The following is a 57,487-nucleotide window of genomic DNA, read 5'->3' as shown; positions in this document are numbered from 1 at the left end:
TCCATCTCAATCCGGCCCCTGGTGCCAGTAATTGCCACGCGTAGACCTTCCCAGGGCGCGTAGGTAACTAGTACACGTTGGCAGAAATAACCCACCAGTTTACGCAGTTAAAGCCTTTCCTTGATATGTCCATTTGAAGGGTTTGGCCATCGTTCGGTTATAGTACTCGATAAAAGCCAGAACCCTGTTTTGCAAATCTTCAACTGAGAGAAAGGAGCCACGTTTGAGTAACTTGCGTACGAGAATGCTGAGCCAGATCTCAATCTGATTGAGCCAGGAACTATGCTTCGGAGTGTAATGGAACACCACCCGATGCGTCGGCTCACTCAAAAAGGCAGCGCGGCTAGGCATGGAAGCCAGAATGCCAGATTTCCCTTTGATACCCAGATCTTCCTCGATCCCGCTGAGTTCAGCGACGAGGCGGACCAGTGCCTCAGATTGATGGATATTGAGATGGTCACAGACAAAATGCCAGCGGGAAGCTTGAGGGTCAGTAGCAATGACCGCCCGTACATGGGTCAAAAAGTCTTCCTCCGTCCGTGTTGGCCCGCAGAAAGGGGCCACGATCTCGCCGGTGACCACATCACGACTGGCAATGAAGGCTCGTGTTCCGTGACGAATGTACTCAAACTCGCGACGCTCGACTTTTCCGGGAACCAATGGCAATCCCGGGTGCTTGCGCTCAAGCGCTTGGACGCCGGTCAGTTCATCGGTGCTCATCGTCCGCTCTCCAGCTTTGGCCAGTTCTGGTGCCTGCGCATACACCTGGCAGATCATCCCGATGGTCTCTTCGCGCTGCGGATCATCTGGGGGAGTCAACCAGTAGCGAATCAAGTGCGGCTTGAGATCCCCTTTTTGAGCAGGCGAGCCGCATGTCGTGGGGAAATTTGCTTCACAATCCCACGACGCATGATTTCGTCGGCGATTTCTCGTCCTGTCCAGTGACTGATCGGACGCTCTTTTGGTTGTTCGCAAGCCATCGCCACGATTTGGCAGGTTTGTTCGGCGCTGATCTCTGATGGACGCCCTGGCCGTGGAACATCGCAGAGTCGCTCCTCAACGGACAGTTCTGCCAGGGGGACCCCTTGCAAGCTGAGCCAGCGCATCCTCCATGCTCGAACACGATCCACCCCCAGCCCTATCTCTCGGGCAATCTCGCTATTGCTTTTGCCCACAGCGGCAGCCAGCACTATTCGTCCTCGGAGCGCCACTTGTTGCGCGGTACTATGCCGATGAACCAATTTTTCCAATGCCCTGCGTTCCTCTTCACTCAAGCCCAGCGGAGCTGCCTTGGGACCTCTCATTGTTTGTCTCCTCTTTTCCATTCTCCTTTCTATTTTACTACCATTTTATTTCTGCCGTCATGTACTAGGCAGTAGGACAGCAGCACGCCATTGCGATAACGTACTGTCACACACATGGTATCTTCAATCGTAATCGGCTCTCCAAATACATTACGATCTCGTAAATAGCCCGTCTCGTTTTCAGCAGCCAGGTAGAGGCCACGAAACATCTCATTGTTCTCCAACGTCAGCGCAAAAGGGTCGTTGTCAGCCTCTGGGACGCCAGTGTAGCGCTCGTACGCATACTGTTCGCCGCGGGCTTCGGCGTTTTTCTTGCCATAGAAGCTGAGATCGCCCAACGCAAAGACCTGGTGAGGGTATGAAGCAATCCACCAGTTGACAAGGTCAAAATGGTGTGTAGCCTTATGAACAAGCAGACCGCCACTGTGCTGTTTTTCGCGATGCCAGCGGCGAAAGTAATCTGCGCCATGATTGGTATCCAGTATCCAGGAGAAATCGACTGCCAGCGGTTTCCCCACCGCACCCTGCATCACCAATTCGCGAAAGCGCGTATAGGCCGGGGCATAGCGATAATTAAAACTCACTCGTAGTGAGCGGCCTGGCGGGTATGACCCCGCTAGACCTGATCGGTTGCGGTAGCGATACCAGTACAGCGGCTAACAAAACCCTTCAACTCTCTTTCTGGGGGCCCGCGTCACGCAATAAGTTAACCCAGAACGCGATCAAAGCTTTTCAGCAAGCACACTCCAACATTACCATTCATTCCTGGTTCGCCGACTTTAGCGTCTATTTCAACAAGTTGAATACCCAGATTGCCAGCGGCGGCATCCCGGACCTGATTCAGATGGACATGTCATACGTCGCGCGATACGTCCAGGAACATGAATTGCTGGATCTAACGCCATTCGTCAATGACAAGACCATCGACCTCTCTGATTTTGATCAGAGTATGTTGAAGAACAGTGAAGACAACGGCGTGTTGTATGGTATTTCGATGGGTGGCAACTACGAGTGCATGATTTACGACGCCACGCTCATTCAGGAAGCGGGGCTTGGCACGCCTCCCACAAGTTGGACATGGAACGAATTCGCAACGTACGCAGGTAATATCTCCAGTGCCCTTAAATCTAAGGGCGTCTATGGGTCTCCCGATGCCAGTGGAGCGATAGATATGTTTGAAATTTGGGTGCGCCAGCGAGGCAAGGAACTATGGACGACGGATGGCAAAGTCATGTTTACCGTCGATGATATCGCCTCCTGGTTTAGCTATTGGGACGGCATGCGTAAATCTGGTGCCTGCGCTCCCGCTCAAATTCAGGCGACGGTTACTGGCAGTGGACCTTCTACCTCCCTGCTCGCCGCTGGCAAAACGGCCTTCGCGACGGGACATTCAAACCAATTCGGCAGCTTTCAAGCCCTGACGAAGCAATGATCTATCCTTTGCTCTGGTTGTTCAGCTCTTCGTTTAAACCAGAGGATCTGATTTTCTCAAGCCCAGGCCTGGTGCCGACGCAGTGGACACTAGGGAACTATGGCGAGGGCTGGAATGCCCTTGACTACCCTTTCACCCGCTTCTTTCTCAGTTCCCTGGTAGTCTGCTTTGGCGCGGTCGTTGGTAATATCTTTTCCTGTTCGCTGGCTGCCTATGCCTTTGCCCGCCTGCGTTTCAAATATAAACCCTTCTGGTTTGTTTTGATGCTGGGAGGAATCTTGCTGCCAGCGCACGTACTCATTGTGCCACAATATATTCTCTTCAAAGAACTGGGATGGATAGGTACGTTTCTTCCATTGGTCGCGCCCAAGCTTTTCGCCACAGATACATTTTTTATCTTCCTGATGATCCAGTTTATTCGTGGTATTCCGACAGAACTGGATGATGCTGCCAGGATAGATGGCTGTAGCCACTTTAGCTTCTACTGGCGCATCATCCTGCCGTTAGCGCTGCCCGCGCTGGTGACTACAGCCATCTTTACATATATCTGGACATGGAACGACTTTTTTAGCCAATTGATCTACCTCAGTGACGAAGCAACGTTCACTATTCCAGTTGCACTGAGTCAATTTGTGGATAGTACAGGAAATTCAGCCTATGGGCAACTTTTTGCCATGTCTGTGCTATCTCTGTTACCCATTTTCGGCTTCTTCCTGATTTTCCAGCGTCTCTTAATCCAGGGAGTAAACACGACAGGACTGAAAGGATAACAGTGTACCATCCTCTCTTATCTGGCGAGATTTGTCGCCAGGATGCCGTACGTTTTATACTGGAGAGAGCGCATTCTATGCCCTGCTAAGTTTATGGTTTGACTCTACCTGTATGCGTTTCCAGCAATAGAGCGTTATGGAAGTTGAGAGGAAATATGGAAGATGCTGACCATGTGCCGGGGCAGGCTCCTGGCCCTATGTTTGACCAGCATAAGCATAGACATATGTCCGATACCCATGAGCATGAGAAGCATGAAGCGCATGAGCATCACGACTACGACCATGCACATGCACATGAGCATGAGAAGCATGAAGCGCATAGGCATCACGACTACGACCATGCACATGCACATGAGCATGATCACGAGCATGGTCATGGTCGCTGGGGCTGGTTGTTGGAAGCGCTGCCCTTCGTGCATGGCCACAGTCATGCGGAGGCATCTGTGGATGCCGCGTTGGAGAGTAGTGACCGGGGTATCTGGGCGCTGAAGATCTCTTTATTAGGCCTGGGGGTCACGGCGCTCTTTCAGCTTGTGATTGCCATGCTGAGTGGAAGCGTCGGCCTGCTCGCGGATACCATTCATAATTTCTCGGATGCCCTGACGGCGGTGCCGCTCTGGATCGCCTTTGCGTTCAGTTGGCGCGCGGCGAATCGGCGCTACACGTATGGCTATGGCCGACTTGAGGACCTGGCCGGGGTGGTAATCGTGCTGATGATCTTCCTGAGCGCGCTCCTGGCAGGCTATGAAAGTATCACGAAGTTTCTGCACCCTGAGCCGCTGCATTATGCCTGGTGGGTCATGCTGGCGGCTATTGTCGGCTTCGCGGGGAACGAGGGTGTGGCCATCTTTCGCATTCGCGTTGGTAAAGAGATCGGCTCAGCCGCCCTGGTGGCGGATGGCAAACACGCTCAGGCGGACGGCCTGACCTCGCTCGCAGTTCTCATCGGTGCCGTTGGCTCTCTGCTAGGTTTCCCCCTGGTGGACCCGGCCATTGGCCTGCTAATCACGCTGGCGATTCTCTTTATTGTCAAGGATACGGCCCTGGTGATGTGGCATCGCCTGATGGACGCGGTTGACCCGCAGGTAGTAGATAGCCTGGAGCGGGCGGCGCGAGCGATTCCTGGCGTACTCGATGTACCAGAGCTGCGTGCGCGCTGGCTAGGACGTGCTCTGGAGGCCGATATGCGCATTGAGGTCGATGAGAATTTGAGTATTCGCCAGAGCCATGATATCGCCGAGGAGGTGCGGCATGCGCTCTTTCACACACAACCGCGCCTGGCAACTGTGCAGATCCATGTCGATCCACATGGCACGGCGGAGTACGACCCGCATAGCCTGACCAGGCATCATATGCGACCTCCTAGAAGCCAGGCCGATTAGAGTGGGTTGTGATCTAGATTGCCATCGAGGGCACGATCGATGTTGACGCAGGCGGTGATCATGGCCAGGTGCGTAAAGGCCTGGGGATAATTGCCCAGGGCCTCGCCGACCAGGCCGACCTCCTCGGCGAAGAGTCCAACGTGATTGCTAAAGGAGAGCATTTTCTCCAGCAGGAGTCTGCCCTCGCGTGGACAGCCTGAGCGGGCCAGATTCTCCGCCAGCCAGAAGCTACAGGCGCCGAAGGTCCCCTCAATGCTTTCGATGCCATCGCTGGCGGCACATTGTGGGTCATAGCGGCTCACGAGTGCGCTTTTGGCGAGATCACGCTGTATGCGGCGGATAGTTGAGAGCATGCGTGGCTCATTGGCGCCTGTGAACTTGACGAGGCCCATAAGGAGCAGGCTGGCGTCGATGGCTTCGCCGCCATAGTATTGCACAAAGCTCTGGTCTTTATCGCTCCAGCCTTCCTCCATGATCTGTTGATAGATCTGGGTGCTTGTCTGCATCCATTCGGCATAGGGGGCGGGCAGGCCCCGGTGCCTGGCGAGGCGCAGCGCGCGGTCGAAGGCCACCCAGCTCATCAGGCGCGAGTGGACGAAGTGTTTGGGACCACCGCGCACCTCCCAGATACCTTCATCCGGCTCTTGCCAGTGGTCCTCAAGCCAGTGCAGCAGGCTACGCATATGCTCCCAGAGATCGTATGAGATATCCTCGTGACGGTTATAGATATAGATCGCGTCCAACATCTCGCCATACACGTCGAGCTGTGTCTGGGTATAGGCGCCATTGCCGATGCGGACGGGTGCGCTGGCCCTATAACCCTCTAAATGGGGCAGAATCTTTTCGCTGAGGTTATGCTCACCATCGATGCCGTACATAGGCTGGAGCGAGCCGCAATCTGGTAGCTCGTGGCAGCGCTCGTCCAGCCAGTTCATAAACTGCTCTGCCTCCTGGGTAAAGCCCAGAGTGAGCAGGCTATAGAGGCTAAAGGCGGCATCGCGCAGCCAGGTAAAGCGATAATCCCAGTTGCGTGTGCCGCCTATAGACTCGGGCAGGCTGGTGGTGGGTGCGGCCACAATCGCCCCGGTGGGGGCATATGTCAGCAATTTTAGCAGCAAGGCCGAGCGCTCGACATACTCGCGCCAGCGCCCGCGATACTGGCATTTCTTGAGCCATTGGCGCCAGAAGGTCATGGTGCTATGAAACATCTCCTGGTAGCCCTCTTCGCAGAGGGGATCAGGAGCCTGCGCACCCGCGGTGGTGCTCTCCAACATAAAGTGTAGTGACTCACCCTCATGTAAGACAAAATGCGTCTGCACACCTCCCTGATCATCTGGATAGAGCGCGATATTGGTAGAGAGCCCAAGGTGGAGACCCTGGCTGTGGAAGACGGCTCCCTGCTCCGTCAGATGGGTATCATGTTCGTCCTGAGCATAGTTGAAGGCTGGACGACAGGTCAGGTGAAACTCCATGCTCCCCCTGGCGACCTCAACTGAGCGAATGATGTGGTGGGGTAGGGTATGGGAATCGTCATCATCTTTGATGGGCATGAAATCAGTAATCTCACCAATACCATCAACGCAGAGAAAACGCGTGAGTAAAACATTGGTTTCGGGCAGGTACATCTGCGAACTGCGCAAATCGTTCGTTGGCGTGGGCGCGATCTGAAAGAAGCCGCCTTTATTTGCGTCCAGGAGCGCTCCAAAGACGCTCGGCGCGTCGAAGCGCGGCAGGCAGCACCAGTCAATCGAGCCATTCTTCCCAACCAGGGCCACCGTATGCAGGTCACCGATAATGGCATAATCTTCGATGGGTAAATATCTTGCGTGTAGCTCCAGCATGCCTCGTCTCCAATCTCCTGCAAGGATTCTGCGCTCTAAGCGCCTGTAAACACTACCTGATTACAATGTATCCGCATCCACAAATGCTATGTTCTTTTCTTTGCCTCCTTACCATAGGCGCTACGTTTACGGCGCGCAAGGCGATAATGCACTTTCATAAATAAAGTTGGATTAACATGAGTGCTAGAAGCGCACAGCAGGCTGATTTCATAACCCGTCTTAATTTAAGAAACAGCATAATTGGTGCATCCGGCAAATCAGCAGGAAATGTGTAGGGGCCATGCTTGCATGGCCTTCCTCTCGCAGCGTGAGCACTTCTCCTGGGGAAAAGGGTCCAAGCCAGCTTGGACTCTACAGCTTGCCGGCCGAGGGGGGCATTTGGGGGTGGGCATAAGCCGATGGTAGTGATAAGAGAAGGAGAGCGAGGGAGATCGGGGGTAAAACGGCATGAATTGCTAGATGTAGTTCGGTTTGTGTGTAACCTCCCTCGCTATGGGATTGAGTATAGCAGATACTCGAAAATACTTCATTAACAGCTTTTAAGAAACGGCTCCAGGAGCACTAGTGGGTCAACCCGCAATTGAGGTGCCATGAGCGAGTGCGGCTGCTGAACCACCCAGGCAACAAAATTGGAGTGGGGGTTCGCTTTATTCTCCCTGGTCAATAAGGAGCCAGGTGCGCGTTGTCTGCTGGTACTTCCATCCATGTGCCTGCAAGACCCGACGGATCGTTCTTGGGCTGATGTCTAAAAATCCTTTGGCATGCAAGGACCTTTGCAAAAAGGGAAGTGACCAGACAATACATTGATCGACGTCCCAGGTGGGACGACGCTGTATTTCTTGGAGGATCTGTTCGTGATCCTGACTGGTATAGGTCGGCTTGCGGCCACGACCAGGAGCAATCGAGAGGGCTTCTACCCCGCGATGATGAAAGCGTTCGACCAATTGTGAGACCCCATCCTGGCTCATGCCTGCCTACCTCCCAGCTTCTGCAAACGTGCATCCATCCGCAACAGCTAAGAGCGCTTTTGCTTTTTTTGCCGTACTCACTCGCTCACTGATGGATGTAGCTTTTCGGGAAAGCTCTTCACGCTCTTGTGGTGTAAGTTGACGCAATGGTCTTTTTTGCGGAAATCCCATGGTGATTTGCCTCCTTGCAACTCCTGCTTCTTTGAGTGTACCATCTCTTTCCCTTTCAGAATAATAAGCTTGTCAGAAGGTGATAGAGGTGATAGATTCAAAGTGTGGAGGGAACCAAGCATGAGTAAAATACAAAAAGATCCATTACGTGAATTGTCTCAGCAAGAAGAGCAAGCCTTACAAAAGCTTGCCAAATCCACCAGTGAACGCATGGATATCATCAAGCGAGCGAACGCGTTGTTATCTGTCAGAGCGGGAAAATCCTATACCGAGGCTGCGATAGTCGCAGGATACAAAAGCAATGATACCATTAGTCGATTGGTGAGTCGCTTCAACCAACACGGCCTCCTCGCCCTTTCCATTGCGACAGGTCGTGGTTGCAAGCCGACCTACACGAGTGCGCAGCAAACACGCATTCTCGCCGAAGTGCAGCGCAAGCCTGATCACCAGGAAGATCAAACGGGCATCTGGTCTCTGATGACCCTGCGCCGAGCATTGCGCAAAACGGATCTGCCTCATGTTAGTGCTGAAACCATTCGTCAGGTGCTGCATGAGTCTGGCTACAGCTATCAGCGCACGCGCACCTGGTGCCGTACAGGCTACGCCCTACGCAAGCGGAAAAGTGGCACCGTGACTGTGTATGATCCAGAAACGCCGAAAAAAAAGACTAATTGAGCTGGCGTGCGAGCAGGCAGAGGCGGCTGGGATCGTGCAGTTGAATGAAGATGAAGCCGGGCCCTATCAGGCCATCCCCCAACCAGGGGCATCGTGGCAACCGGAAGGCTACCCAGCCACTCAACCACATGAGTATGAGCGGGGTGGTACCGCAAAACTCCTCACCCTCTTCCGTCCGTCCACTGGCCATGTGCGCGCCAAAGGAGTGATCTCGGCCACCAATGCCGTGCTGCATCCCTGGCTTCAAGAACAATTAAGCGCAGTGCTTACCGAGATCGAGAAGCAACAGCCCGCAGAGACCTTGCCTCCCGAAGAGGAGCGACCGCTGTATGCCCGTTGGGAAACCTGGTTGGGTCATCCGCCTGGCCGAACGCTCCCCCCTTTGCGTATTCTTCTGGTGCTGGATAATCTGGCGGGACATCTCTCCTCTGATCTGGTTCTCTGGTTTTTTGATCACGGGGTGATGCCGCTCTATACGCCGATTGGTGGGTCCTGGTTGAACATGGCAGAGTCGGTCCAACGCATTCTTGTCCGCCGGGCACTCAGTGGACAATATCCTCAGAATGCTCAAGAAGTGATTGACTGGCTGGAACAAACCGTGGCTGGCTGGAACCAAACTCCAACGCCCTTTGTCTGGAATGGCAAGCGACGCCGACGCCGCGAACGTGCCTACTTACGTCGCTTAGGTGGTTCAGCAGCCGCACTCGCTCATGGCACCTCAATTGCGAGTTGACCCACTAGCTTCTCTTGCGAATGGGGTTGAAGCATTTGATGAGGTGTTTCCTTACACAAATGTCGTGCCTACTCCTCACTTTTGTTTGACCTTTCTGTAATATTCCAGAGGAGCAGAGATTCAGTTGGTGTAATTGAGCAAAAAGTGGCTCAATTCACAGCTTCGTTGTTAGAAATGTGCGATCCTTTGATGACATTTTGGGCTTGAGCCCACCGCAAGCCCCGTCTCTTGAGAGCGGGGTAAGGTGTGTCCGGGCTTGAGCCCTTGCTTGTTGAAAAGATGTTCTAGGCATGCTATACTCAGTATCAGGAGGAGCACACGGGGCAAGGAGGAAGCAGACATGGCCAAGGCGACCAGCACGATACGATCGGCATTGCACTACCAGCCGCAGCATGCTGAAGTCTTTGCGGCCAATCAGGCCCTCTTCAACCGTGTCGTCGCCTTCTACTTCGAGTGTATCCAGGCTCATGAAGGCCTCCTGGCTCTCACAAACAAAGAGGCGCTCACGGCGCTGGAAAGGCTCACCCATGCGACAGAGGCAAACCCGGCGCCCATCATGCCGCTCACAGACATCGCCCCAGATATCCCGGCCATGTTTCGCCGTGCCGCCATCAATGCGGCGCTTGGTTCTGCTCGCTCCTTCTTTTCCTCGCTCAAAAAATGGCGAGCGCGCAAGGAGAAACACGAATTAAAGAAGCCTCGCAAGGGCAAAAAGTCGAAGCCGTTCCGAGAGCGACCACCGGTCCCACCACGTAGTTGGAACAAGTCGGTTCCCTTCTACGCGAGCCAGTGGAAAGAGCGCTGTGATCACTGCATCCTGCGGCATCGGTCTGGACCGGGACGTGTTGGTCCTGGCTCAAGGTTGGTCTGCTCTCACGCGATCTCCCCGAAGGTTTCCAGATGGGGAGCCCTTCCCTGGTTCGCAGGGGAAAGCAGTGGTGGCTGCATACTCCCATCGAAAAGACCTTCGCTGCTCCCGCCAACGTTGAGCAGCAGATCACGACCAATCCACAGACCCACATCTGTGCGGTCGATCTCAATCTCGACCAGCACATAGCCGTATGCAGCGTCCAGACAGTTGAAGGCACCATCCTGGCCACCTCTTTCATCGGAAATGGCACAGAGATAGCGGGCTTTAGGAAGTTGCTGCTTGGACGCATTGCACGCAACCGATCACAGACTGGCATCCTGGCGGAGAATGAACAGGACAATGCCGACCTCTGGCGCAAAATCCGCCATCTTGATGAACACATCGCGCACCTGGTCAGCGGTCGCATTGTCCAGTTCGCCAAGGAACATCAGGCCAGCATCCTGGTCTTTGAGCACCTGGGCAATCTCCAGCCAGAAAAGGGGAAGTATTCGCGTCGTGGCAATACGAAGCGAGCCTACTGGATGAAAGGGCGCATTTTCCGCTACAGCAAATATAAGGCGTGGAATGCAAGTGGCATCATCACCAGCCGGGTCAATCCGCGCAATAGCAGCAGACACTGTCATCGCTGCCACGCCGCTGTCATTCGCTACAATCAGGGACAGCCAGAATCGGGCTATACTCCCGGCGCTGCTCTGGTCGTCTGCCCACAGTGCCAGATGCGCGGACACGCCGACCGCAATGCCAGTCTCAAGATCGGTCAGCGCTTGCTTGAGCGCTATGGAGAACCCTTCAAAGAAAAGCCTCATACTGCTGTGCGACGTGCAGGCAGAGTCTCGAAAGAGACAGGTGTTGCTCTCTCCCAAGACGCCAAACGTCAAAAGGGACCATCCATCTCTGAGGCGAGGCATGGAGAACGCAACGTGCATGGCACCGCGCAACAGGGAACGCTCTGGATGGACGAGCGACCCTGAGCTATTCCTCCCCCACTACGGCAGTCACACCGAGTAGAGGCTACGCCTCACCTACTCAGAATGCCGACTACGGAAGAGTGGCAGAAGCTGCTCGGTTTCAACCGATGCGGAGTGTCACTACATACGAAGAGCTTATCTGAAAACCGGCTGATACGAGGAGCCTGGCGTCTTTCCGTTTTCGGATAAGCTCAAGGAGATTCAGAATGCGCGATAAACCATCACCAGATTCCTCTCAGCTCTCTTTTTTCAAGAGACTTCAGGTGCTTGCAGACAAAGGGGCAAAAGTTTTTTCCATCGCTTTTCTCGCTTTGAGTGCGATTGCATTCATTGTGGCAACGCTAGTTGTGTCCAATGATTACGACCCTCTTACAGTGCATGTAGATTCTCCTGCTCTCCTTAGAATTGCTCTTTTCTGCCCTCTGGTGATAGCAGTTGGCATGGTGCTTGTTCTGGGTAGGCGGCGTTTCTCGGTCTTACGTCTGAATTACTGGCAAATTTTTCTGATTGTCCTTGGTGCTGGTCTCGGTCTGTATTTAAGTTACCAGCACATTCTCTACCATCGGGTCTGTTGCGATATTGTCTATACGGAAGCCCGGGGATATCCATTGGGGGCCTCGATATTTTCCTGGGAGCCAACTCACAGCCCGCCCTATAGCTGGGATGAGATGGATGCACTGATAGGACAGCACTCTGGTCAGGTTGCTCAGGATATCGACTGGCCTACTATCTTTGCTAATGGTATGTTCTATGCCAATGCCACCCTCATCCTGGTTGTCACGCTCCGCTGCATGCTGTACCTTCCTGGACGATTCATCGGCAGGAAGAAAGCTCGCGCGAGCTTGCAGCGTACCTGAGCAGGATGAGGGAGATTCTAGAACAATGTATGTTACATATGGAGGCATGTTTTTACACGGCTTTACAAATTTAGGGCTGTTCTGAGCTTAAACAGGCAAGCGGTAAGGGTGTCAAGCTGGGCCTTAAAGGGTTGGTTTGCCCGTGAACTTGCAAAACGAGGCGCGCAGGTGAGAGGAATCGATCTTGCTGAAAATTTGCTTACATTAGCTCGCCAGTATGAGGAGCAGGAACCACAAGGAATTGTCTATCAGCAGGATGATGCTCAAAGTGCTCATTTACTCCCCAACGGTACTTTTGACGGGGTCGTATGTGTGCTCGCTCTTATGGATATTCCTGATCTCCAAGCCGTCTTTCAAACGGCAAGACGGATTCTCAAACCTGGAGGATGGCTGATTTTTGCCGTTACCCATCCTTGTTTTGAGGCACCCCATGCCCAATGGTTCACCACTAACGACGGTCAGATTGGACGTTTCGTGAGAGGTTACTTCCAAGAAGGGAACTGGAAGTCTGAGCGAGGTGGGGTACGTAGCCGTGTAGGGGCGTATCATCGCATACTTAGCACGTATCTCAATACGCTTGTTGCTGCCAATTTTACCCTTGAACGGATGATAGAGCCAATGGCAACTGGTGAACGTGCTGAGCAAGTGCCAGGGAATCGAGAAGTTCCTTCACTCCTCTTCATGCGTGCACAATCTCCTCTAATTTTTCTCCAAACTCTCGATGATCGCGTACAATTCGAACTTATTTTCAGGAAAAATTTTCCTTGAAACGTTGTCTTCTACGTATGGTTTACGTTCGAGGGATGAGTACGTTACAGGGAAGCTACCAGTGAGGCTTTTTAATTGGCAGTGTTTGATAATTGTCTATGGAGGTATCCATTTTGTATAAGCAACCATCACAAAGTATCATCATCTCTTGCATATCTCAAGCAGATAGAGTATACTTGGATGTATGAAGTTATCGAGTTATGCCAAGAAGATTGGGATCAGTTATAACAGCGCCTGGCGTATGTGGAAACGCGGCCAGATTCCCGGCTATCAATTGCCCACCGGCACCGTGATCATTGATCCGCCGGAGCTTCGCTCGGTTCCGGTCCACGCCGTCGCTGTGTATGCTCGTGTTTCAAGCAGCGAAAACAAAGACAACCTGGAAAGGCAAGCCGAGCGGCTGGTGACCTGGTGCAATGCCCAAGGCTGGTCGGTCAGCAAAGTCGTCAAAGAGTGCGGCAGTGGCATCAACGATCAGCGGCCCAAGTTTCTGGCGCTGCTGGCAGATCTCAAAATCGGGCAGATCGTGGTTGAACACAAAGATCGCGCTTCTCGCTTTGGCGTGGCCTATATTCAGACCTTGTTGGCTATGCAAGGACGGAAACTGGTCATCGTCAACACCGCTGATACCGCCGAAGATGATCTCATGGGCGATTTTATCAGCATCATTCCCTCGTTTTGCGCTCGTCTTTATGGTCGCAGACGAGCCAAACGCAAGACGGAACAAGTGCTAGCGGCTTTGCAGCAGAATGGACCCGCCCGTGAGCAAGAAGCCCCAAAAAGCCTCGCTTGATGAGAAAAAAAAGCGCAAGCGCAAAAAGAAGACGAAGCAGACCATCACTCGAGCGGTGACCCATATCCGTCTCATTGAGGCCAATCCTGGCAAACTTGAGGCGCTCGATCAGCTTGTGGCGGTTTACTTGCCGCTGTGCCAACAGTACACCACCCTGTTTTGCGAGGCCGAGACAAGCCCGGACAAGTACCAAGAAACCGTCTTCAAAACCGATCTTTCCGACCGCTTGCATCGAGTGGCAATACAGCAAGCCGCAGGCATTGCCAAAAGCGTTCGCACGAATCGAGCGAACGCCTATCAGGCGTACCTGGAAGATGTGGCTGATTATGCTCAGGCCAAGGCTCAGGCGGAAGGCCGGATGTCCGCCTTCAAACGCCGCGAACCGACCTGGACCGAATGGGATCTCCCTGTGCTGCGTGTGCCAGTCATCCAAGCCAATGTCAACGTGGTGGTGCTCGAGAAGTCGGAGGACTCCACGTTCGACTACTGGCTGCGCGTGTCCACCTTAGATGTCGGGAATCCGCTTCGAGTCCCAGTCAAACTCGCCTCCTATCACAAACGAGCACTCGAAGGCCGCACGCTCAATGCATCCACAACACTTCACAAGCGCAATGGAGTCTGGTGGCTGACGCTCTCCTTTGACGAGGACGTTCCTCTTCAAACCAAGCCTGACGCCCCTACAGTAGGCGTCGATGTGGGCATTGCCCATTTCCTCACGACCTCCACCAATAAAGCGTATGGCAGTTTTCATGGCAAGATGGCCCGACAGCACAAGCACGATCGGGAAAAGCGTCGCCGCAAGGCGAAACTGCGAGCCTGTCTGGAAAAGAAAGGCGTCCCAAAGGGCAAGCTTCCTTCGACAAGTTCTGAAACGTCGCAACGCTTGAGCCGTCACGTCAAGCAAGAGATCAACCGGGCGGTCAATGCGTTGGTCAAAGATCATCGAGATGCCAGACTCATTTATGAGGACCTCAATGTGGCCTCGATGCGCTTCAAAGCAAGGGTGATGAACAGTTATCTGTATGCTTCTCACCTGGGGCATATCCCAGAGCAGCTGGCCTGGGCCGCCGCCAAACAGGGCATGGCAGCCCACACGGTCCGAGCCGCCTATTCCTCTCAGGAATGCCCCCGCTGCCATTATGTCGATCGCGCTAATCGGCCGAACCAGAAAACCTTCAAGTGCCTGGTCTGTGGTTACGCAGACCAGGCCGACCGCAAAGCCGCACAGACGCTCGCGGGACGCTGGGGGGATCGGAAACTGGCGGCATGTCGCTCGACCTCGGAGGTCAAGGCGCTCCTCATGACGCGGCATGAAGCGTGGAAACAGCAGAATCAGCAGAGGATCCAGGATGCCGGGCCTCCCGTCCAGTTGAGCTTCTGGGATCCCCCAGAGATGTTCCTGGAATCATCTCACGAGTGAACATCTCTCAGTAGAGAGAGGTGCATAGGATGCTCGTAGTGCATCCTCCCGCCTAGTCCGCTGTTTGGTAAACAGGCGTAGGTTAAAGTGAGAAGGATAATCATTGCAATAGATGGTTATGCTTTGATCAACTATTAAATGGGTAATTCAGAGGAGAAGCCAGGAAGAGCCAGTGCTTCGTTTGTGCTTTGGGGGAGTATTTTTATTGTGGCAAGTGTTGTTGCTTTTACTTATGGATTATTTTGGCTTAATTTGACATATATTCCAACTCATCGAGATGCTTCGGAAGATTTACCAGCAATATTAGTGCTTAGTAATCCTATATGCATCGAATTTATTGGATTTGTGGTTGGGATTATATTTGTCACAATTGGTCTTTCAAAAAGACGTAGCTATGAGCCATAGATAAGAGTCCACTATCATGCTGCCAGTTTTCATGGAGGTCTCAAAGAGAAGGCGTACTCCTTCTCTTGTCCAAATCCATTGGGATGACATGATCGAGCGAAAAATGTCGTTGGACTCGGTTGTTCACCTAAGTGAGAGAGGTGTCTCCTTGCTTGTTTTCAGAAGCCCCCTCATTATGAACACCAAGCGAAGGAACGAAGAACCTAACCACGAGACAACAGTGCTTGCTTGACAGGTTTTATCTGCTCTCTATATACTTGGTTTACTTTACTTCAATAAAGGATTCTTCCAGGCATGTCACCTCCAATGTTGCTGTCTATCTGACAATTTGATTACATCCACATGTGTAAGGACTTTCTTCATTCAAGAGCCATTTCCTTTTCTCTTGGCTTCTGTTGTTGCGTGTCGTCCGTCATGTGGAGTCTATTCGCATATGGCAAATGAGTGGAGAACATGTATGAAATCTTTTCTCAAGAAACTGCAAGCTCAATACAGGCGAAATTGCCATCTCACATCACTCGCTGGTTGTGTCCTGGGTGTTGTTTTCCTTCTGACGGGAACAGGGATACTATATCAAGCATTGGCCTCAGCGCGAGATAGACGACGATATGCTGCCCCTGGCAAGTTCGTTGGCGTTGGCGGACATCGCTTACATGTCCTCTGTAGCGGAGAAGAAAGCCCTACCGTCATTCTCGATGCAGGACTGAGTGGTTCATTGCTGGATTGGAGTCTGATTCAGCCTGAAGTCTCAACGTTTGCACGGATCTGTAGCTATGATCGAGCTAGCTGTGGCTGGAGAGATGAAGGTTGCTTGAATAATTTTCATATATACTTTGTGCTCTCCAAAAGAGCGCTGGCACACATGTGCCAGCGCTCTTTTGGAGAGCAAACGCTTTTTCCTGGTCTATGTTAGCGCGTAGCTTCTTGCACGCGCTCAAGCCATTCATTCACCAGGGCGTTGAAAAGCTGGCTCTGTTCAATCTGCGCGTTGTGTCCAGCGCGGTCCAATACGGCAAAAGTGCCGCGTGGGTAGTTGTCCAGGATGCGCCAGGCACCATGGTAGCCAACTGAGGCATCCTGCCTGCCCGTAAAAATCACGGTTGGCTTTGTGAATGGTTGCGGCAACTGATTCACCTCGAACGAGAAGCGGTAGCGCTGCCGGATTTTCTGCAAAAACTCCCGATCAGCCACGCGCAGACCAGGCAGGATCTCGTCACGAAAGCGTTGCCAGTTATACTCATCCTGTACTACCGCCATCGGACCGAATTCTTCTGCTTCTGCTGGAGCAAGTGTGGCAAGGAACTCAGGATTGGAGACAATTGTCGTATGTGAGGGTAGGTCACCCGGGACACGTCCCTCGACGACCGCTGGGCATATCAAGGCCAGCCCCGCCAATTGTTCAAACTTGCGTAAAACCACACCTTGACTAAGATAACCCCCGTAGGACTCGCCCACCAGCAAGAAACGCTGCCCGGGAATAAGCGCATCGATGAAGCCCAGAACAAGGTCGAGCATATCATCGCTGCTATTGACGGATGCCTTCCCTGGTGTGTGCCCCATGCCAGGTAGGTCGAGGTAGATCCGACGCCAGCCAGTCTTCTGCGCAAATAATGGCTCCATACAGCCGGTCATCAAGCGGTGATCGGGCGTAAATCCATGGATGAGGATAACCGGCGTTCCCTGACCATATTCTTCATAGTAAATAGGGGTATCATGAACCAGACATTCCATAAATTCAGAAGGCTCCTTATTAACAAGCGAACAGTATATTTTGCATTTATCTTAACAGTAAATAAGGCTGAAATTATTCCTGATTAGTAAGAATTCTTTAATTGATGATTGCAAGACTTGTAATTTTACTATCGGTTCGTTATAATTATATCGAGCCGTAATAAAAAGAGGGGGTAGCGATGTCGCACGAGAACGATCAGACGGAGCAGTTAGGAGAGCAGGAGGCTGCTCACACTGGCAAGAAGGGCGGTGTCTCTGAAGCCCGCAGGTCAAATCCGGCGTATGAGCTGTTTGTCCTGGGTGAGCTGATGCAAGGTCCCCACCATGGATATAAGCTGAACGAGATTATCAACCGCATTCTGGGGCCGCAGCGCCAGTTAAGCTGGGGAACGCTGTACCCGCTCATCAAGCGCCTGGAGCAGGAGGGGTTGATTACTATCTTTGTGGAGCAACAGAGTGAGTTTGCCCAGGAAGAGCGCCGGGAGCGGGGACAGCCTCGCCGCGCCTACACGATTACTGACGCGGGACGCGAGCGCTTCTTTGAGCTGATGCACCAGCCACAGGGGTATGCTTATCACCCTGAACTGTTTGCCGTTCAGTTGTCAAAGTTTAACCTGCTTACGCCTCAAGAGCGTCTAAGTGTGCTTGAGCGCTATCGCACCTACCTGGAGACGTTTCGCGATCATTATCGCAAGGGGCAGCTACGTGTAAAACTAAACCCTCAGCTAAACGAGGGTGAACGTATCTTTGTTCTACAGCTCGTCGACTATAATCTGCACATGTTAAACGCTGAGATTGCCTGGTTTGAACGGGCGATAGCCGAGATAGAGAGGGCTGAGTAGACATTGGATGTCTCACAGACCCCGCAAATAAAGGAGTTGAAGGATGGATACCTTGATGCTGGCGCGCTGGCAATCGGGCCTGACGCTTGTATCCCATTTTCTTTTTGTGCCGTTAACGCTGGGCCTCGTCTTTATGGTGGCGCTGATGGAGACGCTCTACGTCATGCGTGGAGATGAGACCTACAGGCGCATGGCCCGCTTCTGGGGCCAGTTATATATTATCAACTACGCTATGGGATTCCTGACTGGCCTGGTCCAGGAGTTCCAGTTTGGTTTGAGCTGGTCCGCTTTCTCCAGCTATGTGGGAAACGTCTTCGGCGCGCCGCTGGCAATTGAAACGCTGCTGGCTTTCTTTCTGGATGCCACCTTCTTTGGTTTCTGGCTCGCGAGCTGGGATATCGTGCCGAAGAAGGTGCATCTTGCCTTCATCTGGATCGTGACGCTCGGCGTCTACCTCTCGGCGGTCTTTATCCTGATCGCCAACGGCTTTATGCAGGAGCCTGTAGGCTACGAGATCCACAATGGGCAACTGGTCCTGACCAACATCTCGGCTCTGGTCACGAATCCTAACTTCTTGATCGCCCTGGAGCATGTGACGGCGGGTAGTCTGCTGACTGGCGCCTTCTTCGTCAGCGGCGTCAGTGCTTTTAACCTGCTTAGGCGGACGACAGAACATATCGTCTTCCGTAACTCATTGCGCTTGAGCATGATTATCGCCTTCCTGAGCAGCCTGGCTGTGATCCTGGTAGGTGGAGCACAGATTCAAAATGTTGGTAAAGTCCAGCCTATGAAAGAGGCGGCGATGTTTGGGAAGGTGGGAGACGCTGCTGCCTTACAGGCGCAATTCGTCAAGTTGTATGGTCCGGGCAACTATATCCCTTTGATGCCGGTAATTGTAAACACTTTTCATCTCATGGTCATTCTGGCTGTGTTATTGTTGATAGCCTCCCTTATCGGCCTGTTGCTTCTCTGGAAGGATGCGATTGTGCGTCAGCGCTGGTTCCTGCGTCTCTTGTTGCCATTGATCGCCTTCCCCTATCTGGCGAATATCAGCGGCTGGCTAACGCGAGAGATGGGGCGCCAACCCTGGGTCGTGCAAGGTTTATTGAAGACGAGCGACGCACTCTCACCCTCACTTAATGTATCGATGGTCTTCACCTCGCTGCTGGCCTTTACCCTGATCTACGCGACCCTGGCAGTGATTGATGTCTACTTGCTATGTAAGTATGGCCGCCTGGGCCTACCTGATTCTCCTGATACGAGGGAACAAGAGGCATCGAACGAGGAAGCAGAGAATGTCTTCGCGCTTCAGTAGCGCTATTGCTGAAAGAGGTTAGGCTTTTATGAATCTGCAGATACTCTGGTATGGCCTGGTTGGCCTACTACTGGCTGGATACTTTATTCTGGAAGGCTACGATTATGGTATCGGTATCCTCCTGCCTTTCCTGAGCAAGGACGACCGAGAGCGCAGAATGCTCCTAAACGCGATGGGTCCCTTCTGGCTAGGGAATGAGACCTGGCTGGTGGCGGCGTTTGGCGCTATGTTCGCGGCTTTCCCCAGGTGGTATGGTACCTTCCTGAGTAGCATGTATGGCTTTGTGCTGCTGCTGATCTTCTCCCTGATCCTGCGCGGGGCGGCGCTGGAGTTTCGCAGTCACCGGACCGGTAAGCGCTGGCGTGGTTTCTGGGACCTGGTTATCTGCGGCGGCAGTATCGTGCCCGGCCTGGTCTGGGGTGTGATCGCGGCCGCGCTTGTGCAGGGACTTCCCCTGGATGCCCAACTGCGTTTTGTGGGCACCCCCTGGCAGTTGTTGACGCCCCTGGCCTTGTTATGGGGCCTCACTTTTATCGTCCTCTTCGCGCTCCAAGGCGCGCTTTTCCTCCGCCTGCGCGTAGATGCGGCTATTACGATGCGTGTTGAGAGGGCGGCGCGGAGGATCTGGATTCCGGCGCTGTTTCTGGTTGTGTTGCTGGCTATTGGTGGCGCTTTCGTCTCTCAGGCCATGCTGCGCCTGCTGGCCGTGCCCTGGATCGCTCCCCTGAGTATGCTTGTGCCCCTGCTGCTCTTTATTGCGGGCCAGTTGATCCAGCGCCAGCGCTGGTGGTGGGCGCTCATAGCGACGAGTCTCTCCATGCTCTGTGGCGTATGCACGCTGGCCATGAGCCTCTTCCCGCACCTCCTGGTCTCAAGCCTTCAGCCCGCCTGGAGCCTGACGGTTGAGCGCGCGGCGGCGGCTCCCTCCAGCCTGGTCCTGCTCACCTGGGTTGCCTTAATCTTCCTGCCCATCATCATCGCCTACCAGGCCCTGGGCTACTGGATCTTCCGCAAACGCCTCCACATGGAGAGCCGTCTGCATTATTAAGAAAAGCTACTAAGTCAAATGAAGGTGTTGGTGTGCCAACATTGCGAAAATTTCGTCAATGACCAAATGTTGTCATATATTGAGGTTCGGCATTTTAGAAGCAAAGAGTCATTCTATGCGGTGAAAGGAATTTCTAGCATGAACGGTGTCAACTCGTTATCAACGGCAACAGGCAGCAAACAGAGCCTGGCTCTACGCCTCTCCAACTGGGCGGGAGTAATTGCACCCATCCTTTTTATATTCGTCTTCTCGCTTGATGGCTTTGTGAAGCCAGATTACTCGGTTATGAGTCAGCCGATCAGCTACCTTGAAATTGGGTGGAATGGCTGGATTCAGAGCATCAATTTCATTGTTCTGGGTTTGCTACTCATGCTCTTTGCTCTCGGTTTCTTCCAGGGGATGAACCTTCTGATCAAGAGAACACCATTGCTTGCTAGTACGGCCTTGCTCTTGCTCGTCGGTTTGACGTTTATCAATGATGGTGTGTTTGTACCGGCTGCCCCTGGAGAGTCACAGAACGTTGCTCACTCAGTGCTGCATTCAATTGGTTTCGAGGTGATCTTCTTCGCGTTGCCCCTTGCATACCTCATCATTGGTTGGCAGCTCAGGAAGACTGCTGGCAGGCGTGTCTATGGCTGGTACTCGATCATCGCTAGCGTTATCACCATCATTCCTGCTCTCTTCGTTCTCATCTCTTCCTTTTCCGCTCCTTCAACGCAGGCTTCGCCATCTGCCGGTCTCATCAATCGCATCTTTGTGGTCGAGGCCCTTGTATGGTATGTAGTGATGGGAATTCGCTTGCTCACTACTCGAAGCGCTAAATGACTGGAAATTGGGCATAGCATTTCGTGATTCGCATTCATAATCCTTGTGCGGTTTCGCGGGCGGTCTGGAGGAAGTTGTGTAGCAGGGGTGATGTATTGTCTGGGAGCCAGGCCAGGGCGAGATCGAAGGTTGGGGCGGCTCCCTGGAGGGGGCGGTAGGCGACATCCAGACTGCGCAAAAGGCGGGATGAGGCGGGAACGATAGAGACGCCAAAGCCCGCCGCTACCAGGCTGATGATTGATTCCCAGCCCAGAGCCTCCTGTCCCAGGCGCATTGAGAAGCCTGCCTGCTGGCAGAGGCTGATGATCTGGTCGAAGAGGCCGATGTTCCAGGCGCGGGGATACAGTACAAACAGTTCATCTCTGAGCTGGGCAAGATCGATGCTTTCCTGGCTTGCCAGAGGGTGGTTGGCGGGCAGGACGGCAACCAGTTGCTCACGGCTAATTACCTCTAGCTTGAGGGTGGTGTCGAGAATTGGCGGATGGATGAAGCCTACCTCGATCAGGCCTTCGCGTAGTGCCTGCACCTGGTCGGTGGTGACCAGGTTCTGCAACTTTGTTGTGATCAGGGGGTAGCGTTCGCGGAAGGCTTTTAAGATGATAGGGAGGATCTCAGCCATGGCTGTGCCCACAAAACCGATATCCAGTTGCCCCAGGAGGCCATTATGGGCCTGGTGCGCGGCCTCAATGGCTCGCTCGGTCTGGGCGATGACCTTCCTGGCCTCCACCAGAAAAGCCTTGCCCGCGGGGGTCAGTTGTACACTGCGCTTGGTGCGGATCAAGAGCGGTATGCCCAGCTCGCTCTCCAGGCTCTGGATCTGCTGGCTGAGTGGCGGCTGCGCCATATGCAGGATCTCAGCTGCGCGGCTGAAGTGTAGCTCTTCCGCGACAACTATAAAGTAGCGTAAGTGTCGTAGCTCCATGCGTATTATATCTCCTGCATATAAATATAACACAACTTATATATTGGACAGATAAGTTATTTTCTCTTATGCTAAGCCTATCGGTTTTGTGTCTACCCGAGACTTCTCGCCACTATGTGGCTCGCAGGATAAGAGGATGTGGTGGAACGGCCTGTGGACGTTCCCCACCACATCCTCTTATCCTGTGGGGTGTCGCAGACGCTGAGCACAAAACCGATGATTGTATCATTTATTTGAGGAGGGAAATATATGAATCAGCAGGCTCGGAGAATCATTATTACTGGTGGTAATAGCGGCATGGGGCGTGCGATGGCGGAGCGCTTTGCCCGGGAGGGGGCGCAGGTCGCAATTATTGGGCGCGACCGTAACACGCTGCGCGCCACGGCTGAAGAGCTTGGCTCCCAGGTCTCCTGGTACCAGGCGGATGTAAGCCAGCGCGAGCAGGTGCAGTCTACTGTGACGGCCATCGTAGAGCAGTGGGGCCAGGTAGACGTATTAATCAATGCGGCGGGCTTTGTGCGTGGCGCTACGACCGATATGCCGCTTGACGAGGCCGAGCGTGAGTGGGACGCGGTCATTGACGCGAATCTAAAGGGCAGCTTTCTCATGACCGTTGCTGTAGGCCCCTATCTGGTGCGGCCCGGTGGGCGTATCATCTATATCAGCTCCATTGCCGCTTTCACTGGTGGCAGTCGGGCTGGCTCAACCGCCTATGCCGCGTCCAAGGCGGGTTTGCACGGCCTGACCTATGGCTTCGCGCGTGAGCTGAGTTCGCAATCGATCACAGTCAACGCCGTAGCCCCTGGCTATATCGCTGATACTGGCTTTACTGGCGCCTGGACCGATGAGAAAATCAATGGCATCATCAAGGAGACGCCAGCCGGGCGAGGTGGTCATGTCGATGACGTGGTCGCCGCGGTCCACTACCTGGCCTCGCCCGAGGCCTCATTTGTCACCGGTGAGGTACTAAACGTGAATGGTGGCTGGCTCTTTGGACGCTAAATGCAATAGATAACAGAAGGGTCATGCCAGATGCCGCCTGGCATGACCCTTCTGTTATCTATTGCATTTTATCCTTTGAGTGTTGCAGCCTGTTCTGGTGTGGCGCTGGGGAGGCTGAGTTTCTGGTTGCGGGTCATGCGCCAGAAGAAGCTGCCCGCGATAGCCAGGTAGACAACAAAGCCTACAATTTGCAGGATGCTCGTGTTCTCGGTATAGCCTGTGAAGATGTGCAACAAGCTACCAATAATGCTTTTATTCTCGCTGAGCCAATCGATGCTACTGGTATCCCAGACTTGTGTGGTTCCGAAGGTGATCCAGCCGGCGTCCTGGGCGCCCTGAATAAAGTTGCTAAACAAACCAGCCGCCATGACTAGCAGGAGGATACCCATGACGCGGAAGAAGATGCGGTAGTTCAGGCGATAGCCAAACCGATAGATGAGCACGCCCAGGGCGATGGCGACCAGGACTCCCAATAATGCTCCAAGGAGGAGGATCTGTGTATCAGCCTGGAAGGCGAAGGCCAGGGTAAAGATCGCCGTTTCGATGCCCTCGCGCCCCACGGTGCTAAAGGCGAGCAGGCCCAGGGCGAAGCCGGAGCTTGCCGCGCTGGCCTGGCCCGCCAATTCTTGCTTAAGGGTGCGGCTATGGTGCTGGACCCAGAACGTCATCCATGTAATAATGACGACGGCAATGAAATAGGTAACGGTTTTGAAGATGCTGAGGAAGTCAGGGCTGAAGAGGCTACTGACGGTCTTGAGCAGGGCCGCAACCGTGAACGAGCAGAGCAGGGCCAGGCCCACGCCAAGCCAGACGGAGGTATTATAGCGCGTCATTTTGAGCTGGCGCAGCGAGGTGAGCAGAATACTCACGATCATGCTGGCCTCCAGCCCCTCGCGCAGGAACAGGACAAACGTTGGTAAGAAATTTGCGAGCATTACTACGGATTACTCCTTCTCCAGGGTCTTAAGCAAAGAGCGTCTCTCCAATGAAGCCTCCCGGTTGCGTCCCTGGAGGGCAGGCAAAAATCGCGCTCCCATTATGTGTGATGTATTCGTTGAGCAGGTCCCGCTGCCCTAGCTTCTGTTGCAGGGGGATAAATTGCTTGCGCGGGTCGCGCTGGAAGGCGATGAAGAAGAGGCCGGCGTCCAATTCGCCCGTCACTTTATCCATGCCATCCGTGAATGAGTAGCCACGGCGCAGGATGCGGATGTTGTCATCCTCTCGTGCCAGGCGAATATGTGCATTGGTAGCGATGATGGAGGTCCCATCCGGGTGCTTGGCGGTCAAATCGACGGCATCAAACTCCTGTTTGCCGGTCAGGGGCGCCCCCGAGACCTTCCTCCGGCCGAATACCTTCTCCTGGTCGGCCAGAAAGTCGCGGTCCCATGACTCGAGGTGCATACGAATGCGGCGCGCGACCAGGTAGGAGCCGCCATGCATCCAGGAGGCGGCCTCGTTGCCAGCCCAGACGTGTTGATCCATGAGTGAGGGATCTTCAACCTTCAGATTATTGGTGCCATCCTTGAAGCCCATCAAGTTGCGTGGCGTTTCCTGCTGGGTGCTGGTGCTGGCGGTGCGGTTAAAGCCTAGCTGCGACCAGCGGATAGTTGCCAGTCCGCGAGCCTGGCGGGCCAGGTTACGCACGGCATGGAAGGCGACCAGGGGATTATCTGAACAGGCCTGCACACAGAGATCACCTCCCGAGCGAGTGGGATCGAGAGCGTCTCCTGGCAACGAGGGGAGATCCACCAGGGCTTCCGGCCTGCGTGCAGCGAGTCCATAGCGGTCTTTCCCATCTTTGGTGAAGAGGGTTGGGCCAAAGCCAAAGGTGATGGTCAGGTTGGCGGCTGGTAGTCCCAGGGCCTCACCAGTATCGGGAGGTGGGGCATGATCTGGAAACGCGCCCTCGCCAATAGGCTTGCCCGAGGTCATAGCCGCCGCCGCCACGGTCCAGATGCGCAGGAGACTGGCGACCTCGTTGCTATCCTGGGTCGTCAGGTTAAAGGCGGCGAAGTGGAGATGATCCTGTTGAGGTGTTGTAATTCCTGCCTGTTTCTCTCCATAAAAGGAGATGATGTCGTTGTTACTCGTCTGTTGCATAGCTTGCTGTCCTTGCGTGTGAGCTAGCGCATAGCCGCCTCCTCCACCCAGGACCAGGCCTGCTCCAGCCGCGCTGGCGGAGATCAGCATATTGCGCCGATTAAATTTTTGGCCAGTCTTCTCACTCATGTACTTCTACCATCTCTCTTTACTTCTCGCTTAGTTTGCTGTTTTGGGAAGGGAGACTGCGACTTTGGAAAGGGATTCGCCTGCATCGTCAATGCTCTGGGCAATTGCGCGCTTATCTCCGTCCTTGAGAGTGGCGTAGTCCATGAACCCCTTATCGGTGCGGAATGGTTTGAGTACGTCCTGCACTTTCTGGAATTTGCCAGCGATATCCTGTTGCAGGCCAGGATTTTTCTCGCTCAGGTAGTCTTTGAAGCTGTTGAAGGCTACCTGCGAACCCTCGACATTGGCCGCCAGGTCATACAGGTCGGTATGCGAGTAGCGATCCTCTTCACCAGTGATTTTGGTATGCGAGGCCTCGCTCAGCAGGGAAACCGCGCCATCAATAATATCGGTTGGTACCAGTTTAATCCCATCCAAATTCTGGCGCAAGTCTTTGACGTTCTTCAGCAACTGGTCGGTATATGTTTTGAGGCTCGTAGTCTTTCCATCAACCCATAGCGCCTTCTCGATACGATGGAAACCGGTCCACTGCTCATTGGGGACATCACCCTCGCGGGCATCGATACCGGGATCGAGATTGCCAAAACTTGAGGCGATGGGTTCGATACGCTCATAATACTCACGCGTCGGCGCGTAGAGTGCCTTTGCTTTATTGAGGTCGCCCGCGTTAATGGCATCGTTGAACTGCTGCGTACTTGTAACTAGACCATCTGTCTGCTGGATAACGTATTGTCGGTATGTCTTGACTGCGCTCTTAACTTTAGCGTTCTGCGCATTGTCGGACTGGGTGTTGTTTGTGGAGGTCGCCTTATCGGTGCCAGTAAAGGCACCTTCCATGCCCTTGCTGACATAGAGTTCATCGTAGAGCTTGTAAGAGCGCTGTTGCGGCGTAATGGTGAAGGTCTTCTTTTCGCCTGGCTGCATCGTGGTTTCGGCGACCAGCCCCTTAATCTCGACGATATGTACATTGGTGCCTTTATTCACAAAGGTTACTTGGACGGGCTGATTGGCTGAAACATTGATAGTTTTGGGGTCGAAATAGTTATCGTAGGCATTGATCGTGACCGCGTTCTTATTGCTCGTCTTGCTGTTGTTGCTCGCCGCGCCACAGGCCGTGAGCAATACCAGTGGCAAGCCGCACATAAGTAAGGTAAAGAGAAGCATACGCTGCCTGGCTAACATCATTTTGAAAAACCTCTTCAATACATTTTGCCGAGGAGTCCAGCGTTAGAAATATCCGACTCAATGGACTTGATATTAGGTCACCCTAATATCTGAGTTCACGAGTCGGATATTAGCACAGGGCTGTAATGAAAGTCAAGAGTAGGTTTATTGCTGCGATGCAGCGCCCCCGCCCAGAGTCCCCGTACCATTATATGTAGATGTGTGCGCTTGCCCCCGAATGGGGGTTAGCAGCGTCGGCCCCCTCGGGCTGTGCGCGCTGATCCAGAGGGTATGGCTGTTCTGGCGTGGCTGCGGTCAGTTGTTGGAGGGAGACAAGCACATCATGCAGGCTCTCTTTAAGCGTTGGATCGACGAGAGCAGGTCTGGCGTTGCGGGTCGCGGTTTCCACATCACGCAGGATCCATCCGATCTGGCTGGCAAAGCGTTTGAGCTGTTCCGCCTGTTGCTGAGTCTGCTTGCTGGGAATCTGTACCGCCAGGGCGGTCGCGCTATCGCAGACGCGCTGGTTGTAGCTGACCAGGGTGTAGAAGAGTTCTACATCTTCCTGGTGGGTCTTAGGCTCGCTCAGCATGCGCTGTAAGGCAGCGGCGGCGTTGACATTCTCCAGGTGAGCGGCCATGCTGGCCTGGCGAACCGCTTCACGCTCGCCTTTCTTCTCGCCATGCGTGATATAGGCCGCCAGGACGCTGGCGATATAGGCGCGGTTAGCGGCGATGGTGCGACCCAGTTGCTCTGGTATGCGTTCGCGCTCCCACTGAGGCCAGAAGAGGTAGCCAGCCAGGATGCCCATGCCACCACCCAGCAGGGTGTTGCCGATGCGGATAAGGGCCACCGGCCAGTCGTTTGGCGTGCCCAGGTCGATCATGACGACGACAAGTATGGTGAGGAATTGGATGAAAAGCACGTGATTACCATTCTGGTGCGCAAAGCAGAAGAAGGCCACGGCGGCCAGGGCCAACATGAGTAGGACCGGGTTGTGCATGGTAGTTAGGGCGATGCCCAGGATCCCGCCAAGCACCGTGCCACCCATACGCTGAAAGCCGCGCTCGCGTGTCGAGCCATAGTCGGGCTTGAGAATGAAGAGAATCGTCAGGGCAATCCAATAGCCATAGGGGATGTGCAGGAACTTGGCGATAGCGACCGCGAGCGCGCTGATGGTGCCCAGGCGGAGCGCATGGCGGAAAGTCAGCGAATGTGGCGTCAGGTTGGCCCTAAAGAGTGTGTACTTCTCGTGCACGCTTGCCTTCCATGAGCAAAGGTGCGGATGAGCCTCCTGTGGCGTGTTTGCATCCCTATGCAGTTCGATATGCCCGGTCTGTGTCAGCGTCCCCTGAACCTCGCGGATCAGACGCGCCATGCGTTTGAGCAGGTTGGCCAAGTTGCGCGTATTGATGAGCGCCTGGTAGTCATTAAGGAGTGTGGGTAGGGCTTCGCGTAGCGCCTGTTCTTGTGTTGCTAAGGCGACCAGTAGCTTTTCCGGGTTTGTGTCCTGAAGCTTCTGTTGTTCATCAATGATAGTATGTGCTAGCTTATCAAGTAGGGTCGAGCATGCTTCGAGGGTCTGGGTAAACTCCGGGCGCTCTACCAGGGAGCTGTGCTGCTCACTGACCAGGCGCAACTCTTCTGCCAGGGCGATGATGGTCTCTACCAGCTTATCCGCTTGTAGCGAGAGCATGAGTAAGCGCTGGGGAATGGGGTTGGCGTCCGCGCGCTGGGTGCGCCTGGCGACAACGATCTGATGTACCTTAGTCCGTGCCTCCAAAAGGCGTGTACGCTCGGCTTTGACCACCATACTCCAGTGCTGGTTTATCTGTACATGGCATACCTTGCGCAGTAAGTTGCTCAGAGCCAGGTAATAGTCGCCTACGGCCTGCCGGGGGGGCTGGAAGGGGCGCAATGGCCAGAGCCAGAGCGAGACACCTAGCGACCATGCACTGCCAACAATGAAGACCAGGACGCGTAGCCAGGCATCCGCCAGGCCTGAGGGTTGCCCCATCAGGAGAATAAAGATACCGATCACGGAGAAACTGACTTTGCTGGTCAGGTTGCCATAGACGCCCAGCATGCTGCCGCCAAAGGCCCAGACAAACATGAGCAGCGTCACCAGCCAGGGATTAGCGCCAACAATGGTCGCGATAAAGGCCGTAATAGTCATAAACACAGCCGCGCTTCCCATCGCCAGGGCGCGATCGCGATAGGCGCCACCGACATCGGCCAGAGCCACGTAGAGCGCGCTCAAAAAGGCCATAATTCCAAGCGAGAGGTGACCAGTGATAGCCCCAATAATAATAGGTGTAATATTGATAACGGACATACGGATGCCGTTCTGGAGCGCGGCTTTATCAAAAATGAAGGTGGCACGCATATGCTGTAAACTGGCATTCCATGCCTGCCGGGCCTGCCGTTGCATTGAGGAAAAAGGCAGATAATTAGTCATCTTCTAGTCATCTTCTTATAACTTTATTGAGTAGATTATAGAAATTTCCAACAACATGAGGGCACCAGCGCCTATGCCTATAAAGAGGCAGGTTAAAGACAGGTCAAAAAAAGGGGCTAGCCTGTGGGCCTTTCAGCATTGAAAGACGGAAGCGGGTCGAGCACACTAAGTTCTCGCGTCTGTGGAGATGGGTGTATCATTTGATTCCTCGTTGCTTCGTCGTTTCCTATTATAGCACATCTGCTCTTCGCGTTTCATCCCTTCGCGCCTGCGAAGCGCCGCCAGGTTATCGATGACCAGGACCCGCATATGGGGAGAGGATATCAAGAGGTCGCTCAGTTCCTGCCAGCCCCGGTCATCGGGTTTCCAGGTATTGGTCACCAGGGCGTTGTCTGGCAAGGCTAGCTCGGAATGGGCCGCCAGGAAACGTACGCTGAGGGAGCGCAGACGCTCGGCGGAGGCATCGAGAGCCAGGCAGAGAACATGTTGGGGCGCGCTCCGCATCTCGTCCATACCCGCGAACGCGCTTGGCCCCAGTGCCATATTAAGCAGTAATTGATAGGCCAGCGAGGACTTACCGCTGCGCGCTGCCTGTCAGGAGAGTTAGACCGGGAGGTAGCAGGTGAGGAATGGGCCAGGGAGCGGGTTCGGCCTGCTCCTTCCCCAAATCGCTTAAAGAAGTGAGGGCCATATGCGGGCGGACGAAAGCAAAATCGATGGTCATATCTCCTCCTGATTCTGCACAACTACCACAACCTACAACCATAGATCCAGGCGAACAGGCGCACCAAACGGGAGAAATACTGCATCATTACCAACACATACAGTGACAGTTTACTGTGTAATTTATGCATTTATTAAGAAAAGATGCAATTATAGAATATTATAAATATTTTTATGTATTCAATATAATTAATGCGTAGATATTAATAACTATATTTAAAAAGAGCTTTAAGATTCCTTGACGTATTCATATAGAAAATATTATTCTTGTATTAGAAGATATGAAGTTGGTTAGCTGTATCATTTAGTTTTCCGGTCGTGCTAGCGTCTCAGAAAAGGATGCAGAACCATGGTGCTTTCAGCTCTCGCTGCGCTCAGTAACTCAGATCTCACCACGTTTTTTCTTGCTATTAGTTTGCTCCTTCTTTTCGCTCATCTCTTCGGGTATGTCTTTCAACGACTCCATATGCCGAAAGTCATTGGGGAGATTGCTGGGGGGCTCCTCTTAGGACCCACGCTTTTCGGATGGCTGGCTCCTCATCTCTCAACAATCATCTTTGGTTCTTTTGCAGCTGAAGACCAGATCTTCTCCAGTTTCTCCTGGCTCGGCCTGGTTATGCTCATGTTCATTTCTGGCTTCGAACTACAGAAATCCTTTCGCAAGGATGATAGGAAACTGATTCTGGCTCTTCTGCTTGGGGGAACGGTTGTGTCGTTTGCCGCTGGATGGATAGCGCCTGATTTCTATCCGGTCACTGCCCTTATCGGAACCGACAGAAATTTCCTTGCTTTGAGAATTATTATCGGATGTGCGGTAGCCGTAACCTCTATTCCGGTGATCTCTAAAATATTCCTGGACCTGCATATTGCTCAGACGCGCTTTGCCAAAATCATTATCGCAGTTGCCACCATTGAGGATGTTGTCTTGTGGGTAGCCATTGCCATTGCGACTGCGCTGGTGAGCACCCAACCATCCTCTCCACTCGCCATCCCAGTCACGCTGCTGTTCATAGCGGCTTTTTTCCTGATCGCCCTGCTTCTGTTGCCTCCTCTTCTTCGCTTGCTTCAACGTCTTCACCTCCCCGGCCTTGCGCACACCTCGTCGGCGGGATATGCCCTGTTGCTGTGCCTCTCTCTGGCTGCACTCGCTAACTTGTTGAATATCAACGTTGTCTTTGGGGCATTACTGGCGGGTATTGTGCTGGAAATGGTCTCAAATGGCCGGTTTGAAAAGGTCAAGGCCTCTATCAAAGATGTGGCATTGGGGGTCTTTGTGCCTCTCTACTTCGCACTTGTTGGCTTCAAGCTCGATTTAGTGCATCACTTTGATGTGGGCTTTTTCCTCTTGTTTTTGCTTTTTGCCACCTTCTTCAAAATGCTGGGAACCATCCTGGCAGCCCGGCTCGTTGGCGAAAACTGGTTATCAAGCCTGAATGTAGGGGCGGCGATGAACACGAGGGGAGGGCCCGGTATCGTACTGGCGACGGTCGCGTATGGTCTGGGTATTATCAGCGAGAGCTTTTTCGCGACACTGGTCATGGTGGCCATCATCACTTCGCTGATGGCTGGCTACTGGTTCAGATTGATCTTGAACAAACAATGGGAACTCCTCCCCGATCTGCCCGAGGCCGATGACCGTGAAGAAATGCTGCCAGTGGCAGGACCAGCGATACAGGAACAGGTTGAGTAGGCCTGTTTAGGTTGAGTTACCATCAATATAAGGGATTCGTGTCACCTGTATTAATCACACTGGTAGAGCCAGTGAAGCCACTGGCTCTTGTGTCACGTCAAAAATGAAAAGGAAAGATATGTCTCAGGATAAAGAGCAAATTAAGCCATATAAGCCAGAAGAGCCTGTCGATGAGACAACTCGCAAGCGCGCCGCACAAAAAAAGGCCTCCGAGGAATTAGAGGATGAGGAGCCTATCAGCCGCGAGCAGGCCGAAAAGGAGATGCGCGAGGCCATCCAGCGCGTGAAACGCGATCAGAAGCCAAAGCAATAGATTGTTAAAGAGTGGGGCGAAACACCATGCGCCGCTGACGCGGCGCATGGTGTTTCGCCCCACTCTTCGATACCATTTTAGTAGCTTTTTTCAGCATCAGTTCAGCTCTTCCTCAGCGCGCTCTTAGCTTGATTGTTTATAATACAGCGCATAATGAAGAAAGGTGAGAGAGTGTCTATTCCTAATACAAGCTGTGCTTGCTTATCTGCCATAAATTTGTAAGATGGTCTATAGAGAAACTTTTGCAGTTTGCCTGGTAATGCTAAGATCTGAGATTCCTTGACCAGCCAGGATGGCAGACATGCCAGGCTGGTCTCTCCTAGAGGAGCTCGTTATGTTTACCGCTTTGTTGCTCCTGTTTTTTGTGATCATGATGGTTGTGTTCTTCGCGCGTGCGCTTTCCCAGCAGCGTTGGTCTCAGCGTACGCCCGATGGCTATCCTGATATGTCACAGATGCAACAACAGCAGATGCCGCCGCAGGCAGCTCCGTATAGCGATCCCTACAGCGACACTGGATACTATCAACCGGGCCAGGAACAGGCCGCGCCTCCACCCAAGGAGGCCGATACCTACGACCAGGGCTATGCCTCGGGCTACACAGCGCGACCAGAGCCGGGAACGACGCCTCGCGCCGACGAGGAAGGAGATATCTACAAGGCTCGTTCGCAGCCAGAGCCACGCGGAAACTATGATTCCAGCTACTATCGCCCTGGCGCAAATGATGCGACAAGATCGCCAGAGCGGCATATAGATGCAGATGCTCCGCCGCCTCGGCGCCAGGAGCCGCGCCAACCTTCTAATCAAGGTCCCTATCCCCCTCAGTGGCCAGACTATGGCGCGCAGCAGCCGCCAATGCAGCAATATCAGCAGCCGGGCTATAATCAGCAGGTGCCGCCAATGCAGTACCCGCAGCAACCTGGTGGATATGGGCAACAGCTTCCGCCACAGTATCAGCAGCCATTCTATGGCCCCTATCCTTCCCAGCAGCGCAGTGGCATGAATCCCTGGGTGGTAGGTGGCCTGGGCGCCCTGATGGGCTATGGTCTGGGGCATATGTTTGGCGAGGATCAGGGCCGTGATATGGGACCCACGGGAGGAGACTTTGGAGGCGGAGGAGACTTTGGAGGCGGAGGAGACTTTGGAGGCGGAGACTTTGGAGGCGGAGACTCAGGAGGCGGAGGAGACTTTGGAGGAGGAGACTCAGGAGGCGGCGACTTCTAGGTTACAGCTTTGCCAACTTACCAGAAGTAGTTTTGATGTGGCGGAGAAAGGCCGCAGGCCTTTCTCCGCCACATCTCTTACCCCCGAAGCGTCGTAGACGCTGAGAACACTTGATAAAGAAAGATTGAGTAAAGAGAACGTATGCTCCAGACCTTCATTGAATGGCTCAAGTTGTTTTACGATCAGTACGGTTACTTGATCGTCTTTCTCAGCACGCTCTCTGAAAACACAGCCCTGCTAGGCCTGGTCATGCCGGGCAACTCGCTGGCCCTGCTGGGCGCGTTTTACGCCCGCCTGGGTACACTCAATCTGGGCCTGGTGATTCTCTTCGCGACCCTGGGAACGGTCGCCGGTTATCATATAGACTATCTCCTGGGACGCTTCGCGCTTGGGGGTCCGTTACAACGTTTTAGTGCCACGCGCCTGGGCATACGAATGCGTTTTGGCGCACGTATGCGCCTCGCGCGCCTCATGCTCCACAAACACGGGGGCAAGGCGATCATTCTCTCACATGTCGCGGGCCATTTGCGCTCATTTGTCGCGATCAGCGCTGGCCTGACGCGCATGCGCTATACACGCTTCCTCTTCTTCGAAGTCATCGCCGCCCTGCTCTGGAACACCATTTACAGCCTGGTAGGCTACTTTATCGCGGTCGAGATCGATACGCTTGAGGCCATCTTCCAACGCATGGGGCTGGTAATTATCGCCCTGGCCCTGGTGCTCTTCGGTGTCTGGTATATGTGGAGACGTCGCAAGCGCCAACAGCGTCATCAGCGCCGCCTCGCGCGGTTACAGGCCAGAATGCAGGCTTGATCGCATCCTAGCCTTTCTCTTGTATAATGGGGGAGCAACTATAAGCGACCTCTACAATGTTTCAAGTGGGGTGCTTATGGCGCAACAAAAGGAGAGTTGAGAAAATACTATGGAGTTTGGTGTAATTGTTCCCCAGGGCTGGAAGATGGATCTTGTGGATATCGCTGATCCTGTTGAGGCATATGAGGCGATGACACGCGTGGCGCAGGAGGCCGAGAAGCTGAATTTTGATTCGGTCTGGCTGTACGATCATTTTCATACCGTTCCCACGCCGACACAAGAAGTTACATTTGAATGCTGGACCAGCATGGCGGCCCTGGCCCGCGATACCAAGCGTGTGCGCCTCGGGCAGATTGTGACCTGTAATAGCTATCGCAATCCCGCCTTGCTGGCCAAGATGGCCAGTACGGTGGATGTGATGAGTCACGGTCGTCTCGTGCTGGGTATTGGCGCGGGCTGGTACGAGCACGAGTATAACGCCTATGGCTATCCCTATCCCTCGGCCCCTGATCGCCTGCGTATGCTACGCGAGGCGCTTCAGATTATCCATGCCATGTGGAGCCAGGAAGAGGCCCATTTCGAGGGCAAATATTACCAGGTGCGCGGCGCGATCAACCAACCCAAGGGCGTCCAGAAGCCGCACATTCCCATCCTCGTCGGTGGTGGCGGCGAGAAAGTTACCCTCAAACTGGTCGCGCAGTATGCCGATGCCTGTAATGTGGGTGGCACAATTGAGAATATCAGGCATAAGCTTGAGGTACTCAAAGGACACTGTGACGCCCTGGGCCGCGATTATAACAGCATCAAGCGCACGGCGATTGTTGATGACTGTGCTATCGCGCACACCGACGAAGAGGCCGTGGCGAAACTGCCTGCGAATATGCGCGCCAATATCGACGAGGTCCGCAAGCGTGCGCTCATCGGCATGCCCGATATGATCCGCGAGCGCATCGCCGAGTACGAGGCGGCAGGCATCCAGGAGCTCATTATCCGCTTCTCCGATGCCACAAAGATCGAGCCTCTACATCTCTTCGCTGAAACCTGCATGCGCTAGCTCTGGTGGCTTGCAAGCTTGCTTCTGGGTAAAGTGTATGCGGGGAGAAAACGGGCAAAGCCCGTTTTCTCCCCGCATACACTTTACCCCTTGAGCGCCGCAGGCGCGAAAGCCCACTTGACAAAGCGCAAATTGTCGGGTACGCTCCGTATAATAGATGATATAAGGAACAAGACGAAGAACGAGGAAAGTAAGAGACATCGCGATTACAGAGAGCTGGCGGTCGCTGCGAGCCAGCATCAAGGTGTCGTCTGAAGCTCCCTTGTGAGTCGTAGTGGTGAAAGCTTCTCCTGGACAGAGGGGTGAGTAGTTGCTGCCGGTTGCCCCCGTTAGCGGGCCGGGTACATCTATACCCTTAAAGGCCGTCGTCGCGAGGCGACGGTGAAGCATGGTGGTACCGCGAAAGTGGCCCTGAGCGCACTTTTCGCCCTGCGTGGGCGGAGGGTGCTTTTTTCTTGCCCTCCGCGTCGAGTCTCGCTGTTCGTTAGCTATATGACCCGTCAGCAGGAGGAGTTTATGTCACAGACACATGTCCCGCAGCCAGGTGCAGGTGAAGCGCTGCACCTGGTGCGGCCACCCGGCTATGATTTCGCCAGCTTCGAGGCGAAGTGGCGCACGCGCTGGGAGGAGCAGAGGCTGTACCAGGTAGATTTACAGCGGGCCAAAAAACCTTATTACAATTTGATGATGTTCCCGTATCCGTCGGCCGAGGGCCTGCATGTGGGGAATATGTATTCCTATGTCGGGACGGATATCCAGGGGCGCTACAAGGCTATGCAGGGCTATGATGTCTTTGAGCCTATCGGCTTTGATGCCTTTGGCATTCATAGCGAGAACTTCGCGATCAAGCAGGGCGTGCATCCGCGCATCCTGACGAAGCATAATATTGAGCACTTTCGCGAACAGCAGTTAAAGCGCATCGGTAACCGCTTCGACTGGTCACACGAGGTGGATACGACCGCGCCAGAGTATTATCGCTGGACGCAATGGATCTTCCTGCAACTCTTCAAAGCCGGGCTGGCCGAGCGCAAGTCCGCCAGCGTCAACTGGTGCCCCAAAGATAAGACGGTCCTGGCGGATGAGCAGGTCATCAATGGGCACTGTGAGCGCTGTGACTCTGTTGTGGAGCGCCGCTGGCTGGAACAGTGGTTTCTGAAGACAACGAAGTACGCGCAGAGGCTGCTGGACGACCTGGAAGGCCTGGACTGGTCCGAGCGCGTCAAAAACCTGCAACGCAACTGGATTGGCCGCTCCGAAGGCCTGAAATTTACCTTGCAAGTTGTTAGCGAGCATGAGACATCAGGAGAGGCACAACCTGGACAGGATATAGCTATCCAGGCTTATACGACGCGGCCTGACACCATCTTTGGCGTCACCTTTGTCGCGCTCTCCGCCCGCCATCCAGCAATAGAAGCGATCACAGTCCAGGAGCGGCGCGCAGTGGTTCAGGCCTTTCAGGAGCGCATGAGCAAGTTAGCGGTCGATGCCGAACGTGGCGCAAGCGGCGTCTTTACTGGAGCCTATGCCCGGCATCCCCTGACCGGCGAGCGCCTGCCCATCTGGATCGCGGACTATGTCCTGGAGGGGCATGGCACGGGCGCAATTATGGGTGTGCCTGCACATGACCAGACAGACATGCTCTTCGCACGCTCTGTGGGGCTGCCTGTGCGCTTCGTCGTGCGGCCCGTTGATGACATCGCTGGACAGAATGAGCAAGAGGCCAATGAAGAGGATGGCATCCTGTATGAATCGGGCGAGTTTACAGGCATGACGAGCGCCGAGGCAAGAGAGGCCATAATCGCCTGGTTCGCGGAGCGTGGTCTGGGCGAGCGCAGCGTCTCCTATCGCCTGCGCGACTGGCTGATCAGTCGCCAGCGCTACTGGGGGCCGCCCATTCCTATCATTTACTGTCCCGAGCACGGCGCCGTCCCGGTGCCGGAGGATCAACTGCCAGTTGTGCTGCCAGATGTTGAGAACTGGCGTCCCACGGGGACTGGTGCCTCGCCTCTGGCTGCCATTGAGGAGTTTATCAACACGACCTGTCCAATTTGTGGTCAGCCAGCGCGGCGCGAGACGGACGTCAATGATAACTTCCTGGACTCCTCCTGGTACTTTATGCGCTACATCTCAAGCGACGATGCTACGCAGGCCTGGGACCCGGTCCTGGCGCGCAAGTGGCTGCCAGTGGATATGTACATCGGGGGCGCGGAGCATAGTGTGCTGCACCTGATGTATGCACGCTTTATTACCAAGGCCCTGCACGACCTGAGCCTGCTGGAGATCAATGAGCCGTTCAAGCGCTTCCGCGCCAATGGCATGATTACCAGGGATGGCGCGAAGATCTCCAAATCCAGGGGAAACATCATCAACCCCGACGATTATATCGAGCGCTTTGGCGCAGATGTCTTCCGCGTCTACCTACTGTTCATGGGACCCTATGAGGGTGGTGGCGACTTCAGTGACCGGGGGATCAGCGGCGTGGTGCGCTTCCTGGAGCGCGCCTGGCGCCTGGTCGGGCGGTATGCCCAGCACGCTCCACAAGCTCCTTCGTCGCTAGAGGCCATACGTGCCATGCACATAACAATCAAGCGCGTCAGCGAGGACACGGCCAGCCTCAAGTACAATACCGCCATCGCGGCCATTATGGAGTATGTTAACGGTATCATTGAGCGGCGTGCTGCATCAAAGGCTGAGGTGGAGACGCTGCTGGTATTGCTGGCCCCCTACGCTCCCTATATGGCAGAAGAGCTGTGGGAGCAGATGGGGAAAAGTGGCTCAGTTCATCGCGCCTCCTGGCCCGAGTACGATCCCGAGGCCACACAGGCCCAGCGTGTGACTATTGCCGTGCAGGTCAATGGTCGCCTGCGCGACACAATCGAGGTCTCTGCCAGCGCCAGCGCCGAAGAGATCCAGCGCCAGGCCCATGCCAGCGAGCGCGTGCAGCATTTTATTGAAGGGCGAAGCGTTAAGCGCGTCGTATACGTGCCAGGCCGCCTGGTAAATATCGTGATTGGCTAAGAATGTAGCCACGTACGCCAGTAGCAGGCCTGCCCGCTACCGGCGTACGTGGCTACTGGGCAATGCAGACATGAAGGAACTGATATGCGATTTTCTGATACAAAGGTTTACTCGTCCTTGCAAGATATCCTTCAGAGGACATGGAAGACAGATATGCAATCGATCACACCTCTCGGGGAGGGGTTTATGGAAAGACATATGGTGTGACTTTTCAACGTCCTCCGTATCGTGCCGTGATTAAGTTGCAGAAATATCCGTGTATGGCGGAGCAGGAGTCTCGCCAATTAGCCCAATTGCGCGCCTATCTTCCAGCTTTAGTACCCCAGGTCTACGCGTGTTAGTTAAAGGGGAATTTTATATGAATATTACTTTTCAATAAGCTGAAGATGTTATCCACACAGCAAAGAATGCAGCCCAACGGGGAGATGAGAGAGTTGCCCTGGCGATAGTAGACACAGGTGGTAACCTGGTAGCTTACCAGCTACCGTCTGCTGCGGGTACACGGTATTAGAGCGGAACAAAAAAAGAAGGGAGAGGCTGTTGCCAAATTCTCCCTTCCGAGTGAGTAGTGAGCGAATAGTTTTTGTCTGCTCCTACACGTTGGTGCAAGGTTTGTCGTTGGAGATGTAGATGTTGCTCCAGCTATCGGGCGCGGGCATGAAGGGCGCGTTGATGTCGTAGCCCTTGACGCAAGGTTTGAGCGCCTTGCCGGTCTCCATCTGGTAGAGAGGAATCCAGCCCGCATCATTGACCACCTGCTGCTCAGCCTGGTTGTAGAGCTTGAGGCGCGTCGTGATATCCATCTCACCATCCGCCTGGCGCATCAGGTCGAGGGCCTTCTTCTGATCGGCTATATCTTTGGCGTGATTGTTGCCATAGTTATAGTTGTCGAAGGAGGACTCGGGCGCGAAGAGCGTCGTGAGCCAGTTCTGCGGATCAGGATAGTCGGCCTTCCAATAGGAGCTCCACATCTGCAAACCATTGGGATTATTGGTCGTCGAGTCAAGCTCTGAGAAGAGTTTGTTGACATCGACAGTATCAATCTTCACCTGGACGCCGAGCACTTCCTGCCACATCTGCTGGACGGCGACGGCCTGGTTGGTGTCGTCCTGCGAGGTCGCATAGATGGTCAGGGTGATGGGTGGCAGGCTGGAGAGTGTCAGACCCTCTTCCTTGAGACCTTCAGCAAAGAGCTGTTTGGCTTTGGCCTGGTCGCCCTTTGTGCTGGTGACGCCAGCTGGACCCGTAAGGTCTGGATTATGACCCGGCATACCAGGTGGAACGATGTTGTTCGTTGGGATGGCACTGCCGCGTAGCACTTTGTCCGCGATCTGGTCTTTGTTGATGGCTAGATCGAAGGCCTGGCGAATCTTAATGTTGTTAAAGGGTTTGGCCAGGTAGTTCATGGCGTAGTACTGCACGCCCAGGATCGGTACCAGGTGGAACTGGTTGTTTGGCAGGTTACGCGCCGAGGCGAGCTTGGCGGTCGCGATCTTGGCGTAGCTGACCTGGTTGGTCTCATAGACCTTGTAGATCGTCTCCGAGTCCTTATAGTAGGCCATGATGACCTTCTTCAACGCTGGCTTAGGGCCATAGTAGTAAGGGTTGGGCGTAAAGGTCATCTGGCGGCCCTGATCGTACTTGCTCATGATGAAGGGACCGGCCCCGGCGCCCTCACCCAGGTGATCGACGAAGTTCTTGCCGTACTTGTCGACGAGCTTCTTGTTCACGGGATACGAGGTGACATAGGTCATCGTCTGCAAGAAGTAGGCGGCCTTCTGCTTGGTGATGATCTTGACTGTATCTGGCGTGGGAGCCAGCAGGCTATCATCGACCAGGGTCTTGACCGCGCCCGTCTGGAGCTTGTCGGCATCCTTAATCAGGCCCAGATAGACCATGGCATAGGGCGACTTGAGCGCTGGCTCAAGCGCGCGATTGATGCTATACACGATATCCTGCGAGGTCAGGGGAGAGCCATCGCTGAACTTGAGATTGGGACGTAGCTTAAAGGTCCAGGTCAACCCATCAGCCGAAACGCTGTGCGACTGAGCAAGCTGGTCAATGAGCTGCTGCTTTTCGTTTAACTGGACGAGACCGGTATATATCAGAGTAGGTCCAATAGGGCCACTGGCAAAGGCGGGGTCCATATCGCTAAGATCGGGTGTCCCGGCCACAGGATAGACAAATACCTGTTTATCGTCGGGGGCTTTCGATGAGCCTGTCGTCGAACCCGGATTGCTACCACAGGCCGCGAGCAGGACCGCCAGGGTCGCCATCACGACGAGCATCACAGAAGTGGCAAATCGTTTGCCTTGCTTATACACGCTTTTCCTCCACAGATTAGGTTGCTTGTCTTCTATAAGTATTGACGCCTGTCTATTTATTCCCGAAACCGGCGTCTATTTTTTAGAAAGTTGATATGTTAAGTCATCTATACCAATCTGGTAGCAGTATCTCACGAAGTGGAGAAGCTGTCAAGCGGAGATATAGGGAGCGATAGATCTTATATAGATACGTTTTTAGTATAAATAAAAAATAAAAATATGCCGTTGTGCACGTATACGTGCACAACGGCATATTATTTCTATTTTTTATTTATACAAGCACTTTGTGTTGCAGGTTCCACATTTGCCAGTAGAGGCCTTCGTTCTGCATGAGTTGGCGCTCGCTGCCGCGTTCGGCGATCTCGCCATCGCGCAGGACCAGGATCTCATTGGCCATGTCGAGGTCAACGAGGCGGTGGGTGATGAGAATGGTGGTGTGCCCCTGGATAAGGGTGCGCAGGGTGCGCAGGATCTCGCGTTCGGTCAGGCTATCCAGGTTGGTGGTTGGCTCATCGAGAATGAGGATGGGCGCGTCTTTGAGCAGGGCGCGGGCGATGGCGATGCGCTGGCGCTCGCCGCCACTCAGGAACAGGCCCTGTTCCCCAACCTGGGTATCATAGCCCTGGGGCAGAGACTCGATAAAGTCGTGAATCTGGGCCTGTTTGGCCGCCGTGATGATGGCCTCGCGCTCGGCATCGTGGTTGGCGATACGCAGATTCTCGTAGATGCTGGTATTGAAGAGGTGGGTATCCTGGGCCACGACGCTCATCAGGAGATGGATATCCTCCTGGCGATACCCTTGTAGCTCCTGACCGCCCAACAGAATCTGGCCCTGGCGATGCTCCCAGAAGCGCAGGAGCAGGCGCGCGATGGTCGACTTGCCTGCGCCGCTGGAGCCCACGATGGCCACACAAGAGTTCTCGGGAACGCGGAAGCTGAGGTCGTGTAAGACAGGTGGCTGATCAGGAGTATAGCGGAAGGCCAGGTCGCGAAACTCGATGTCATAGCGCTGGGGCAGGGGGGGGACCTCTTTGGGGTCCTCTACCTCGCTGCGGGTATCGATGATCTCAAAGAGTCTGCGCGCAGCCTGCGTGGTGCTGCCCAGTTGCTGGAAGGCGGCGGGAAGAGGCTGCGCGGCCTCAAAGCTGGAGAGGACCGTCAGGACCAGCATTGCCAGCAGGACGCCAGGGAGGCGACCCGAGGTCACCAGGGGAATTGCCAGCAGGAGCGTCAGCCAGGTCGCGAGATTGGTAAAGAGGTTGGTCAGGGCACTCTGGATGCCGGTAATATTGGCCATCTGGCGTTGCAGGCGTTGCAGGGTTGTGCTCAAAGAGCTCAGGCGCCTGGCCTGGTGCTCCTCCTGGCCGAAGGCGACGATATCGGGCATGCCCTGGATATTATTGACCACCTCGGTCTTGAGTTGCGCGTTGAGCGTGACCAGGCGCTCGCCAATTGTGTGACTCAGGACATGTGTGAGCAGGGGGACGCCAACGGTCGCCAGCAGGAAAGTCACGATAAAGACGACGCCGATCAGGGGATCGAACGCGCCCAGGAAGAGCCAGACGCTGATGGCGACCACCAGGGCCACCATAGGAGGCGAGATCACGCGAATATAGACGTTCTGGAGAGCGTCTACGTCAGAGATGATGCGGCTCAACAGGTCGCCGCTGCTTAGACCCGTGCCATCTCCGCGTGCGAAGCTAAGCAGGCGTGCCGGCGCCAGGGGTTCGATGGCGTTATAGAGCCAGACGCGAATCCGTGAGAGCAGGCGGAAGACCACCTCGTGCGAGACCAGGCGGTCGAGATAGCGGAAGACGCCGCGCCCAATGCCGAAGGCGCGCACGCCCACGATGGCGATGCTCAGGGCAGAGACCGCGGGATGCAGCGCCGCCGCAGAGATGAGATAGGCTGAGGTCGCCAGTAGCGCGATACCACAGCCAATGGTCAAAAAGCCAAGCAGGACCGCCAGGGCCATCAAGCCTCTGAGGGGTTTCGCCAGTTTAAGCAGGCGCAGAAAGGTCGCTGTCGTGCTCTCGTTCATGCCTCTACCTCCTTCTCGTCGCGCCTATAGGCGGCCAGTAACTCTCTGTAGAGGCCATTCTGCTCTACAAGTTCATGGTGTGTGCCCTCTTCCACGAGGCGACCCTCATCCAGGACGAGGATGCGGTTGGCCTGGCGCACGGTATTCAGGCGGTGCGCGATAATAAAGAGGATATGATCTTGGGTCAGCGCACTCAGCTCGTCGAGGATGCGCTCTTCATGCTGGCTATCCAGGTTGGCAGTGGCCTCGTCGAGCAGCAGAATGGGGGCTTGCTTGAGGAAGGCGCGTGCCAGGCTCAGGCGCTGTATCTGCCCGCCGCTCAGGCGCGCGCCACGCTCACCAATGGGCGTCTCATAGCCCTGGGGCAGACCCTGAATGAAATCATGGATACCGGCCTGTTTCGCGGCCTGGATCACCTCTTCCATGCTGGCATCCTGGCGGCCAAAGCGGATGTTTTCGGCGATGCTGGCGTCGAAGAGGTAGGGACGCTGGGGAATCCAGGCTACCTGCCGTCGCCATTGCTGGACTGAGAAGCGCTCCAGCGGCGTCTCATTGACAAGAATCTGACCGCTCTCTAGCTCCATAAAGCGCAAGAGGAGCGAGGCCAGTGTGCTCTTGCCCGCGCCACTGGGTCCCACAATGGCGATCTTCTGGCCGCGCCTGGCTGTGAAGGAGACGTCCACGAGCGCGCGGCGTGGCTCCTCGCCCTCCTGGCGATAGGAGAAGCTGACATCCTCGAAGCGCAAAGTCTCGGGTGAGGGCAATGGCTCAGTAGTGGCTGGCTTCTGCTCCGGCAGGGGCGTATCAAGGATATCGAAGATGCGCTCAGCCGCCGCCGTGCTATTCATGCTGGCGTGGAAGCGTGTGCCAATCGTGCGCAAGGGCTGGAAGTACTCGGGGGCCAGCAACAGGATCAGGAAGGCCTTATCAAAGGGCATCAGACCGTACAGGAGGCGCAGACCGATCTCGACCGCCACCAGGGCTACGCTAATCGTCGCGCCCAGTTCCATCACAAAGGCCGAGAGGAAGGCGATACGCAATACCTTCATTGTCATCACGCGGTAGCGCTCGCTGATACGCTCGATGATCTCGCTCTGGGCGCGACTGCGATCAAAAAGTTTTAGCGTAGTCAGGCCCTGCAAGACATCCAGGAAATGCGCGCTCATCTGGTTCATGAGGCGCCACTGCTTCTTTGTCATGGCGTCTGCGGCTTTGCCAATCAAAATCATAAAGATGGGCAGGACGGGGAGCGTGACCAGGAGAACAATGCCCGAAAGAAAGTCGCAGGCAAAGACCGTGATCAGAATGATGACTGGCACCAGCATGGTAATGATCATCTGGGGCAGTAGCTGGCTAAAGAAGGCGTCCAGGGCCTCAATGCCCTCAGTCAGCGTGTTAGCCATCTCGCCGCTGCGCTCACCCGAGGTGTAGGCGGGCCCAAGCGCGAAGAGGCGCTTCATCACTCGCTCGCGGATAGAAGTCTTAGCCTTACTGGCCGTATACCCTGCGATGAATTCGCCGAACCAGGGCAAAAGCGCGCGCCCAAGCATCACTGCGGCCAGGACGAGCAAGAGGCTGGTTACCTGCGCGAGGGTCTGCTTATCGAGAAAGATATGTTGAATGACCTGCGTAATGCCATAGGATTGCGCCACGATGAGCAGCCCGGTCAGGAGGGCGATACCAATTGTACAGGCCAGATAGAGCTGTACCTGCGGCGTATAGCGAAAGAGACGTCTATATATTTTCATAATCCCTACCCCGGGTTTGTAGTATCAAATCTGAAAAAAAGCCTACTTATATTATGATATACATCAAAGGGGCGAATGAGTTACAGCAACAGGAAAAAATAAGGGAAGGGACTCGCCGGTCCCTTCCCGTGTCACAGCAGTGTGTAAGGAAGAAATGCGCTTCATGCGTAAGGCATGCGACATCGCATGCAATCTTTATAGATGCTCAAACGTGATTGATTAGTGATGGCTCAGGGTGTGAACGCTGACGCGTTTGCGGAAGACCCAGTAGTTCCAGGCCTGGTAGGCCAGAACAAAAGGCACACAGGTAAGCGCGATCCAGCTCATCACCGTGAGTGTATAGGGACTCGACGACGCATTGATGATGTTCAGGTTCCAGGCCGGGTTCAGGCTGGAGATCAGTACGTTCGGGAAGATGGCCATCGCGACTGTCAGCGTGGTCAGCAGGACCGTGACTGAGGTCAGGATAAAGGCCATTCCACTACGGCGCAGCAGGACCATGACTGGGATCAGCAAGAGCGCCAGGCCACCTACGATAGGCGTGAGCACACGTAGATCGCTACCGAAGTTATGAACTATAGGCGAGGCCATGTACAGGCCACCAATAAAGATCGCGGCCAGGATCACCGTGGGGAGCCAGAGCAGGAGAGCCGCCTTGAAGGAGCGCTCCATCAGCTTATGTTCAGTCTTCAAGCTCAGGAAGACCGCCCCATGCAGGGCGAACATGAGTGTAAAGGCCAGGCCCGCGATGATGGCTTTGGGATTGAAGAGCTGCCATGGCGTACCCACATAGTGCATATGCGCGTCGATAGGCACACCCAGCAGCATGTTGGCGACCACGATGCCCCACAGGAAGCCGGGAAGCGTGCTGCCCACGAAGGCCAGCCAGTCCCAGGTCCGCCGCCAGCGTGGCGAGTTGTGCTTGCCTCGGAATTCGAAGGCCGCACCACGTACGATCAGGGACAGCAGAAGCAGGATAAAGACCAGGTAGAAGCCGCTGAAGAGCGTCGCATACCAGTTGGGGAAGGCCGCCAGCATCGCGCCACCCGCGGTAATCAGCCAGACCTCATTCGCGTCCCAGAAGGGGCCAACCGAACTAAGAATCGTGCTCCGCTCGACATTGTTCCTGCCCAGGAAGGGCAGGAGCATGCCGACACCGAAGTCAAAGCCCTCAAGCAGGAAGAATCCCGCGAAGAGCACCATAATCAGCACAAACCAGGTAATTTGTAAGCTCATAACAGTTCCCCTTAGTACGCGCCCTGGAGCACGTTCTCTTCTTCGGATGCCGCCTTCTCTGCCTCAAGCGTAGGCACATCCTGCTTCGCTGTACGTACGAGCAGCCAGCCATCGACCACGGCCAGGGCCGCGTAGACCGCGATAAACGCGCTTAGCGAGAAGAGGATCATCCCGGCGCTCACATTAGGCGAGACGCCCGCATCTGTCTTGAGGACGCCGAAGACCAGCCAGGGTTGACGACCCATCTCTGTCAGAATCCAGCCCATCGTATTCGCGACAAAAGGGATAGCAATTGAGGCGACCATTAGCATCATCAGCTTGGGATACTGAGTGAAGCGCCGCTTGTTCAGCAGGAACAGGCCCAGGCCCGCGATTGCGACCATGGCCATACCAGCACCAACCATCACGCGGAAGCTCCAGTAGGTGATGAAGACAGGCGGGATATAGTTGCCGGGACCATACTGCTTCACGTATTCGGCCTGAAGCTGGTTGAGGCCTTGGACCTTGCCATCAAATGAGTTGTAGCTCATGAAGCTGAGTCCGGCAGGGATATCAATCGAGAAGAGATCCTTGTGCTCCTGCGTATTCGCCACTTTAAAGAGCGAGAGGGGAGCGGGATCTTCGGTATTCCACAGGGCCTCAGCGGCGGCCATTTTCATAGGACTATGTACCGTGCTGTATTGACCCTGGATGTGACCAAAGAGGGAGACCGCGATACCACCGATCAAGGCCATCGTCAGGCCGATACGCGCTGAACGGGTAAAGAACTCGGTGTTGTGCTCATCACGCTTCTTCAGCAAACGGTAGGCACTGATACCAGCGACGAAGAAGGCGCCAGTGACTAGGCCACCCGCGACCACGTGTGGGAACTGTACCCAGAGGCGGCCATTGGTGATCAGCGCGAAGAAGTTCGTCATCTCAGCCCGGCCATTACGAATGACGAAACCGGTAGGCTGCTGCATAAAGGCATTCGCCGAGAGAATCCAGAAGGCCGAGAGGTGAGATGCCAGGGCGACCAGGTAGATGGCGGCCAGGTGTATCTTCTTCGGCAGGCGATCCCAGCCAAAGACCCAGATGCCCAGGAAGGTTGACTCCATAAAGAAGGCCAGCAGGGCCTCAACCGCCAGGGGCGCGCCAAAGACGTCACCTACGAAGCGTGAGTATTCAGACCAGTTCATACCAAACTGGAACTCCTGCACCAGGCCAGTCACAACGCCCATAGCGAAGTTGATCAGGAACATCTTACCCCAGAACTTAGTCATGTTCCGGTAGACCTCTTTGCCCGTATGGACATAGAGGGTTTCCATGATCACGAGTAGAATCGAGAGCCCCAGCGTCAGTGGGACGAAGAGGAAGTGGTAAATGATTGTACTAGCAAATTGTAGCCTTGCTAGAAGTAGCGCATCCATTATTTTTTTTGCTCCTTACACTTTATCGCAATTAAAGAATAGCATTGGTGCAGGGGAAGAACCTCATGTGAACGCAGGATATTAGCCGCTTCAAATACCGTATTTCTGTATCCAGTTTTTCCCTGATAGACCAGGTTCTTTCTCCTGTCTGGATCAGGTGTAACCTCAGTGAAAACCGCAAAAGGAGCAGGAGGTAGGGTGGAATCCTACACAACCACGTTTAAGTAAGCTTGAATATACTGGAACTCTGGCTATACACGTTACCCCGACATCAGATTCATGGCCGAAACACCCTAAGGTGTAATGCATACACTTACTCATATCGACCCTGGGATAAAGAAGGACAGGTAGGGAGTACCGGAGTCCAGAGGAGCTTATGGGGCCTCTCTCCAGGGACAAGAAGAAGGTCCTGCTAGCCTTCAGTAAAGCAGAGTGCTGGCGGATTACGAGTAGTAGATGGAGGCAAACCAGACACAGAGAGGATCAAGCAAGACGATGTATAGCAGTAGCACCGAAGAATTTGAGATCCAGTTTCACCCCGAACGCGGCATAGTTGAGATCTACAATACCGAAACGCAGAGCCACCTCGAACTCACTATCGAAGGAGCCGTAAAAATGCTCCAAACCATGCTCAAACGTCACGAAGAGAAGCAAAAATAACCATAGAGTAAGCAAATGAGCCAGATTTTGGCGCGGTACCGCGCCAAAATCTGGCTCATTTGCTTACTCGCTATAATCTCTCTCTATAAATTAACTGCTCCGCAGTATGGATGAAAGAAGGGACTGGAGCCTCTTCGCTCATCGATGCTGCGGAGCAGTTTCTTTTGCTACATTGCCGTATCCTCCTTTGCCGGTGGATTGGATTGTATATATCAAGGCGAGTGGCTAGGGCTGGATAAACATTCTCGCCGAAATGTCCTTGCTCCTGGATAATAAATACTATACCGCCCCTTTGTGAAGAGACTATGATAGAAGTTTCAGAAAACTGTGATGAAAATGTAAACTGTGGATTAAGAGATGGAACAAACAACCGGGGGCATTCGTGACAGGAATGTGCTAAATCATGCTTGTCGTTGAGGAAACGGCTTATGTCTTCAGAGCAGTCGAGCAATCGGGCCATAGTCAATATACGCGATATACGCGAGACGTTACAAAGAGTTACGGGTAAGCCCACGAATATATCTCAGGGGGAGCGCCTCGGGTCCCTGGTGGGTGGAGGTCTGCTGACCCTCTTTGGCCTGACGAAGGGTAGCCTTGCCAGCCTCTTGCTGGGGGGAGCTCTGCTCTATCGAGGAGCAACAGGCCATAGCGTGCTTTATGACAGGCTACACGTCAATCGGGCGGAGCATCCCTTCCCCTCAAGTAATGTCAGTAAGCTGCCAGGTAGAGCAGGTTTTCGTGTGCATAGAGCCATGACCATTCAAGCCAGCCCCGAGCAACTATACGATACCTGGCGCGATGTGGAGCGTGCGCCTGCCTATATGCCTATGGTGCAGGAAGTACGTAAAACTGGCGAGAAGAGTTCGCACTGGCTGGCCAAGAGACCGCAGGGGCAGCGCCTGGAGTGGGACATTGAGATTGTCAGGGAGGAGCCAGGAAGGCTGATCGAGTGGCGGGTACTCAATAATCCCATGCTCGAGGATAGTGGGCGTGTGCGCTTCATCGCTGCCCCTGGAGGGCGCGGCACCATTGCGATCTTGGAGATGGATTTCGCGCACCATCGCAAGCTCCAAACTGCCCTTGAGATGCCGTTGCTGGGTCGGGCCACTGATATCATGCTTGAGACGCAGGCAGCCGAGATCCTGCACCGCTTTAAATCTCTGGTGGAGGCTGGAGAGGTCCCTACTATAAAGGGGCAGCCAACAGGGAAGCAGGCAGAGGAAGGAGTACGGGTATGAAGGCGCTATGCTGGTTTGGAGCACATGATGTGCGGGTAGAGAATGTACCCGATCCCGAAATTCTTAACCCGCGTGATGCCATTGTCAAGGTTACGACCTCGGCCATTTGTGGTTCAGACCTGCACCTCTATGATGGGTATATTCCGACCATGAAGAAGGGGGATATTCTGGGGCATGAGTTCATGGGCGAGGTCGAAGAGGTGAGCAACCTCAAAAAGGGCGACCGTGTCGTCGTTCCCTTTACTATTGCCTGTGGCAACTGCATGTTCTGCAAGCGCGACATGTGGTCGCTCTGCGACAACTCCAATCCCAATGCCTGGCTGGCTGAGAGCCTCTATGGCTACTCTGGCTCGGGCCTCTATGGCTACTCGCATCTTTATGGTGGGTATGCCGGAGGCCAGGCTCAGTATGTGCGTGTTCCCTACGCCGATATTGGCCCCATCAAGGTTCCCGAAGGCATGAGCGATGAACAGGTGCTCTTCCTCTCGGACATCTTCCCCACGGGCTATATGGCGGCCGAGAACTGTGGCATCCAGCGTGGAGACACGGTCGCGGTCTGGGGTTGTGGTCCGGTGGGTCAGTTCGCCATCAAGAGCGCCTATATGCTGGGTGCGGAGGGCGTCATCGCCATTGACCGCATTCCCGAGCGTTTGCGCATGGCCCAGGAGCATGGGCGTGCCGAGATCATCAACTACGAGAAAGAGGGCGACGTGGTGGAGATGCTCAAGCAGATGACGGGCGGCGTAGGACCCGATGCCTGCATCGACGCTGTGGGCCTGGAGGCGCATGGAACTAGTGTTGGTGCTATCACCGATACCATCAAGCAAAAGACGCGCCTGAGCACGGATCGCCCCCATGTCCTGCGCCAGGCGATTCAGGCCTGCCGTAAAGGAGGCACTGTCTCGCTACCGGGCGTCTATGGCGGCTTTGTGGATAAGATGTCCATGGGCGCCGCCTTCGCCAAGGCCCTGACCTTTAAGATGGGTCAAACTCATGTGCATCGCTGTCTGCGCCCGCTGCTGAAGCGTATCCAGGAGGCGAGATCGACCCCAGTTTTGTCATCACGCATAAAGTCTCCCTCGACGAGGTACCTCACGCCTATGACGTGTTCAAGCACAAGCAGGACTCCTGTATCAAGGTGGTGATCAAACCCTGGGAGGCGTAATCACTTACATTATGCAGGCCGACGCTGTGAAAGTACGCGTCGGCCCGATTTGTATGAAGCGTGCGAAAATGGTCTTTATTCCCAGGTAATTTTCTTGATGACTGACTTCCCGTCTTGAAAGGCTGGTCCTTCAATACCGATACTCCAGGAGACCTTTGGCGTAATCACAATGTATGTGCCGGGTCCCCGAAAACCCTCCTCAAGTTGCAGAATCTCAGCCTCACCATGAAGCTTGATTGAGCGTGGCTCAAGGGGTTCGAGTGAGTGCAGTTCATCAATAAGCAGCGACACCTTGCTATGCCCGGCGGCGATATTTTTATATTTGCGTGTACGTTCCAGGAAATAACCGCCAATGTAGAAGCGCCCGTTCTCAAAGGCGAAGCCGACCGCATCCGCATCGGGCTGACCATTGACGGCCACCGTTGCCAGTCTGGCCAGGGGTTGTGTGCGCAAAAACGCGAGCTCTTGTTCTGAAAACATTTCTTTCCTCTTTCTCTGAATGTTTCTAATACGAATCTTTCTTCAGCACGGTTTTTTAACAATCGACCACAGAAGGAATTTTTATCTTTTAAGCGAGAAGGCGAAGATGAGGCTTGCAATGAGGACTAGAGCCATCACAATTCCCGAGCCAAGCCAATCCAGCTTCAGAACCATCAAGACTATCGCGCCCAATGCAACCAGGCCTGGAACGGGCACATAAGCCCGCAGCACGGGGTCAGCGATAACTTTTCTCAGAGAGGCTGAGATCTCGCCCTCAGGTGCGGCTTTCGCTGCCACATGGATCGCCTTCATACGAGGGCCGTTAATCACAGGACTCAGGATACCCAGGAGAATGAGCAAGCCCAGCGAAAGGTCTATCCAGGCATGGTTCAATCCCCATACCGAAAACGTCAACACGAGGCCGCTGACCAGAATGAGCACAGCGGAGACTGGTAAAATCAGGTCAATCACGCGACCGAGCGTGAGCCATTCATGGACCTGGGTGGTCACCTTGGCGGCCTGTAGGCGAGATGTGATGATTAACTCCAGGCTGATAGCGATAAAGAGGCCAATCACACCTACAATGTGTAGTAAAAGCGTATAAGGATAGAGTGTCATGATGTATATTCCCCCTCACTGAGTGGTATTCTATTACCTTTGTTTTTTTATTTACCTTTGGTAATATAAAGCGATACTTTGTTCAGGCCTAGCACCTTCGCAGCGGACCTACAGAGAAGCTATATGCCCGGAAGGGGCGCTGAACCAGCGGTGTTTACCTCATGTTCCCAGGCTAGCAGCATATCCTGGAATGCTCGTTCGAATAACCGCGTCGCCTGCGCTTGCCCGCCGCTAATGCGGTCTGCCATCGTGAGAGTTACCAGCCCGTGAGCGGTCCCCCACATGATATTCACCTGATCTGCCAGGTGCTCGGTTGACAAGTGACGAGACTCAAGCACGTCTTTGACCGTTTGTGCCACCACATCTTCTATCTGTAGCCCTTCCTTCTCGGGCTCTGAGATGCTGAAGGTGACACCGTCCAGCCCATACATCAGGCGATACAACTCAGGATAGCGCCAGGCGAATCCCAGGTAGCCGCGAGCGACGAGCCGCATCGCCTCCACTGGATCGTGGCCTTGTGCTCGGGCCAGCTTTAAGTCGGCCTCCAACAGGCGGAAGCCCTCATGCACAAGCTCTAATAAGAGCACATCTTTGTTTGCAAAATGGGCATAAATGGCAGGATGGCTATACTCAATGCGATTCGAGATCTTACGCATCGTCACATTGCGCCACCCCTCCGCGAGAGCGATTTCGCGCGCCGCATCTAGAATGCTTTGCTTGAGATCCTGTTGCTCTTTCGCCCGTCTTTCTTTCCTTCCCATATGCTCTTACCCTAGTTAATTTTTTTACCTTTGGTAATCATAAATATACCAGCAATCAAATGCTATGTCAAGCCATTTTTACCCCAAAATCAGGACTTTCCAATTCTCGTGAGAATTGGAAAGGATGCACGTTTTCACGAGCACCTTCGCACCAGCGGCGCTCGGGGTAAGGGGGTGTGGGTGGAAAACGGCAAAGCCGTTTTCCACCCACACCCCCTTACCCCGAGGTGAGCGTAGCGAGTCGAGGCAAGAACTGGAAAGCTCTGCAATCTGCGGGTGACTCTCTTTACAGCATATGTCTGATGTGGGCAAAATTGGAGTGAGAAGTTGTCCCAAATGAGATGGTTCAACCCTCTTTATTTATGGCAACACTTGCTCTCATGAGTCGACGAAAGGCAGAAAACATCGTGGAGTCCTTTGAAACTTACCGGACACACCTCTTTTCTATCGCCTACCGCATGCTTGGTAGTGCGATGGATGCTGAGGATATGGTGCAGGAAACGTACCTGCGCTATCAGTCTACACCTCCAGAAACTATTCACTCGCTTAAAGCGTATCTCACCACGATCCTCACGCGCTTATGTATGGATCAACTTCAGCTAGCGCGCAGGAAGCGAGAACTATATGTAGGCCCCTGGTTACCGGAGCCAATCCTGACAACCGAGATGGATGAAACGGACGACCCGGAGAAGCGCGTCGATATGCAGGAGTCGATCTCGCTGGCGTTCCTGGTCTTGCTGGAGCAACTTCAACCATTCGAGCGCGCGGTCTTCCTGCTACGCGAAATCTTTGGCTATGAATTTCCCGAGATCGCCACGATGCTTGACAAGAGCGAGGCGGCCTGTCGCCGCTCCTTCAGTCGAGCCAGGCTCCATCTACGTACGCATCGGCCGCGCTTCCCGGCCTCTCCTCGGCTCCACCAGCAGCTACTCAACGGTTTTCAGCGAGCAATAAGTGCAGGGGAGATGACCCCACTCATGAATATGTTGGCTGAAGATGTCACCTTCTGGGCAGATGGCGGCGGCAAGGTCAAGGGTGCAGCGACTCACGAGCTTGTTGGACGTGTCGCGGTAGCTCGTTTCTTGCTGGGGACAAGGCGTTTCTGGCCCGAGGGCTATAGTCCTGGAGTAGAAGAGGTCAATGGTCAGGTAGCCTTGATTGTCCGCGTAGGCGAAAAAGCCTTCTCCGTTATGACTATTGAAGTGGAGCAAGGGCGTATTCAGGCGATTCGCATTATTGCCAACCCGGAAAAACTCGCCCGGGTGTAATGAATAAGGAAGTAGGGTAAGGCTGGTGGCGTGCGCCACCAGCCTTACCCTACTTCCTTATTCATTACGTATACGTAATCGTAAGTCAAAATAGTAGATGGAGTATTATTACTTCAGATATATCATGATGTATTGGTAAGATAAGCTTAACAATAACGCTTGACTTTGGCGAGCATTTCGTCCATATCAAAGGGCTTGGCCAGGAAATCATCGGCGCCGGCGGCCAGCGCCTGGGAACGGGCCTGGGGATGGGCCGAGATCATCATCAAAGGGATATGATTGGTGGACTGGTTCTCTTTGAGATGGCGCGCGAGATGGCGACCATCCTGTCCTGAGAGCAGCATGTCGAGAATGATGAAGTCTGGTTGCGCCTGAAGGCAGATTTGAGCTAAGTTCGCGTTTTCTGGAAGCTGATTGATGTTCGAGACGAGATATCCAGCATCTTCTAGTAGTAGCTGGATCACCTCAACAATATCCGGGTCGTCATCGATTACGAGCACCCTGGATTTAGTGGTTGTCATGACTGGTCTCCTTGGCAATGGCTGTATGGGGCTGAAGTGGGAGTGAGAAACTAAACGTAGAGCCCTGTCCCTTTTGACTCTCCACCCAGATATGGCCCTGGTGGCGCTGGATGATCTCGTGTGCGAGGTAGAGTCCTATGCCCAGGCCAGGAAATGTTTGTTCGAGTGGCTCATCCACGCGATAAAAACGCTCGAAGAGCCGGGAAAAGTGCTCTGAGTCGATGCCGATGCCATAATCCTGAATATGAATTAAGGCTGCTTGATCGCTATGACAGATCTCAATACATACCTGTTTTCTGCCTGGAGAGTACTTGATAGCGTTGCTTACCAGGTGATGGATTACCTGTCCAATGCGCTCACAGTCACCTGTAATGGTGAGTTTTTCGACGCCTTTGAGCTGAAGCTTATGCGTCGCAGTGGTGGCCTGCTGGCTCTCCAACTCCTCCCTTACAACCTCAACAAGATCAAACACCTTTGGACGCAGGTTGAGCATACCCAGATCCAGTTGAGAGATACTCAGTATCTCATTGATGAGGTCTGTCAGTTTATCAAGCTGATAGTTCATCTTGGCGAGAAAATAGAGTGATTGTTTCTCATCAGAGCGCTGAAAGTGTTTTTGCAGCAACTGGGTATAGCCTTTGATGCTGGTAACCGGTGTTTTCAACTCATGGCTGACCATACTGATAAAGTTGTCTTTGAGTTGCTCCAGGCGCTTCCTTTCACTAATATCGATGAAGACAACGACGCCTGCGATAATCTCGTTCTGTGTATTCAAGATGGGCGCAGAACTTACACTCATGATACCACGCGTGCCATCGCCGCGTAGAAAAGTGATCTCTTCCTCCCGTACAGACTCGCCCTGGCGGATTGAGCGTGCAAGCGGCCATTCATACCCGGCATAAGGTGTGCCATCAGAATGAAAGCCTTTATAGCGGTCGTATTTGTCAACCTCGTTGGCTTCAGGAAAAGAGTGATGCCAGATCTGCCTTACCTGGTCGTTACTAAGCAAGAGCTTGCCTGAGGGAGCCTCGGCGATCATAACACCCGCGGGCATTTGTTGAAGGACTGTAAGCAGGTGTGTATGCGCCAGGTCTGACTCCTCAACGAGACGTTGCTGCTCGATTTCTGCATCTTTGAGCGTCGTAATATCACGCAGGCTACAAATAAGCGCGGCTACCTGGGGATCAGCCAGTTTATTGACGGCACGTAGTTCGAGCCAGCGCCAGGAGCCATCTTTGTGACGATACCTTTGTGTCGTAAAGAGTTTTTGCCTGGTGTGAGCCTGTAAGCTTGCTATGTTCTCAGAGGCCTCGGATTGATCGAGGGGGTGAACCCATGAGAGCATGGCTTGTCCAGATATCTCTTCAGGCAGGTAGCCTAGCACATGTGTCAGTGCGGGGCTGGCATACAGAATAGTACCTTGATCATCAAGTAGAAGCGAAACCTCATGACTATGCTCGATAAGCGCACGCAAACGTGCCTCCCGTTGGGTAGGGGAGGAATTGCGTTCGGGGGAAGAGTCTTGAGGCTTATCTTGTATTGACATCATAGATACCTTTGTATAAATAAAGCAAAGAGACAGCGGAAAGTGGTCACTTCGCACCATCCTGGCCTTTAAGATCTTATTCCGAAACCCAACCCCCCATTCGGAGGGGCAAGCGTCACTTGCGTGACTAGCGCTTCCCCCATTCGGGGACACGCGGGGACCACCTAAAGGTGGCACGGCAAGCGCGCTCAGGGTTTTCGGAGAAGAAGTAAACAGAAAATCCCTGGTACCCATAATACGGTTTACAAAGATAAAAAGAGACACCTTGCTACTGTTGGGTGCTGTGATGGCAGCAGGGTGGCTATAATGGATCCCATAATTAAGACAAAATTGTGAGGGAGCAGAAAAGGTTAATGCATCCAAACCTCAACAAGGGAAGAGAGAGGTTTGGATGCATTAACCTTTTCTGCTCTTTTCTCTCAACTCCAGCAGATCAGCTTTTTTTCTGCAACACAACCGTAAGAGGAGCATGTGCTGGCACAGTTTCTGACCAGACAATCACCACCCCCAGAAGGACCCAGAAAAAGCCCCAGAGATCGACGAGTGGAGCGAAAATCAGATGCCTTTTTCTCAGGAAGAAAGGAACCTGGATAAGGACCAGTTGGGCGATGAAGTACAGACCAACGAGGAGAGGGACCCATGCTTGCCAGCCAGGCAACTTCTTTCTCAACAATGCCGCTATTCCCAGGACGACCATGCCGAGCGCGATCAGGATGCCACCAGGTGGCGTCAACACCTGCCCTGCCCCAGAGTTGGGGAGAAACAGGTAGCAGATCATCCCGCTCGCCTGACTGAGAGCGCCAAGGATGGTAACGCCAGCTCCAGCAATTGCCAGCCATCCAGGAAAAACAAACCGACGGGCGATGATTCCTATGGGTCCGCCAATGAGCGCCAGATTAGCGATAGCCCAGATCAAGCGGGCGACAGCGTGGACCGGGCTCGTGGGATCCGACCACCACAGGTCAAGTGGCGTATCTGCTAATTGAAGGATTCCGCCGATCAGGCAGAGCAACCCGATCAGACGAAAACGCGGTAAAACAGACATGGAATAATCCTTTCTGCTCCGATAAATGTAGTAAAACGTATGCAAGCACAGCCTTACTGCATCGTTCGTTGTTGTTACTTCATCCGTAGGTGCCTCAATGCCTGGGCATTTTTGGTCTTACCCCGCGTCCATAACCAAGTTAACGTCCGCGTCCGAGCCAGTACCGCTGACGACTTGATCAACCAACCCGATCAAGTGAAGGGCTTCGCGCAGAATGTTCAGAGATGCGTTATAATCTCTATCCTGATTGAATTGGTAATAGGCGCATTTCTGGTTTTGGCAGAGAAAAACGCGGTCAGACAACGCCATGTCTTCCCACTTCCAACGGCAACAATGGCAGGTCTTACTGGAGGGAAAGAAGCGCCCCACCTTCATGACCTGTCCCCCGCGCTGCTCAACTTTGCTGGTGAGCAGGTTCAAGAGCTTGCCGAGCGAGGCATCAGAGAACGAGCGAGCGAGCTTGCGATTTTTGAGCAATCCCTTGAGATTGAGGTCTTCAATCCCAATGATCCCATAACAGTCAGCGAGCCTGGTGGTCAGCTTGTGGAGCACATCCTCTCGCATGCAAGTGATACGGTAGTGCAAGCGTGCGACCTGCCGACGGGCTTTCTCCCGATTCGCGGGATCCCTGTTTCCTGCGATGCAGCCGCTTATTCGCTTGACGGAGCTTCCCCAGTGCCGTTTTGAGAAATGCTTGGTTTTCGTATTCCTCTCCGGTGCTCAAGGTGACCAATCGGTTCAAGCCCACATCGATGCCAATGGCTGCAGGTCGCTTTGTTGATTGCTTCTCTGGAACTTCTACGGTGATCGCGATGAACCACCAATCCGCTGTGCGCGTCACCCGTGCCCCGGTGATTTTCCCCTGGAATCTCAGATTCTCCGCCATATTCACCCATCCGAGTTTGGGGATCCACACTCGGTGGTCCCCTCGTTCCATCTGATCATTCGCGAGATAAAAGCTCGGTTTACTCCGCTTTTTGCTCTTGAATTTGGGACGGCGAGCCTTGCCCTCGAAGAACGCCGTAAAGGCTTTGCCCAGGTCCAGAATAGGCTGATCCGAAGCATTCTTCGTGACTTCCCACGTCCAGGGGAATTGCTCCCGCCTGATCTCGTTGAATTGCTTCTTGAGCTTCAAAGCGGTCGGTTTCTCTCCGGCTGCATATTGCCGATTCCATTCAGCCAATGCCCAGTTCCAGACGAACCGGCTGGTTCCCGCTGCCTTCGCGAAGTAATTAGCTTGCTCAGGTGTAGGATTCAGCCGAATCTTGTGCGCACGAATCATCGACAGTTTCCCTTACAATAGATCAAAGCGCATGATGCATGTCTATATTAGAACATTACTTCTCCAGTGTCAAGGGAAGAGAAATGTATGTCTTTTGCCACCATTTGATGGTGTTCTCCTCTCTTCTTGAAAACTGTCGCATTCTCTTTTCAGCTCTTTGTCCACATTCTGCGTTGATCTAGCTTAGGAACACGCAGCCTGCGTCTTCTCAAAGCCTCCATTTCCCATGTTGGCGTCTCTCTCATCCAGCACAATTTCATACACCGCCGTTTTCTCGCCAGGATATTTGCGGTCGAAGACGATCCCGAAGAAACGACCCACGATGCCGATACGCAACACGCCTCGCGCGCGCCTGGCCTCCTCGGCATACAGGCGGCGCACGGTGCCTTCAATCGCCGGACCAAGCGCGTCCCCTTTG

The 57,487-nt window shown here is 54.0% G+C and carries 50 protein-coding genes, 4 pseudogenes and 1 other annotated feature (2 of these 55 running past the window's edge); of the genes and pseudogenes, 26 read left to right on the top strand and 28 right to left on the bottom strand.

What is annotated here, in order from left to right:
* From KRAC_RS45965 to KRAC_RS45950, 4 genes and pseudogenes are all read right to left on the bottom strand, one after another.
* On the bottom strand, window positions 1-38 hold the 5' portion of the coding sequence (locus tag KRAC_RS45965; protein ID WP_169461031.1) for a Gfo/Idh/MocA family oxidoreductase. It extends 355 nt beyond the left edge of the window; the window shows 38 of its 393 coding nt (coding positions 1-38); its start codon is at window positions 36-38; the stop codon falls past the left edge of the window.
* A 61-nt stretch (window positions 39-99) separates the two neighbouring features.
* Window positions 100-720, bottom strand: a complete 621-nt coding sequence (locus KRAC_RS77270) for a transposase (RefSeq protein ID WP_052569348.1) — start codon at window positions 718-720, stop codon at window positions 100-102.
* A 110-nt stretch (window positions 721-830) separates the two neighbouring features.
* Window positions 831-1,304 (bottom strand): helix-turn-helix domain-containing protein, encoded by a 474-nt coding sequence (locus tag KRAC_RS77265; RefSeq protein ID WP_052569196.1) that lies wholly within the window; start codon window positions 1,302-1,304, stop codon window positions 831-833.
* A gap of 65 nt (window positions 1,305-1,369) precedes the next feature.
* A pseudogene (locus KRAC_RS45950) lies at window positions 1,370-1,903 on the bottom strand (Gfo/Idh/MocA family oxidoreductase); the annotation flags it as partial.
* Window positions 1,904-1,911: 8 nt separating this feature from the next.
* On the opposite strand from KRAC_RS45950, the gene KRAC_RS45945 reads away from it, so the two are divergent.
* The 3 genes from KRAC_RS45945 to KRAC_RS45935 all read left to right on the top strand — a co-directional run bounded on the left by KRAC_RS45945 (window position 1,912) and on the right by KRAC_RS45935 (window position 4,888).
* Complete coding sequence (locus tag KRAC_RS45945; protein WP_007919112.1) at window positions 1,912-2,736, top strand: ABC transporter substrate-binding protein; 825 nt, start codon at window positions 1,912-1,914, stop codon at window positions 2,734-2,736.
* Complete coding sequence (locus KRAC_RS45940; protein ID WP_007919111.1) at window positions 2,733-3,506, top strand: carbohydrate ABC transporter permease; 774 nt, start codon at window positions 2,733-2,735, stop codon at window positions 3,504-3,506. The genes KRAC_RS45945 and KRAC_RS45940 overlap by 4 nt, the downstream gene beginning before the upstream one ends.
* Window positions 3,507-3,661: 155 nt before the next feature.
* Window positions 3,662-4,888, top strand: coding sequence for a cation diffusion facilitator family transporter (locus KRAC_RS45935; protein WP_007919109.1), 1,227 nt, complete (start codon window positions 3,662-3,664; stop codon window positions 4,886-4,888).
* Here KRAC_RS45935 and KRAC_RS45930 read toward each other — a convergent pair.
* The 3 genes from KRAC_RS45930 to KRAC_RS72810 all read right to left on the bottom strand — a co-directional run bounded on the left by KRAC_RS45930 (window position 4,885) and on the right by KRAC_RS72810 (window position 7,868).
* On the bottom strand, window positions 4,885-6,729 hold the full coding sequence (locus tag KRAC_RS45930; RefSeq protein ID WP_007919108.1) for a glycoside hydrolase family 15 protein: 1,845 nt from the start codon (window positions 6,727-6,729) through the stop codon (window positions 4,885-4,887). The two genes, KRAC_RS45935 and KRAC_RS45930, sit on opposite strands and share 4 nt — an antisense overlap.
* A 647-nt stretch (window positions 6,730-7,376) precedes the next feature.
* A complete protein-coding gene (locus tag KRAC_RS45925) occupies window positions 7,377-7,697 on the bottom strand; it encodes a helix-turn-helix domain-containing protein (protein WP_007919107.1) in 321 nt (106 codons plus the stop codon).
* A gap of 6 nt (window positions 7,698-7,703) precedes the next feature.
* Entirely contained in the window at window positions 7,704-7,868 is a 165-nt protein-coding gene (locus KRAC_RS72810) for a hypothetical protein (RefSeq protein WP_007919106.1), read from the bottom strand.
* 120 nt (window positions 7,869-7,988) lie between these two features.
* Between KRAC_RS72810 and KRAC_RS67805 the strand changes: the two genes are divergently transcribed.
* From KRAC_RS67805 to KRAC_RS72805, 8 genes and pseudogenes are all read left to right on the top strand, one after another.
* Complete coding sequence (locus KRAC_RS67805; RefSeq protein WP_075164565.1) at window positions 7,989-8,543, top strand: helix-turn-helix domain-containing protein; 555 nt, start codon at window positions 7,989-7,991, stop codon at window positions 8,541-8,543.
* On the top strand, window positions 8,509-9,276 hold the full coding sequence (locus KRAC_RS45915; RefSeq protein ID WP_040447207.1) for a transposase: 768 nt from the start codon (window positions 8,509-8,511) through the stop codon (window positions 9,274-9,276). Before KRAC_RS67805 ends, KRAC_RS45915 begins: the two co-directional genes overlap by 35 nt.
* Before the next feature lie 340 nt (window positions 9,277-9,616).
* Window positions 9,617-11,118: pseudogene (locus tag KRAC_RS67800) on the top strand (zinc ribbon domain-containing protein).
* Between the two features lie 437 nt (window positions 11,119-11,555).
* Window positions 11,556-11,972, top strand: a complete 417-nt coding sequence (locus KRAC_RS74105; RefSeq protein ID WP_169461030.1) for a hypothetical protein — start codon at window positions 11,556-11,558, stop codon at window positions 11,970-11,972.
* 108 nt (window positions 11,973-12,080) lie between these two features.
* Window positions 12,081-12,740, top strand: a complete 660-nt coding sequence (locus tag KRAC_RS45895) for a class I SAM-dependent methyltransferase (protein ID WP_007919102.1) — start codon at window positions 12,081-12,083, stop codon at window positions 12,738-12,740.
* 184 nt (window positions 12,741-12,924) lie between these two features.
* Window positions 12,925-13,533, top strand: a complete 609-nt coding sequence (locus KRAC_RS45890; protein WP_007904842.1) for an IS607 family transposase — start codon at window positions 12,925-12,927, stop codon at window positions 13,531-13,533.
* Window positions 13,502-14,953, top strand: coding sequence for an RNA-guided endonuclease TnpB family protein (locus tag KRAC_RS45885; RefSeq protein ID WP_040441717.1), 1,452 nt, complete (start codon window positions 13,502-13,504; stop codon window positions 14,951-14,953). The genes KRAC_RS45890 and KRAC_RS45885 overlap by 32 nt, the downstream gene beginning before the upstream one ends.
* 207 nt (window positions 14,954-15,160) lie before the next feature.
* Window positions 15,161-15,358 (top strand): hypothetical protein, encoded by a 198-nt coding sequence (locus KRAC_RS72805; protein WP_157507918.1) that lies wholly within the window; start codon window positions 15,161-15,163, stop codon window positions 15,356-15,358.
* Window positions 15,359-16,267: 909 nt separating this feature from the next.
* On the opposite strand, the gene KRAC_RS45870 is transcribed toward KRAC_RS72805, so the two are convergent.
* Complete coding sequence (locus tag KRAC_RS45870; RefSeq protein WP_007919096.1) at window positions 16,268-17,089, bottom strand: alpha/beta fold hydrolase; 822 nt, start codon at window positions 17,087-17,089, stop codon at window positions 16,268-16,270.
* A 179-nt stretch (window positions 17,090-17,268) separates the two neighbouring features.
* Here KRAC_RS45870 and KRAC_RS63890 point away from each other — a divergent pair, with 179 nt between their 5' ends.
* The 4 genes from KRAC_RS63890 to KRAC_RS45850 all read left to right on the top strand — a co-directional run bounded on the left by KRAC_RS63890 (window position 17,269) and on the right by KRAC_RS45850 (window position 21,119).
* Window positions 17,269-17,931 (top strand): PadR family transcriptional regulator, encoded by a 663-nt coding sequence (locus tag KRAC_RS63890; RefSeq protein WP_007919086.1) that lies wholly within the window; start codon window positions 17,269-17,271, stop codon window positions 17,929-17,931.
* 43 nt (window positions 17,932-17,974) lie between these two features.
* Entirely contained in the window at window positions 17,975-19,246 is a 1,272-nt protein-coding gene (locus KRAC_RS45860; RefSeq protein WP_007919085.1) for a cytochrome ubiquinol oxidase subunit I, read from the top strand.
* A gap of 28 nt (window positions 19,247-19,274) precedes the next feature.
* Window positions 19,275-20,294, top strand: a complete 1,020-nt coding sequence (gene cydB / locus KRAC_RS45855; protein WP_007919084.1) for a cytochrome d ubiquinol oxidase subunit II — start codon at window positions 19,275-19,277, stop codon at window positions 20,292-20,294.
* Between the two features lie 138 nt (window positions 20,295-20,432).
* Entirely contained in the window at window positions 20,433-21,119 is a 687-nt protein-coding gene (locus KRAC_RS45850) for a DUF998 domain-containing protein (RefSeq protein WP_007919083.1), read from the top strand.
* 34 nt (window positions 21,120-21,153) lie between these two features.
* Here KRAC_RS45850 and KRAC_RS45845 read toward each other — a convergent pair whose 3' ends face one another.
* Window positions 21,154-22,041 (bottom strand): LysR family transcriptional regulator, encoded by an 888-nt coding sequence (locus tag KRAC_RS45845; protein ID WP_007919082.1) that lies wholly within the window; start codon window positions 22,039-22,041, stop codon window positions 21,154-21,156.
* Between the two features lie 249 nt (window positions 22,042-22,290).
* Between KRAC_RS45845 and KRAC_RS45840 the strand changes: the two genes are divergently transcribed.
* Entirely contained in the window at window positions 22,291-23,043 is a 753-nt protein-coding gene (locus tag KRAC_RS45840) for an SDR family NAD(P)-dependent oxidoreductase (protein ID WP_007919081.1), read from the top strand.
* Between the two features lie 68 nt (window positions 23,044-23,111).
* Here KRAC_RS45840 and KRAC_RS45835 read toward each other — a convergent pair whose 3' ends face one another.
* The 6 genes from KRAC_RS45835 to KRAC_RS72800 form a co-directional block, all read right to left on the bottom strand.
* A complete protein-coding gene (locus KRAC_RS45835; protein WP_007919080.1) occupies window positions 23,112-23,978 on the bottom strand; it encodes an FTR1 family iron permease in 867 nt (288 codons plus the stop codon).
* Between the two features lie 28 nt (window positions 23,979-24,006).
* Window positions 24,007-25,272, bottom strand: coding sequence for an iron uptake transporter deferrochelatase/peroxidase subunit (gene efeB / locus KRAC_RS45830; RefSeq protein WP_007919079.1), 1,266 nt, complete (start codon window positions 25,270-25,272; stop codon window positions 24,007-24,009).
* A 30-nt stretch (window positions 25,273-25,302) separates the two neighbouring features.
* The gene (gene efeO / locus KRAC_RS45825) at window positions 25,303-26,457 is read right to left on the bottom strand and encodes an iron uptake system protein EfeO (RefSeq protein ID WP_007919078.1); all 1,155 of its coding nucleotides are present in this window, start codon (window positions 26,455-26,457) and stop codon (window positions 25,303-25,305) included.
* A gap of 187 nt (window positions 26,458-26,644) precedes the next feature.
* Window positions 26,645-28,894, bottom strand: coding sequence for an FUSC family protein (locus tag KRAC_RS45820; protein ID WP_007919076.1), 2,250 nt, complete (start codon window positions 28,892-28,894; stop codon window positions 26,645-26,647).
* A 165-nt stretch (window positions 28,895-29,059) separates the two neighbouring features.
* On the bottom strand, window positions 29,060-29,437 hold the full coding sequence (locus KRAC_RS45815; RefSeq protein ID WP_007919074.1) for a hypothetical protein: 378 nt from the start codon (window positions 29,435-29,437) through the stop codon (window positions 29,060-29,062).
* A gap of 31 nt (window positions 29,438-29,468) precedes the next feature.
* Complete coding sequence (locus KRAC_RS72800; protein ID WP_007919072.1) at window positions 29,469-29,618, bottom strand: hypothetical protein; 150 nt, start codon at window positions 29,616-29,618, stop codon at window positions 29,469-29,471.
* Between the two features lie 348 nt (window positions 29,619-29,966).
* On the opposite strand from KRAC_RS72800, the gene KRAC_RS45810 reads away from it, so the two are divergent.
* The 6 genes from KRAC_RS45810 to leuS all read left to right on the top strand — a co-directional run bounded on the left by KRAC_RS45810 (window position 29,967) and on the right by leuS (window position 37,727).
* The gene (locus tag KRAC_RS45810; RefSeq protein ID WP_007919070.1) at window positions 29,967-31,307 is read left to right on the top strand and encodes a cation:proton antiporter; all 1,341 of its coding nucleotides are present in this window, start codon (window positions 29,967-29,969) and stop codon (window positions 31,305-31,307) included.
* A 118-nt stretch (window positions 31,308-31,425) separates the two neighbouring features.
* Window positions 31,426-31,620, top strand: a complete 195-nt coding sequence (locus KRAC_RS45805; protein ID WP_007919068.1) for a hypothetical protein — start codon at window positions 31,426-31,428, stop codon at window positions 31,618-31,620.
* Window positions 31,621-31,954: 334 nt separating this feature from the next.
* Complete coding sequence (locus KRAC_RS74100; protein WP_007919065.1) at window positions 31,955-32,842, top strand: hypothetical protein; 888 nt, start codon at window positions 31,955-31,957, stop codon at window positions 32,840-32,842.
* Window positions 32,843-32,983: 141 nt separating this feature from the next.
* A complete protein-coding gene (locus KRAC_RS45795) occupies window positions 32,984-33,655 on the top strand; it encodes a DedA family protein (protein ID WP_007919064.1) in 672 nt (223 codons plus the stop codon).
* Window positions 33,656-33,764: 109 nt separating this feature from the next.
* Complete coding sequence (locus tag KRAC_RS45790; protein ID WP_007919063.1) at window positions 33,765-34,709, top strand: LLM class F420-dependent oxidoreductase; 945 nt, start codon at window positions 33,765-33,767, stop codon at window positions 34,707-34,709.
* Window positions 34,710-34,877: 168 nt separating this feature from the next.
* Window positions 34,878-35,144: a binding site (T-box leader), on the top strand.
* An 81-nt stretch (window positions 35,145-35,225) separates the two neighbouring features.
* Window positions 35,226-37,727: a leucine--tRNA ligase gene (gene leuS / locus KRAC_RS45785; RefSeq protein WP_007919058.1), complete on the top strand. Its 2,502-nt coding sequence runs from the start codon at window positions 35,226-35,228 to the stop codon at window positions 37,725-37,727.
* Window positions 37,728-38,320: 593 nt separating this feature from the next.
* On the opposite strand, the gene KRAC_RS45780 is transcribed toward leuS, so the two are convergent.
* The 5 genes from KRAC_RS45780 to KRAC_RS45760 all read right to left on the bottom strand — a co-directional run bounded on the left by KRAC_RS45780 (window position 38,321) and on the right by KRAC_RS45760 (window position 46,485).
* The gene (locus KRAC_RS45780; protein WP_007919056.1) at window positions 38,321-40,051 is read right to left on the bottom strand and encodes a peptide ABC transporter substrate-binding protein; all 1,731 of its coding nucleotides are present in this window, start codon (window positions 40,049-40,051) and stop codon (window positions 38,321-38,323) included.
* A 271-nt stretch (window positions 40,052-40,322) separates the two neighbouring features.
* A complete protein-coding gene (gene cydC, locus KRAC_RS45775) occupies window positions 40,323-42,092 on the bottom strand; it encodes a thiol reductant ABC exporter subunit CydC (RefSeq protein WP_007919054.1) in 1,770 nt (589 codons plus the stop codon).
* On the bottom strand, window positions 42,089-43,840 hold the full coding sequence (cydD, locus tag KRAC_RS45770) for a thiol reductant ABC exporter subunit CydD (RefSeq protein ID WP_007919052.1): 1,752 nt from the start codon (window positions 43,838-43,840) through the stop codon (window positions 42,089-42,091). Before cydD ends, cydC begins: the two co-directional genes overlap by 4 nt.
* Window positions 43,841-44,059: 219 nt before the next feature.
* Complete coding sequence (gene cydB / locus KRAC_RS45765; protein ID WP_007919050.1) at window positions 44,060-45,076, bottom strand: cytochrome d ubiquinol oxidase subunit II; 1,017 nt, start codon at window positions 45,074-45,076, stop codon at window positions 44,060-44,062.
* A gap of 11 nt (window positions 45,077-45,087) precedes the next feature.
* Window positions 45,088-46,485, bottom strand: a complete 1,398-nt coding sequence (locus tag KRAC_RS45760; RefSeq protein WP_007919049.1) for a cytochrome ubiquinol oxidase subunit I — start codon at window positions 46,483-46,485, stop codon at window positions 45,088-45,090.
* Window positions 46,486-46,980: 495 nt separating this feature from the next.
* Between KRAC_RS45760 and KRAC_RS45755 the strand changes: the two genes are divergently transcribed.
* The 3 genes and pseudogenes from KRAC_RS45755 to KRAC_RS45745 all read left to right on the top strand — a co-directional run bounded on the left by KRAC_RS45755 (window position 46,981) and on the right by KRAC_RS45745 (window position 49,548).
* Entirely contained in the window at window positions 46,981-47,145 is a 165-nt protein-coding gene (locus KRAC_RS45755) for a hypothetical protein (protein WP_007919047.1), read from the top strand.
* A 428-nt stretch (window positions 47,146-47,573) separates the two neighbouring features.
* Window positions 47,574-48,383, top strand: coding sequence for an SRPBCC family protein (locus tag KRAC_RS45750; RefSeq protein ID WP_007919046.1), 810 nt, complete (start codon window positions 47,574-47,576; stop codon window positions 48,381-48,383).
* Window positions 48,380-49,548: pseudogene (locus KRAC_RS45745) on the top strand (zinc-dependent alcohol dehydrogenase). The gene KRAC_RS45750 and the pseudogene KRAC_RS45745 overlap by 4 nt, the downstream one beginning before the upstream one ends.
* Window positions 49,549-49,623: 75 nt before the next feature.
* On the opposite strand, the gene KRAC_RS45740 reads toward KRAC_RS45745, so the two are convergent.
* The 3 genes from KRAC_RS45740 to KRAC_RS45730 all read right to left on the bottom strand — a co-directional run bounded on the left by KRAC_RS45740 (window position 49,624) and on the right by KRAC_RS45730 (window position 51,407).
* Window positions 49,624-50,028 carry a PPOX class F420-dependent oxidoreductase gene (locus tag KRAC_RS45740; RefSeq protein ID WP_007919040.1) on the bottom strand — a complete coding sequence of 135 codons (405 nt, stop codon included), beginning with the start codon at window positions 50,026-50,028 and terminating at the stop codon, window positions 49,624-49,626.
* Window positions 50,029-50,109: 81 nt separating this feature from the next.
* On the bottom strand, window positions 50,110-50,646 hold the full coding sequence (locus KRAC_RS45735) for a DUF2269 family protein (protein WP_007919038.1): 537 nt from the start codon (window positions 50,644-50,646) through the stop codon (window positions 50,110-50,112).
* A 119-nt stretch (window positions 50,647-50,765) separates the two neighbouring features.
* Entirely contained in the window at window positions 50,766-51,407 is a 642-nt protein-coding gene (locus KRAC_RS45730) for a TetR/AcrR family transcriptional regulator (protein ID WP_007919037.1), read from the bottom strand.
* Window positions 51,408-51,814: 407 nt separating this feature from the next.
* Between KRAC_RS45730 and KRAC_RS45725 the strand changes: the two genes are divergently transcribed.
* The gene (locus tag KRAC_RS45725) at window positions 51,815-52,675 is read left to right on the top strand and encodes an RNA polymerase sigma-70 factor (RefSeq protein WP_244422523.1); all 861 of its coding nucleotides are present in this window, start codon (window positions 51,815-51,817) and stop codon (window positions 52,673-52,675) included.
* A 146-nt stretch (window positions 52,676-52,821) separates the two neighbouring features.
* Here KRAC_RS45725 and KRAC_RS45720 read toward each other — a convergent pair whose 3' ends face one another.
* The 5 genes and pseudogenes from KRAC_RS45720 to KRAC_RS63875 form a co-directional block, all read right to left on the bottom strand.
* A complete protein-coding gene (locus KRAC_RS45720; RefSeq protein ID WP_007919035.1) occupies window positions 52,822-53,196 on the bottom strand; it encodes a response regulator in 375 nt (124 codons plus the stop codon).
* Complete coding sequence (locus KRAC_RS63885; protein ID WP_007919034.1) at window positions 53,183-54,745, bottom strand: PAS domain S-box protein; 1,563 nt, start codon at window positions 54,743-54,745, stop codon at window positions 53,183-53,185. The genes KRAC_RS45720 and KRAC_RS63885 overlap by 14 nt, the downstream gene beginning before the upstream one ends.
* Before the next feature lie 430 nt (window positions 54,746-55,175).
* A complete protein-coding gene (locus tag KRAC_RS45710) occupies window positions 55,176-55,787 on the bottom strand; it encodes a hypothetical protein (protein ID WP_007919033.1) in 612 nt (203 codons plus the stop codon).
* A 117-nt stretch (window positions 55,788-55,904) separates the two neighbouring features.
* Window positions 55,905-57,069 (bottom strand): annotated as a pseudogene (locus KRAC_RS45705) (RNA-guided endonuclease InsQ/TnpB family protein).
* Window positions 57,070-57,252: 183 nt separating this feature from the next.
* A protein-coding gene (locus tag KRAC_RS63875) for a PPOX class F420-dependent oxidoreductase (RefSeq protein WP_007919032.1) crosses the window boundary here: on the bottom strand, window positions 57,253-57,487 show its 3' portion. Its footprint extends 221 nt past the window's final position; the window shows 235 of its 456 coding nt (coding positions 222-456); its start codon lies beyond the right edge, outside the window; its stop codon occupies window positions 57,253-57,255.

The organism is Ktedonobacter racemifer DSM 44963, from assembly GCF_000178855.1.
GTDB classification, from domain to species: domain Bacteria; phylum Chloroflexota; class Ktedonobacteria; order Ktedonobacterales; family Ktedonobacteraceae; genus Ktedonobacter; species Ktedonobacter racemifer.
This window is presented reverse-complemented; position numbering and strand designations above follow the sequence as displayed.

Excerpts from the sequence above, each read along its gene's own strand:
- KRAC_RS45940 (WP_007919111.1), top strand. The coding sequence starts at position 2,733 with ATGATCTATCCTTTGCTCTGGTTGTTCAGCTCTTCGTTTAAACCAGAG.
- KRAC_RS45750 (WP_007919046.1), top strand. The coding sequence starts at position 47,574 with ATGTCTTCAGAGCAGTCGAGCAATCGGGCCATAGTCAATATACGCGAT.
- KRAC_RS45735 (WP_007919038.1), bottom strand. The coding sequence starts at position 50,646 with ATGACACTCTATCCTTATACGCTTTTACTACACATTGTAGGTGTGATT.
- KRAC_RS45835 (WP_007919080.1), bottom strand. The coding sequence starts at position 23,978 with ATGCTCGCAAATTTCTTACCAACGTTTGTCCTGTTCCTGCGCGAGGGG.
- KRAC_RS67805 (WP_075164565.1), top strand. The coding sequence starts at position 7,989 with ATGAGTAAAATACAAAAAGATCCATTACGTGAATTGTCTCAGCAAGAA.
- efeB (WP_007919079.1), bottom strand. The coding sequence starts at position 25,272 with ATGAGTGAGAAGACTGGCCAAAAATTTAATCGGCGCAATATGCTGATC.
- cydC (WP_007919054.1), bottom strand. The coding sequence starts at position 42,092 with ATGAACGAGAGCACGACAGCGACCTTTCTGCGCCTGCTTAAACTGGCG.
- KRAC_RS74100 (WP_007919065.1), top strand. The coding sequence starts at position 31,955 with ATGTTTACCGCTTTGTTGCTCCTGTTTTTTGTGATCATGATGGTTGTG.
- KRAC_RS74105 (WP_169461030.1), top strand. The coding sequence starts at position 11,556 with ATGGTGCTTGTTCTGGGTAGGCGGCGTTTCTCGGTCTTACGTCTGAAT.
- KRAC_RS45860 (WP_007919085.1), top strand. The coding sequence starts at position 17,975 with ATGGATACCTTGATGCTGGCGCGCTGGCAATCGGGCCTGACGCTTGTA.
- leuS (WP_007919058.1), top strand. The coding sequence starts at position 35,226 with ATGTCACAGACACATGTCCCGCAGCCAGGTGCAGGTGAAGCGCTGCAC.
- KRAC_RS45890 (WP_007904842.1), top strand. The coding sequence starts at position 12,925 with ATGAAGTTATCGAGTTATGCCAAGAAGATTGGGATCAGTTATAACAGC.
- KRAC_RS77270 (WP_052569348.1), bottom strand. The coding sequence starts at position 720 with ATGAGCACCGATGAACTGACCGGCGTCCAAGCGCTTGAGCGCAAGCAC.
- KRAC_RS45820 (WP_007919076.1), bottom strand. The coding sequence starts at position 28,894 with ATGACTAATTATCTGCCTTTTTCCTCAATGCAACGGCAGGCCCGGCAG.
- KRAC_RS45730 (WP_007919037.1), bottom strand. The coding sequence starts at position 51,407 with ATGGGAAGGAAAGAAAGACGGGCGAAAGAGCAACAGGATCTCAAGCAA.
- KRAC_RS45930 (WP_007919108.1), bottom strand. The coding sequence starts at position 6,729 with ATGCTGGAGCTACACGCAAGATATTTACCCATCGAAGATTATGCCATT.
- KRAC_RS45790 (WP_007919063.1), top strand. The coding sequence starts at position 33,765 with ATGGAGTTTGGTGTAATTGTTCCCCAGGGCTGGAAGATGGATCTTGTG.
- KRAC_RS45935 (WP_007919109.1), top strand. The coding sequence starts at position 3,662 with ATGGAAGATGCTGACCATGTGCCGGGGCAGGCTCCTGGCCCTATGTTT.
- KRAC_RS45850 (WP_007919083.1), top strand. The coding sequence starts at position 20,433 with ATGAACGGTGTCAACTCGTTATCAACGGCAACAGGCAGCAAACAGAGC.
- KRAC_RS45945 (WP_007919112.1), top strand. The coding sequence starts at position 1,912 with ATGACCCCGCTAGACCTGATCGGTTGCGGTAGCGATACCAGTACAGCG.
- KRAC_RS72800 (WP_007919072.1), bottom strand. The coding sequence starts at position 29,618 with ATGACCATCGATTTTGCTTTCGTCCGCCCGCATATGGCCCTCACTTCT.
- efeO (WP_007919078.1), bottom strand. The coding sequence starts at position 26,457 with ATGATGTTAGCCAGGCAGCGTATGCTTCTCTTTACCTTACTTATGTGC.
- cydD (WP_007919052.1), bottom strand. The coding sequence starts at position 43,840 with ATGAAAATATATAGACGTCTCTTTCGCTATACGCCGCAGGTACAGCTC.
- KRAC_RS45805 (WP_007919068.1), top strand. The coding sequence starts at position 31,426 with ATGTCTCAGGATAAAGAGCAAATTAAGCCATATAAGCCAGAAGAGCCT.
- KRAC_RS45915 (WP_040447207.1), top strand. The coding sequence starts at position 8,509 with ATGATCCAGAAACGCCGAAAAAAAAGACTAATTGAGCTGGCGTGCGAG.
- KRAC_RS45810 (WP_007919070.1), top strand. The coding sequence starts at position 29,967 with ATGGTGCTTTCAGCTCTCGCTGCGCTCAGTAACTCAGATCTCACCACG.
- KRAC_RS77265 (WP_052569196.1), bottom strand. The coding sequence starts at position 1,304 with ATGAGAGGTCCCAAGGCAGCTCCGCTGGGCTTGAGTGAAGAGGAACGC.
- KRAC_RS45870 (WP_007919096.1), bottom strand. The coding sequence starts at position 17,089 with ATGGAATGTCTGGTTCATGATACCCCTATTTACTATGAAGAATATGGT.
- cydB (WP_007919050.1), bottom strand. The coding sequence starts at position 45,076 with ATGAGCTTACAAATTACCTGGTTTGTGCTGATTATGGTGCTCTTCGCG.
- KRAC_RS45760 (WP_007919049.1), bottom strand. The coding sequence starts at position 46,485 with ATGGATGCGCTACTTCTAGCAAGGCTACAATTTGCTAGTACAATCATT.
- KRAC_RS63885 (WP_007919034.1), bottom strand. The coding sequence starts at position 54,745 with ATGATGTCAATACAAGATAAGCCTCAAGACTCTTCCCCCGAACGCAAT.
- KRAC_RS45710 (WP_007919033.1), bottom strand. The coding sequence starts at position 55,787 with ATGTCTGTTTTACCGCGTTTTCGTCTGATCGGGTTGCTCTGCCTGATC.
- KRAC_RS45815 (WP_007919074.1), bottom strand. The coding sequence starts at position 29,437 with ATGGCACTGGGGCCAAGCGCGTTCGCGGGTATGGACGAGATGCGGAGC.
- cydB (WP_007919084.1), top strand. The coding sequence starts at position 19,275 with ATGAATCTGCAGATACTCTGGTATGGCCTGGTTGGCCTACTACTGGCT.
- KRAC_RS63890 (WP_007919086.1), top strand. The coding sequence starts at position 17,269 with ATGTCGCACGAGAACGATCAGACGGAGCAGTTAGGAGAGCAGGAGGCT.
- KRAC_RS45795 (WP_007919064.1), top strand. The coding sequence starts at position 32,984 with ATGCTCCAGACCTTCATTGAATGGCTCAAGTTGTTTTACGATCAGTAC.
- KRAC_RS45755 (WP_007919047.1), top strand. The coding sequence starts at position 46,981 with ATGTATAGCAGTAGCACCGAAGAATTTGAGATCCAGTTTCACCCCGAA.
- KRAC_RS45840 (WP_007919081.1), top strand. The coding sequence starts at position 22,291 with ATGAATCAGCAGGCTCGGAGAATCATTATTACTGGTGGTAATAGCGGC.
- KRAC_RS45720 (WP_007919035.1), bottom strand. The coding sequence starts at position 53,196 with ATGACAACCACTAAATCCAGGGTGCTCGTAATCGATGACGACCCGGAT.
- KRAC_RS45845 (WP_007919082.1), bottom strand. The coding sequence starts at position 22,041 with ATGGAGCTACGACACTTACGCTACTTTATAGTTGTCGCGGAAGAGCTA.
- KRAC_RS72810 (WP_007919106.1), bottom strand. The coding sequence starts at position 7,868 with ATGGGATTTCCGCAAAAAAGACCATTGCGTCAACTTACACCACAAGAG.
- KRAC_RS45740 (WP_007919040.1), bottom strand. The coding sequence starts at position 50,028 with ATGTTTTCAGAACAAGAGCTCGCGTTTTTGCGCACACAACCCCTGGCC.
- KRAC_RS45925 (WP_007919107.1), bottom strand. The coding sequence starts at position 7,697 with ATGAGCCAGGATGGGGTCTCACAATTGGTCGAACGCTTTCATCATCGC.